We start from the raw sequence: 42,776 nt of genomic DNA on the forward strand, positions 1-42,776 counted from the left end.
GCGATGCGCCGCGCGGGCGGCGCTCGCTCTAACAGGCGCTGCATACCTTGTGGCAAACACCTGTCAGCCCTGATGCGGTCCCTGTGGGAGCCGGCTTGCCGGCGATTGGGCAGCAAAGCTGCCCCGGCCATGGCAAGATCAGCACTGGCCCTGACCGCGACCTCCCCCATGCCGTTGCCGCTGATCTACCACGAAGACTACAGCCCGGAGTTCCCTGCCGAGCACCGCTTCCCGATGGACAAGTTCCGCCTGCGGAAGTGTAAGCTATGCAGTGAACCGTTTCAGAGCCTTCCATCATGCCCATCGCAGTGCCCTATTCACGCTTTTCAAGCGGACGTCAAAGCTACGGCAGCAGCTTGCATCGTCAAGAAGCCTTGATCGCCAACTGGCTTGCTCACCATCCCGAGTACACCCTGTATGAGCGAAAATACGAGGACCTGGGTGTAAGCGGGTCCAGCGGTAAGCACATTGACGCGGGTGAACTGGGCGAATTGCTGGCAGCAATTGAAGACGGCCAACTCCCTACCGGCACTGCGGTACTAGTAGAAGCTATGGATCGCTTCAGCCGCCTCGAACCGATGGACACTCTCAACCACCTTCGCACCATCGTGAAGGCTGGGATTGAATTTGTGACCTTGGATGATTGGCAGCGGTATGACGCGAAGTCACTGAAGGGAAACGGTCTGCTTTATCTGGCGCTCAAGGCACAGACCGCACACGAGTTTGCCGTTAGGCTGTCCGAATTCGCCGTCGGCTCGTATAAAAGACGGGCCGAGAAGGCGAAGCTGAATGAGCCGATCAAACGCCGTAACCCGTTCTGGCTTACCAGTGAAGGCAAGTTGAAAGATGACGGTTCGTCTGATGCCATCAAGCAGGTTTTCCAAGCCTTCGCTAACGGTGTTCCACTACGCGCTCTGGCTATCCAGTACAGCCAGTATTTCGCCAATAGGCAGAGCTTGAAGCACGCCTTGCGAAACCCTGCGGCCATTGGTTATTGGCAACGTACCACGACCATCGAAGTGGATGGTGGGCAGAAGCGGGTTCCGGGTGAACTCATTAAGGGTGTGTTCGACCCTGCCGTCACCGAAGAACTTTTCTACCAAGTGCAAAGAATGCTGGACGACCTAGCCGATCAACCAGTTACGGTCGCCCGCAAGTTCCCCTTGGCTGGGTTGATGGAATGTGGCGACTGCGGCGCCAATATGGTGCTTCTTCGCCAGAACGCTAGACAGCAGACCGATGCTGTTCGCTGCTATCGCCGGATGCAAAGTACAGAGAAGTGCACGAACCAGAAGACGATCCCGGTGCCTGTAATCGGGTGGTTCTATGAAGCTACCCGCAAGCCCCACGCTTTCAAGGCGTACCAACGCACTAAATTGCCTGAGAACACCCGCCAGCGGATCAAGTTGGAAGGCCAGATAGAGCAGTTAAGCAAACAGCAAGCACGACTACGTAAACTGGTGCTACTGGATGAAAACGATGAAAGTGCAGTGGCGGATTACCAGCAGTTGGTAAACGAGAAGAAATTACGTGAGCAAGAATTGGCATCTCTGCCGCTTGTCACTGATAGCCCTGTAGTTGGCATGCCTGAATTCTGGCGGTTTATGCACTCTGATCCCTTCGCAATTTCCAATCTTCTGCAGCAGGATGGTTACCGTATCATCTGCCGCAACGATGGAACGCTTGAAATCAAAGAAAGCGCCGACGATCACCCCGCTGAGTCAGCCCAGTATGTCGGCTATGCTCGAAAGTACCGGATGTGGAAGGTTAAACCGAGGGGCGAGGATACTATGTTCGTAGATAGTACCGGTCAAATTCAGTTCCCTCAGACCGTGACCATCACTACGTCCGAGCAATGGCAGCAACGTATAGAAGGGACGGACTTGTCCGCCTATATGGATGGTGACGACCTTGCGGACTACCTCGAATCGCAAGGCTAAAAGTTAAGCAAACAGGGGTACGATTCCGCAATCGCTGACTTACCCCTGAAACGACCGGAACTTTATTTTCACAAATGCATGCATTATCTATTGACAGCTCCAGAAAGAGTGTATAATCGGTGTCATAAGTTTGGTAATGCAGCTAACTTCCCGTCGAAGTATTCCCGCTAGTTTCCATCTTAAATGCCAATACACAGTTAGACTTGGAATGGTCCTACTGGGGTTACCCCGTTGTCAGTCCGGGGCATATGACTGATGATTTGAAGATCGTGGATAGTTGCACCGGCATATCAAGATCCGTAATTCCACCTTGATATCATGGTTATACCCAAGGCCAGTGGGAGCAGCGAGACTGGCCACCTATATATACGCTTGCCCGCAAGGGGCGGCACAATACTTGCTCACGCAAGTACGCAACACCAAAGACCAAAAACGCAATCAGCCCGAAACTCATCATCGAGTAACGGGCTTAATTCGCCCAATGAAAAACCTTAACTCATGCAGGTAACAATATATGCAAAGACCGCTACGCCGCAGCACGTGCGAAGTTTGTGGAAGAACACACTATTCAAGAAGTCCACTAACCCGCTTCTGCGGATCAGCTTGCCAGTCTCGCAGCTGGCGCAGTAAGAACAAAGAAACACAGCAAGAACTTGAGCAACTTTATATAACTCAAGAGCAAGAAGAAAAAACCAATCAGAAGGAAGCGGCATAATGTCCAGCCACAAAGTGTACCTAGAGGTGCGAAAGTCAGACGGGGCAATCCTTAGCTACTTCTTAGAACGACCAACTGCCCAGTCAGCCACAGCGGATTACGTGGAAGCTACACAGGATGAACTAACTTACCTATCAGCCCTGGAAGACTACATCTTATCCGCTGGTACAGCAGTGTCGCTAACCCACCTAGAAAGCCATAGGAAGCGCGTATACGAAGCGAAAGCAGCCAAGGCAGCCCAACATATTGCCCAAGCCCGAGAGGCCGCTAAAAAGCCTTCCCAGAGCGATACAGCGGCAGACAACAAAAAGCCGAAGTATTCGGCAAGAATTTTCAAAGATATGATTAACAAGAAACGGAAGCAATCATGATAACTGAATACCAATACGGCGTTAACGTTGTAGAGTTTTACCCCCATTCTGATGAAGACTTGCAGAAGCTAATTGCAGCCAAGCAAGATGGCTATAACAGAGGCAGCGAGACACTGCACTACAAAGACAAAGCGGCCCATATCCACTGGCAACGCAGCAAGCCTCTAGAGCCTGCCGTCATGGAACTTTTCGAAGAGATGGCGAAGGGGTATACGCTGGTCAAGCTGGCATTCAACCCGCCGCTAGATGTGTTTGCGGTACTACGCAAGCCAGAGAAGACCATCAAAGCTGAGCTTGTTGAAGTGGCAAAGTCTGCTCGCCAAGAATATGACCTGTCTCGCTTTGAAATGAATCTTGCTGAAACTAAACGTCAGGTGAAGTTCAGCGTAGACCAAGTTAAGCGTGCAGAAGATGCAGCGGCAGCAGAAGCAGCAGCCAAAGCAGCGGCGGCACTTAAACAAGATCAGGAAGCAACGGCCTTGGCTGACCTGCTCAAAGCCTACGCCGCACCGGCAGAGGCCACAGTAGAAGGTAAGGCAGTGTGAACGACGAATACGTACATGGCGAGGGGATGCGGCTAACGTTCACCCCAGCCGAGTTTGATGTTCTGTGCAGCCAGGCACGCAAGCACAAGATGCCCGTACGCAAGTTCGTGAGCTGGATGGTGAAGTGCTTCATTAACTCTGTGCCAACCGAAGAGACGAAGCGGGCGAAATAGTCGCCCCTTCCGACTCGCTCGGCAACATCGGTGAAGGCCGCAGGTAGTATAGAACCTGTCCGCCTTAATCGCTCAATCCCGCATGGCACTAGGGCTTCAGCCCAATCGACTATGCACAATCCCAGTAGAAACCCATATGCGAATTTCAGTATACCGGCCTGAGCACCAAGCGAAGTTGCTTCGCTTGATGGAACACACAGGCGCCATTAACCCTACCCGCGTGGTAGAGCAATTGATTGAAGAAGCTGCCATGCGGCTTGATTCCCAAGGCGGAACGAATGTCAACGAGCAACACCAAGAAGAGCAACACCCGTAACTACAGTTACACCTGCTACATCTGCAATAGTCCCTACACAGGACACCGAGAGGAGGCGGACAAGGCCAAGCGCTTCTGCAAAGATAGCTGTAGAAAGGCCAAGTCAAGACAAGCCGACAAGTCTGCAAAGCGGCAGACCCGTATAGAAGACCAGTTCACTCGGTTCTGTAAGGGCAGTTTCGGGCAGTGGATCATCAGAGAGTGCATCAAGGCCAACACCGTCTGCATCATGATGAGCCACACCACCACATCGCTATTCGAGCTTGAGCAGTTCCATAACCGCTACTACAAGTGCTATGGCTTCAACCCAGATGAACAGAAGTCTGTGTATCACCGCTGCCACATCCAAGCCCGTATAGGCGTAGATGGCTCAGTGGGAGCACTGCACCCGCTAAACCTGTTCATCGGCCTATCCCGACCTAACCAGACAGCCGGTAACAAGTTGATATCTACCGATGCGGGGCTGAGCATCCCCGCCCACAAGCTGCAAAAGAAGTGGCAAGTAGCTGTGGGCGACACTAAGCAGCAGGTGGCAAAGAAGGTACGCGCCCTGCTGGGCACAGAGTTCATCGAGTATCTGGCCCAATCCGCTGCTTTGAAGTTGGACACACTGCACACCTTGGCCCGGCAAATCTATAACCGGCAGCAGAAGGGCACAGCGGTACAGGAACTGGAAGACCGCTATACACTTGGCCAGCTTGAGCAACTACCGCTAGAGCAGCTAGAGCTTATGGACGCCCACCAGCGGGGCAAAGATTCGTTCACCAGGTTTGCGTCCGATAAGCACACCCGTGCATCTCTGTGCGTATATGCAGATGAGCTTGAACGGATGGCAGCGGTATCGCCATCACAGCGTCACCGGGACAACTGCACCTTTATGCTTGGTCTGGTGCGGGTGCTTGGCATCTACATCGCACAGAGCGAGTGTCCATTTGATGGTGGCCACAAAGCCTTTTTGCCGCAAAAGGGGTTTGAATGGCAGCCGCTAACCTATATGAACTGGCAGCAGCCATGGGGCAAGCCCTGCCGGCAGCTTATAGACGCTGACCACCGCTTGCTGATCGAGAGCATCACCGCCCACTGCTACCACGCACTATCGGGTGCAGACATCCCCAAGGGCTTGCTTCGTGCTCGCCTGCTCAAGCGGCTTGATGTGGCCACGCTGGTGCCAACGGTGCTTGTACCTGACGAACAGCGGTTCAAGAAGCTGGGTACATGGCCTAATTACATCGCTGCTCTGTACGCAGATGCCGAACTAGTGTGGCAGCCATTGCTTGCACTTGGTCTATGTACCGCTGAACAGCTTGATGCTGCCCGCACAGGCTTACTTGATTGCCTGCACGCCGCCATCGAAAAGGGCCGTCGAGACTACTTGGCACAGCCCCGCTTCAAGCGGATGTATCGAGGCCGCTACTACGACCAGTGGGGCTTCAAAGGCTACCCGGCACACCTCGAATTCCCACCAGTAGCAGCAGAACCATTGCCGAAGGTGGCGTAGAGATCGCTTCAAAAATGATTCGATGCTCACGTGGGCTGAGTTTCCAGCTCACATAAGGTGGGTGAGGCTGAGTTTTCAGCAGTGCCTGAGGATGAACGCAAATTTGCTTCGATCTACTGGAAAGCAAAGGTAGGGTTAGGCTACCCCCATTGGGGGTAGGGCAAGGTGTATACAGTCCAGGGCGAGCTTGGTAGCCACTTGGGGTGGCAGAGGGCAAGGCTCCTGCATCGCAGGAACTTCACGCTCCCAGCGGGCAAACCAGCAGCCGCCAGATAACTAATGGGAAACTAACGGCATAACTAATCCAGTTGGCCATCATTTCGAGCCGTCTGGATGCCGCTACACGGCTACAGCCCAGTAATTCCGGGCATCTGCACTACAGGGCGTTAAGCAAAGTTCCACTTTTCTGCATTTCCCGCAAGATTTATGTGGAAATACTTTCAGCCCTGAAAACTTAGGGCTGCTGACCTGTCGCGTTGTCGATGCCCCCAGATTTGGGGCGATCTAATCAGCCCGCCTAGTGCGGGCTTTGGGTCTGCTGGAAAGTCAGCGGGGGCCGAGATAGCCAGAACTGCCCTGCCCTGTATTCATTGGCGTAAACGCTAGCGGTCACAAGTTGATGAATACAAAACACCCTAGAATTCCGTATTCATTAGGCTTGCTTTAGGCATTGAATACAGCCATACTCTCTGCATCTAGAATCAAATGAATACAGAGGGCAGGGAAATGGCAAAGGTCGGATACATCCGCGTCAGCTCGGTTGACCAGAACACAGAGCGTCAGCTTGATGGCATCGCCCTGGACAAGGTGTTCACTGACAAAGAGAGCGGCGCCACTACCGCCCGCCCCCAGCTACAGGCGATGCTAGAGTACGTCCGTGAAGGGGATAGCATTGTTGTCCATTCCATCGACCGCCTTGCACGCTCCCTGTCCGACCTGCTCAAGTTGGTGGAAGACCTGACCAAGCGTGGTATCCACATCCGCTTCAACAAAGAGCAGTTGGAATTTACCGGCGAAGACAACCCGACCCAGCATCTGATGCTGTCGATGATGGGGGCCGTAGCCCAGTTCGAGCGGGCTATGATTAAAGAACGTCAGCGGGAAGGCATCGCCAAGGCCAAGCAGAAAGGCGTATATAAGGGCCGCACAAAGACTGTGGATGATGCAGCAATCTGTGCCGCTGTTACTGGCGGTCTATCGTTCCGCAAGGCGGCAGAGAGCCTTGGTGTTAGCCTGAGTACCGTACAGCGTGCAATGAAAGCCAGCACCTAACGAGCGCCATCCGGTGCAGCACCCACATCGAGGACCAACATGGAAGACCGAGACGCGGCAATAGCGGACGCCCTTGAGAGCCTGCATATAAACCAGACAGCCTTGAGGGCAGCCATCGAAGAAGTAAGTACATGGATCAGGCAACGTGGCTCTGTAAATGCCCACGAAAACACCATGACCTGCCTTCAGGCTTTAGATGCCAACGCTGATGCCATCGCTTCAGCGATAGAACGCCTTCGCACGTAGCCGCCTTCGGGCGGCTTTTTGCTGCCCTTGATATTCTGAAATCGTACTGTGCGGCTCGCTGTGGGCCGGGCTGTAGCGTTAAGTACTGATTCAGTGTGGTCCAGTACACAGCAGATTTGCTGGCTACTGCCCTCCACATGATTCACATCTGAATCATCCCCGCCTGATATTCCTGCCCCGGCTAATGGACGATATTCGGCGTGAGTGAAGGCAGCACTGAAGAATTCCAAGGTACTTTCTTAGCGATAAGATCAAGATTAACCGAATGTCATCAATGGAAGTCTGCGCAGCTCAGCCGCTGACAACAGACTTACTCGCCCATAGAGCGATCTTTTTTCTGCTCATTTGACTTATAACCTCATTATATATCGCCGTTTTTAGGGGATTCTTTCCGTTCATTTTCGCCAATCGTCGAGCGAATATATTTCGCGCAATTTCAGCATAGGGATTTTTCAGAGAGTTCAGTCGACGAAGGCAAAACACTTCCGCATGTGCCTCTGCCTTTGCAAGATCAATCGCCTGCCCAGACTTATAGTTTACACCTCGAATCATATCGTCTGCATGTCCTAACTCGTGCAAAAGCACGCCCAACCGAAAGCAGTTATTAAGTTGTGTATGCTCGTGCATTTTCTGTTTTAGAAAAATCACTGGCTTTGCTATGCCATTGCTGCTAACAAGTATTGTGCACCCGTCGCCAGACAGCTTTGAATAGACGTTAGCAATCGCATCATCTTCAGCTTTAAAAGAAAGTATCCGGTCAACCAGAAGGCCACTGGCAGAGCAAGTGGTGACGATATCAAAGTTTTCGAAAGACTCGATATCAAAAATACCATGCAGATCCAAACCATACCGCTCTTGCTTTATCTGCGAAATCAATTCATCCAACATTAACAATACTCCCTATCGTTATGCCCTGACCGACCACAACCAATTCAAGGTCCGCCGAATCGAGGTCCCATCTACCAGCACGATAGACGCCTATCCATGATCGGCTTCAATGCGGCCCACCCAAAGCCTTATGCCGTCCGGGTTTCGGCCGGGCTTCCAGTAGACCTCTCCCTCGATTTCGTTAGGTATCCGGTACACGATTTTGGTTTTGACGGTAACCAACGGATTAACCTTGCGGAACCAAAGATTATAGCCTTCAGCAGATATTGGCTCGACCGAGTCGAAGTCATATTCCTTCCCATTATAGCTAACGATTAAACTCCCCTCGGCAGGCATCCTGGATTCAGTGTCTAAGTTTTTGAATGAAGCGTGAAGGATGAAAAAGCGAGACCCCTCCCAAGCTTTAGGCTCGGCATACCGGTTACTGGTCCCAACTGTTCTGCCATATTGTGCTCGATCAACAGTCACCGAGAAGTACCCGATGTTAGCTGTCTTTGTTCTTGTGCTCGCAAAACTTCGGAATCGCTCCCCGAATGTTGCACCGGGGCCTAACCCAGCAGCAACCAATGCTGTCTGACAGTAGAAAAATTTATTTATTCGTTCTTTCTCTTCCGCTTTCCGTCCCGCTTGATTTTTTACCTCTCGCCAAGTCGCAAAAGCAGTATTGGCTTTCTCGTCGCTATATTCATCATCATAGTAACTTTCGATGGACGGGACATGTACGGAATTGTCACCCCTCAGTTTAATCAAGTCAGTATTAAACTTCAGACCCTTCGCACGAAACTGCTTATGAAAATCTTCTAGCACGGAGTCCCGCGACGCAATGAATCTTAACGCCCCGTTTACTTGGGTCATCATTGAAGCGTCGTATAATCTACTCTGATCAACAGGAGATAAACCCTTCAGATAAGTTATGCAGTTAAGCGACAAGAAGTAATGATCTTGCATCACGGCCGAAATCGTTTCGTCCTCGTTAGCCTTTCCCAGCACGGTAGAACAAGCTACTAAAGCCGATAGGGCCAAACCTACTCGCTTCATTTGTAACGCCCCGTTGATGGCAAGGTGCCAGATTATGTTCGTAACGCCGAGCAAAGCAAGCGGATGTCACCGCCCCGCTCGAAAGCCAAGCGGTTTACGGGTGATGTCGGCGATACAGAACCAACCTATAGATTTAGCACCCGCAACGGGTGTTTGGCGAAGGTCGTTTTACCCGATTCGGCGACGACTCTCGGCTACGGTCGAAGGCTAGGTTACAAAAGTCAGGGCTACCGGGGGCTGGTCCCGCCTAGCAATCAACGCGGGGACGAAACACTGCATAAATAGAAATTCAGCCTGCTGCACGACCACCTGGTCGACAGTGGGCTGACCACCGACCAGGCCTTGCTGCGCCCAGACATCTGCCCCAACGATATCCTCGCCCTGGCCCACGACCGCGACTACATCGCACGCTACATGAATGGCGAGCTGTCCCGCGAAGACCAGCGTCGCCTCGGCCTGCCCTGGAGCGAAGCCTTGGCCCGGCGCACCGTACGGGCCGTGGGCGGCTCGCTGCTGACGGCCGAACTGGCGCTGCAGCATGGCGTTGCCTGCCACCTGGCCGGTGGCACCCACCATGCCCACTACGACCACCCTGCCGGCTTCTGCATCTTCAATGACCTGGCAGTGATCAGCCGCTACCTGCTGGAGGCCGGCCGTGTCCAGCGGGTGCTGATCTTCGATTGCGACGTGCACCAGGGCGACGGCACCGCACGCATCCTGCACGATACCCCGGAGGCCATCACGGTCTCGCTGCACTGCGAACAGAACTTCCCGGCACGCAAGGCCAACAGCGATTGGGACATTCCCCTGCCGCGGGGCATGGGCGACACCGCCTACCTGAACGTGGTGGACGACACCCTCAACTACCTGCTGCCGCTGTATCAACCCGACCTGGTGCTGTACGACGCCGGCGTCGATGTGCACAAGGACGACGCGCTGGGCTACCTGCAACTGACGGACGCCGGCGTGGCCGCCCGCGACGAGGCCGTGCTGCGCCACTGCCTGGGCCGCGATATTGCGGTAATGGGTGTGATCGGCGGCGGCTACAGCAAGGACCGGGTGGCCCTGGCCAAACGCCACGGCATCCTTCACCACAGCGCAGCGCGTGTCATCGGTTGTTCACAATGACTGTGGAACCGCTTGTGGATAACCTGCGGGAAAGCCGCTGCAGGCCTTGACCAGCAAGGCCTGTAGAACACTGGTTTTTTTTTGACCAGTGTTTCCGGGGGCAGCGCTGCGCTAGAATGCGCCTCTTTTCCACAGCCTGCTGCCCACCATGCCCGATTTCAACCCCGCATCGCCTCCCCTTGCTGTCGTCATCGGTGGCGGCCCCGCCGGCCTGATGGCCGCTGAAGCCCTGGCCCAGGCAGGCTTGGCGGTCGAGGTGTTCGATGCCATGCCTTCGGTGGGCCGCAAGTTCCTGCTGGCCGGTGTCGGCGGCATGAACATCACCCATTCCGAGCCTTACCCCGCGTTCGTGGCCCGTTATGCCGAACGCCAAAGTGAAATCGACACGCTGCTGGGCGAGTTCGACGCGGAGGCTTTGCGCCAGTGGATTCACGGCCTGGGCATCGAGACCTTCGTCGGCACATCAGGCCGGGTATTCCCCACCGACATGAAAGCCGCCCCGTTACTGCGCGCCTGGCTCAAGCGCCTGCGCGACAGCGGGGTAGTTATCCACACCCGCCATCGCTGGCTCGGCTGGAACGCCGAGGGGGCCTTGCGGATCGCTTATCCACAGGGCGAGCGCCTCGTCAACGCCGCTGTGCTGGTGCTGGCGCTGGGTGGCGGCAGTTGGGCGCGCCTGGGTTCCGACGGCAGCTGGCAAGCGCTGCTGGCCGAACGGGCTGTGGATATCTCGCCCCTGCAACCGAGCAACTGCGGTTTCGAGGTGGCCGGCTGGAGCGCGCTGTTGAAAGACAAGTTCGCCGGCGCGCCGCTGAAGAACATCGCCCTCAGCGTGCCTGGCAGTGCACCGCGCAAAGGTGAGTTCATCCTCACCGCGCAAGGTGTGGAAGGCAGCCTGGTGTACGCCTGGTCGGCGCCGGTGCGTGAGGCCATCAACCGCGATGGCCGGGGCGTGTTGTTGCTTGACCTGTTGCCGGACAAGCCTGTGGACAAGATTGCCCAGGCACTGGCCAGGCCACGGGGCTCGCGCTCCATGGCCAAGCACCTGCACAGCCAGCTGGGTATCGATGGGGTAAAAGCCGCACTGCTGCGCGAGCTGACCGCCCCTGCAACCTTTGCCAGCCCTGAAGCGTTGGCGCAGGCGATAAAGGCCCTGCCAATCACCCTGGTGCGCACGCGACCGCTGGATGAAGCGATCAGCAGCGCCGGCGGTGTGCGTTTCGAGGGGCTGGATGCAGGGCTGATGCTCAAAGGCATGCCGGGGGTGTTCTGTGCCGGCGAGATGCTGGACTGGGAGGCACCGACCGGGGGCTACCTGCTCACCGCATGCTTTGCCAGCGGGCAGCATGCCGGGCGGGCGGCTGCACAATGGCTCAAAGCCCAGGGCTGACACCGCCCGACTGTGGGCGCCGCGAGGCTACGGCTTGCGCTTGCGCGGCCCGCTATTGAAGCTTGGTACCTTGCGCACAGCCTTCACTGCAGGCTCGGCATTGCCCCCCTCGGTGCTGTCCATCCAGCGCCCCAAGCCACGCTTGGCGCTGTTCTCTTTCGGCTTTTTGGGCTTCTTCGGCTTCTTGATCACCTGGCCACTGGTGTCGGTCATCGGCACCCGGTGATCCGGAATGAAGTCCGGTTCTTCATGACGCGGCAGGGTCTGGCGGGTCAGCACCTCAATCGCCGCCAGCAGCTGCACTTCATCGGCGCACACCAGCGAAATCGCCTCGCCCTTGTTGCCCGCCCGCCCGGTGCGGCCGATACGGTGCACGTAGTCCTCGGCAACGATGGGCAGGTCCAGGTTGACCACCAGCGGCAAATCGTCGATATCCAGGCCACGGGCAGCCACGTCGGTGGCCACCAACACCTGGATTTCCCGGGCCTTGAAGCTGTCCAGCGCGCGCTGGCGGGTCGCCTGCGGGCGGTCACCGTGGATACCATCGGCATTCACACCCTCGGCCAGCAAGCGCGCCACCAACTGGTCGACGCCATTGCGGGTCTTGGCAAACACCAGCACCTGCTTCCAGCGCTGCTTGCGCATCAGGTGGCAGAACAGGTCTTCCTTGCGCTTTTTATCCACAGGTACCAGCCACTGCTTGACGCTGGCGGCAGTGGCATTGCGTGGGCTGACTTCGATACTCAGCGGGTCATTCAGGGCCAGCCCTGCCAGCAGGCGGATCTGCTCGGAGAACGTGGCGGAAAACAGCAAAGTCTGGCGCTTGCGTGGCAACGCGGCATAGACCGATTGCAGCTCTTCGGCAAAGCCCAGGTCGAGCATGCGGTCGGCTTCGTCCAGCACCAGGGTCTGTACCTGGTTGAACTTGACCGCGTTCTGCCGGAACAGGTCGAGCAGCCGGCCAGGGGTGGCGACCAGCAGGTCGACGCCACGGCGCAGGCGCATCATCTGCGGGTTGATGCTGACCCCGCCGTACACCGCATAGGTGCTCAACGGCAGGTTCTCGGCGTACTCGCGCACGTTGTTGTGCACCTGCTCGGCCAGCTCTCGGGTCGGCACCAGCACCAGGGCACGGATCGAGTTGCTGGCCACTTTCTCGCCTTCCAGGGCCAGGCGCTGCAGTACCGGCAGGGCAAAGCCTGCCGTTTTTCCGGTGCCGGTCTGGGCCGCGGCCATCAGGTCGCGGCCGGCCAGCACGGCGGGAATGGCCTTGGCCTGCACCGGGGTTGGGGTGGTGTAGGCCAGCTGCTGCAAGGTGCGCAGCAGCGGTTCGATCAGGCCGAGTTGGGCGAAATTCATGGCAATACCGTCAGGGGTTCAGCGAAGCCGGCAAGTTTACCGCATCGCCCCTGCCTACTTGCAGATTTCGCCTTTCAACGGCAACACGGGTTTGGCAGGCTTGCGCCACTGCGGCAGGCCGATCAGCACCACTGCGCCAATGATCACCGCCATCGCCACGCACTCTTCGGCACCGATCTGCTCACCGGCAAACAGGATCCCCAACAGCACCGCCACGGCCGGGTTGACGTAGGCGTAGCTGGTGGCAGCTGCCGGGCGCACGTGCTTGAGCAGGTACATGTAGGCGCTGAAGGCCAGGATAGAGCCGAAGAACACCAGGTAGGCCAACGCGCCCCAGCCGGCAGCGCTTGGCACCTGCGTCATGCGCTCGCCCGACAGCAGGCTGCCCAACAACAGCACTGCGCCACCCACCAGCATTTCGGCGGCACTGGCCATTGGGCCCTGTGGCAGGGGCAGGCTTTTGCTCCACACCGAACCGAATGCCCACGAGGCCGCGGCAAAAACGATCAACGCTGCGCCAATCGGGCTCGCCTGCAGGTTGGACCCCAGGTTCAACAGGGCGATACCCAACAGCCCAAGGGCAATGCCTGCCCACTCCAGTTTCGAGTTGCGGTGCCCGAACAGCAGGCCGAACAGCAACGTGAACAGCGGCACCGTCGCCACCGCCAGGGCCGCCACCCCCGAGGCCACGCCGGCGTGTTCGGCCACCGTTACCCCGCCGTTACCGCAACTTAGCAGCAGAAAGCCGATTGCCCCGGCAGCCCGCCATTGCGGCCACGTGGGTGCCGGCGCACCGCGCCAGCGCAGAAAACCGTACAGCAGGCTACCCGCGATCAGGAAACGCACACCGGCCATGAGCATCGGTGGCCAGCTCTCGACGCCAATGCGGATGAACAGGTAGGTGGAGCCCCAGACCAGGTACAGCGCCAGGAAGGCGCCGATGAGCAACCAGGGAATGCGACGGGAGGCAGGCATTGGAACACTCGAAATCCGTTTACGGGTGAACAGTCTAGGGGCCTGCCTGAGCGAACAGAAGTTACAGAATGGCTTGAAATGAGCGGCACACTTTCGGTGCGTTCGGTTTGAAGCGGGCGCCGCTTGAAGCGAGCGCCGAACACGCCTCAAGCATACTTGACCAGCGCCTCGCGCAGCTTGGCTGCCGGTGTTTTCTGCAACCGGCACAGCAGGCCATGCGAGAGCTGCTGCACACCATGCTGTTCTCGCAACACGCCGGCCAGGTGCTGCATCAGGTTGGCGGCCATTTCGGCATCGGCCATGGCCCGGTGCGCAGTACCGGTGTCCGGCAGCCCCGCCCAGCGGGTCAGGGTGCCCAGCTTGTGGTTCGGCGCTGCCGGCAACAGGCGCCGCGACAACAACAGCGAACAGGCAAATGACTGGCTGCGGCTGCGGCCGATGCGCGCCAGTTCGTAGTCCCAGAACTTCTGGTCGAACGCGGCGTTGTGCGCCAATAGCGGGGTTTCACCCACAAACTCGGCCACCTCGTTCATGACCTTGTCGACCGGCGGCGCACTGCGCAGCATCGCCGTGGTGATGCCGGTCAGCCCGGCGACGAATGCGGGTACCGGCACACCGGCGTTCATCAGGCTCTGGTAGCGCTCGACAATGCGCCCGCCTTCCAGCATGACCACCGCCACTTCGGTGGCGCGGCAGCCGGCACCGGGGGAAATGCCGGTGGTTTCAAAGTCGATGACAGCGATACGTTCCACGAATGACCTCAGTGCTTGAGCAACAACTTACCCTCGATGGGTACATAGCGGCTGGCGGCACGGATCAGTGACAGCGCCGTCAGCCCGGGCACACCATACACCACCGCCTCAGTGCCGTGGCGCTGGATCACCCGCTCCAGCAGCAGGTCGAAATCGCCGTCACCCGAGGCCAGCACCACTTGGTCGACCCGGCTGGCGGCATCGATCACATCCAGGGTAATGCCCACGTCCCAGTCACCCTTGGCCGAGCCGTCGCTGCGCTGGATGAAGGGTTTGAGGCGCACGTCGAAACCAAGGTTGCGCAAGATCTGCTGGAACTGTTGTTGCTTGCTGTCGCCGCGGTCGATGGCATACGCCACGGCCTCGACGATCTGCCCTTCGCGGCAGACATCGGCCCACAGGGCGGTGTAGTTGAAATGGCAACCATGGGCTTGGCGCACGGTGTAGTAGAGGTTCTGCACATCGGCGAACAGCGCGATCTTTTTCACCTGGGAACCTCTTGTCTGGCCTGGAATACCGGGGCCGCTGAGCAGCCCCGGAAATGCCAGCAGTATGCCAGACCTGTCAGACGTAGGAGTCGTCGTCCGAGAAGAACCCACCGTCATCGCTGCTGTAGTCGGTGTCGGCGTAACCACCCTGGTCGCTGCCCCAGCCACCGTTGTCGGCCACTTGCTGCTGCCCGCCCTGGTCATTCCAGCCACCACTGTCACTGGCCGGCGCAGGCTCTTCCTTGATCACCTCGACCACCTCTTCGGGCTGGGAGTTGTGGTTGAACAGGCTGCTGATGCCTTGCGCCAGCAATACACCACCGGCCACACCGGCGGCGGTCTGCATGGCCCCACCGAGGAAGCTGCTGGCACCACTGCGTGCCGGCGCAGCGCCCACGCCAGGCTGCTGTGCCGGCGGTTGCGCGTAAGCCGGTGCCGCCGGCTCACGCCAGCCGCCAGCCGATGCCGCCGCAGGCGCTGGCCGCTGTGGCTGCACCGGCGGCGCTGCAGTGCGCCCGCCCGTACCAAAAATGCTGGACAGGAAACCGCCACCGCCAGCGCTGGGCGCACTGTTGCCGCCCTGGGCCGCCTGGGCGCGGGCCTGTTCCAGCTCGGCCTGCAGTTGCTTGTTCTGCTCGTCGAGGCGCTTGAGCGCCGCTTCCTGCACCAGGATCGCCTGGGCCATGTAGTAAGGTGCCGCCGGCTGCTGGCGCAGGTGCTGCTCGATGCAGGCCTGGGCCTGCGGGTCGCGCGGCTGGCTGGGGTCTTCGGCTTGCTTGAGACGGCCGAACAGGCCGTCGATCAGGGTTTGTTCTTCAGTGTTCATGGGGCGACCTCATGGGTAGCGGGACAACGGACAACCTCAAAGATGGGGCGTTGCGCCGCGCGATTCAATCGCTGCAAGGGTGAAACATTTTTCAGCAAGTGACAGCGCCACGCCTGCTTTGGGCTAAAGTGATGCACCTGTTTTTACTGCCATGCGATATAGCCCGATGAATCCGCTGAGCGTCCTGCGCGACTCCCTGTACTTTTTCCGCCGCCACCTGCCGAACATCATCCAGCTGTGCCTGCCGCTGGTCGTGCTGGAGGCCCTGCTCACCCAACTGCTGTACCGGCAACTGGGCGACCAGGCATCGCCCGCCTACGGCATGCTGATCAGCCTGCTGTGCTATCCGCTGTACAGCGCCGCCCTGATCCTGTACCTGGACACCCGTAGCCAGGGCCAGGACATCGCCAAGCGCGACCTGTTCGCCCGCGCCTTGCAGCTATGGCCGCAACTGGCCCTGCTGATCCTGATCAGCTCGCTGCTGATCATGGCGGGCCTGGCCCTGTTCGTCTTCCCGGGCGTGTGGATCATGATCAACCTGGTGTTCGCCGAGTACCTGCTGGTACTGCGTGGCCGGCCGGTGGTGCAGGCGATGCGCGACAGCGCCAGCATGACCACCGGGCATTTCATGCGCATCATGGTTTGCGTGGTCGCGGTGCTGGCACCGATCTGGCTGATCGACGGGTTACTGCTCATGGCGTTCCCCGAGCCATCGCCGGCCATGGAGCTGGCCATGGACAGCCTCAGCGGCTTCCTGCAGCTGTTCAGCACGGTGGTGCTCTACCGGCTGTTCATGTTGCTGGAAGAAAAAGCCGGCGCCTGAGGGCGCCCTCCCGGTCGCCTGCCAGCGCGCAGGGGCACCGCGCCGCCTTCAGGTGCCCCGCGGCTTCGCCCGGGCCGTGGCCTCTGCCACCAGTGGGTCATCTGGCCAGTAGTGCTTGGGATAGCGCCCTTTGAGGTCTTTTTTCACCTCGGCGTAGGTCGTACGCCAAAAATTGGCCAGGTCCTGGGTGACCTGCACCGGGCGCCGTGCCGGTGACAGCAGGTGCAGCTTGACCTGCTGGCGGCCGTTGGCAATGCGCGGGGTGTCGGCCAGGCCGAACAACTCTTGCAGGCGCACGGCGAGGATCGGCGGATTCTCGCTGTAATCCAGCCGAATGTTCGAGCCAGAGGGCACGGCAAGGTGTGCCGGGGCCTGTTCCTCCAGGCGCTGTGGCAGCGGCCAGGGCAATAGGTTGCGCAGCAGCGATGGCAAGTCCAGGGCCGCGAAATGGCTCAGCCGGGAGACCTTGCCCAGATACGGCTGCAACCAGTCTTCCAGGCTGGCGAGCAAGGCCGCGTCACTGAGGTCGGGCCACTCGCTGTGGCCCTGCCCGGCCAGGTCCAGGTGGCGCAGCAGTGCCACCCGCGCCTGCCACTGGCGCAGTTCCGGCGTCCAGGTCAGCAGGTTCAAGCCTTTGCGGCGGACCAGCCCAAGCAGCGCGCGGGCTTTGGCGTCGTTATCCAGGCCTGGCAGCGGCTCACGGCTGAGCACCAGCTCGCCCACCTTGAGTTGGCGCTCGGCGCGCAATACCTGTTCACGTTCGTCCCAATCGAGCATGTCGACCTGCTCCACCTGCTCGGCCAGCACATCCTCGAACAGGCTGGAATCGAACGCTGCGGCCAGGTAGATACGCTCTTCACGCTGGCCCTGGCGGCTACCCAGGTCGGCGATTACCAGCCACGGGCACTTCATCAGGGCATCGACTTCGGCGAACAGCGCCGCCCGGCCATTGGCCAGGCGGTACTCGGCTCCCCCTTCGCGGCGCTGCTGGGCAACACGGTCGGGGTAGGCCAGTGCCAGCAGTGCACCCAGCCAGCGTGGGTGGCCCGGGTCGGCGACCGCCGCGCTGGCCTTGCCCCGTAGCAGGCCACGGTACTGACGCGACAGTTGCCGGGCACGCTGCACGCCACCCTGGCCGCCCCGTACCGCCTGGCTCTCGCCACTGACCAGCGCCAACCGGCTGTGCAGGTCTGCGCCACCGCCGCGCTGTATATCCCGCTCGCCCAGCAGCGCCGCCACATCGCAGGCCATCTGTGCCAGGCCCAGCGCCTGGCCGCGCAGCAGCAAGTGCGCAATACGTGGATGCGCCGGCAGCTCGGCCATGGCCTGGCCGTGCTCGCTGAGGCTGTCGCGGCGGCCTGGCTTGAACGCGTTCAGCCGCGCCAGCAGGTCCAGGGCCTGAGCGAAGGCGGCCGCGGGGGGTTGGTCAAGCCAGCGCAACTGCTCGGGGGTGACGCCCCAGCGGGCCAGTTGCAGGGCCAGGCCGGCCAGGTCCGCCTGCAGGATCTCGGCAGTGCCGTAGGCAGGAAGCTGGTCATGTTGGGCCTCGGACCACAGGCGGTAGCACACGCCCGGCTCCAGGCGCCCAGCACGGCCGGCGCGCTGGGTGGCACTGGCGCGGGAGATCCGCTGGGTGTCCAGGCGGGTCATGCCACTACCTGGGTCGAAACGCGGCACACGGGCCAGGCCGGCGTCGATCACCACCCGCACGCCCTCGATGGTCAGGCTGGTTTCCGCGATGTTGGTGGCCAGCACCACCTTGCGCTGGCCTGCTGGCGGCGGGTCGATGGCAGCCCGCTGGGCATTGAGGTCCAGCTCGCCATGCAGCGGGCACAGCAGGATCTCGGGGCGCTCGCCCAAGGCCTCTTGCAGATGCTGGTGCACCCGGCGGATCTCGGCCTGACCCGGCAGAAACACCAGCACGCTGCCCGCCTGGTCGGCCAGCGCGTGCAGCACGCTTTCCACGACCCGGGGCTCGATGAATTCCCCCGGCTGGAACGGCCGCCCCCAACGGATATCCACCGGGTGCACGCGGCCCTCGCTGCGCACGACCGGCGCGTCATCCAGCAAGCGTGACAAGCGCTCGCCCTCCAACGTGGCAGACATCAGCAAGATTTTCAGGGGCGGGTCGTCACGCAGCAGTTCACGGCCGTTGAGGCTCAGCGCCAGCGCCAGGTCGGCATCCAGGCTGCGCTCGTGGTATTCGTCGAAAATCAGCAAGCCCACCCCTTCCAATGCCGGGTCGGCTTGCAGGCGACGGGTAAGAATACCTTCGGTGACCACTTCGATACGGGTGCCGGGGCCCACCTTGCTGTCTAGGCGGATGCGGTAGCCCACGGTTTGCCCAACCTGCTCACCCAGCTCACTGGCCAGCCGCTCGGCCGCCGCGCGGGCGGCCAGGCGCCGGGGTTCCAGCATGAGGATGGTCTGCCCGGCCAGCCATGGCTCGTGCAACAACGCGAGTGGCACACGGGTGGTCTTGCCCGCCCCCGGGGGCGCCTCTAGCACCGCTTCGTCGCGGGTTCGCAAGGCTTGGCGCAAAGCGGGCAAGGCCGCATCAATGGGTAATGAAATCATGGTGGTCCTCGAACAGTCTGGCGAGTATAACGGCGAACCCAGCCTGCCCTATCATGGTCTTAGCATCAGGCGCAGGCGCTTCGCTTGCCCTGCTGAATACCCTTTCGGAGATTGTCATGCGCATCCCAACCCGCGCCATCGGTGGCGCACTCGTGGTTACCCTGCTGACCCAACTGACCGCCTGCGGCACCATTTTCTACCCGGACCGTCGCGGCCAGATCGGTGGCAAGATCGACCCGGTGGTTGCCGCCATGGACGCTATCGGCATCCTCTTCTACGTGATCCCCGGGCTGATCGCCTTCGGCATCGACTTCGCCACCGGCGCCATCTACTACCCAGGGGGCCACACCGCCCAGGTCGACCCGGCAAAACTGCAACAGGCGGTCAGCCCGGATGGCAAGGTCGACAACCTGAAGCTGCAGGCCATTCTTGAAACCGAACTGGGCCAGCGCCTGCCGCTTGACGACCCGCGGCTTATCCAGCACCGCGGCAGTGTCGAGCAATTGGCCAGCCTTGGCCTGATGCCAGCAGCCTGAACCACAAGGACCTGACCACGGATGATAACCACCCCGGCTGAACACCAGCGCCTGTTGCGCCTGGCCACCCGCGCCTCGCTGGCAGTGGCCGGCATCCTGGTAGTGAGCAAAGCGCTGGCCTGGTGGCTGAGCGGCTCGGTCAGCCTGCTGGCCGGGCTCACCGACTCGGCACTGGACGCCGTCGCCTCGTTCCTCAACCTGCTGGCCGTGCACTACGCCCTGCGCCCGGCTGATGACGACCACCGCTTCGGGCATGGCAAAGCCGAAGCCCTGGCCGGCATGGCGCAGGCGCTGTTCATCGGCGTCAGTGCCGTATTGATCGGCGTGCAGGCGGTCGAGCGCCTGCATACGCCACAACCCTTGGGTGATACCAGCATCGGTATCGCGGTGATGCTGCTGTCACTGGTGCTGACAGTCGCCCTGTTGGCCTTCCAGTACAAGGTCATCCGCCTGACCGGCTCCACGGCGATCCGCGCCGACTCGCTGCACTACCGTTCGGACCTGCTGCTCAATAGCAGCATCCTGCTGGCGCTGTTACTGGCCCGTTTCGGCTGGCCGCAGCTGGATGCGCTGTTCGGCCTGGGCATTGCCCTCTACATCCTGTGGAGCGCGCTGCAGATCGCGCGCGAGAGTATCGCCATCCTGATGGACAAGGAGCTGCCCGGCGATGTGGGCGAGGAAATGGCCGCGCTGGTGTTGGCCATTCCCGGGGTCAAAGGCGTGCACGACCTGCGTACGCGGCTGTCGGGCAACCAGTGGTTCGTACAACTGCACCTGGATTTGCCCGGGCAGTTGCCGCTGCATGATGCCCATGAGCTGTGCGTGGAAGCCTCGCGGGTGATCCGTCAGCGTTATCCGCAAGCGGATGTGATGGTGCATGCCGACCCGGTCTGAACCTGCGCGTGGGTCAGTTGACGCTGTACCCTCGGCCGCTGAAGCAGGCCCCCAGTGCGCGTTGGTAATTGCTGAGCACATTCGGCGGCGGCGCGTAGGTCGCGGTGGCCGGGTCGAAGCCTGACTGGCTGACCGCCCAGCGGTGGCACTGGTAACGGTCCTGCTCCTGCTGCTCCGGGCCTTGGCCATACATCGGATACGCCACCACGTCATAGCCGCCCGCAACCGGCGGTGGCGGCGCGGGTGGCGGCGCCACTGCCGGCGGGTTGACAACCACATATTCCTGGCTGTCTGCCAGGTACTGGTAGTAGGTATCGGCAACCAGGAAGAACAACGCCCCACCCACCCACACTTCCCGTGCATACGGCGGCAGGTAATTGACCCGCACCCCGTAAGGCGGGGTTACCACGATGTAATTGCCGCCATGCGGGCGGTACCAGTAGCCGCCTGAGTAAAAGTAGTCATGGCCGCGATAGGGCACTTTCCAGTAGCGGTCAGGGAAACGATCGACCGTGTGCCCAGGGCGGTACTGCGGCCCCGGCCCCCAGCCATTGCCATGGCCGTCCGGGCGCCCCTGCCAGTCGCCACCGGGCCTTGGCCCCGGCCCCCCGGCTTGCCAGCGATGCTCATCGCCATGGCGGCGGGGAATATCCTGGTAGTAGCCCTGACGGGGCGGCTGGGTCTGGCGTACTTCGTCGCGGGCGTTCAGCGGCCGACCGGGCCCAGGGTCGCCGGGCCCTTCGGCCAGCGCCCCAAGGCTGATGCCCAACCCCAGCAAACCAACACCTGCCAACTGCCAGATGCGCGACGTCATGGTATTCCTCTCGGTAGGTAAACTGCAGCAGGCAGCCAGTCTACCGTGCTCTTCAGGCCGGCCAATTAAAATTACCGACATGAAAAAAGGGAGGCCGCAGGGCCTCCCTTCAGGAATTGTCGTCCGTGCTCGGCACTTGTGGCACCGGCTCACCTCACAGCGTCTTCTGGAAGCTGTGTAGCCCGGGGGCCTGCGGATCCGGTTGGATGGCTGGCCGCGACCGCCCGCCTAGGGCGCGTCGCCGTGGACTGATGTCCGGGCAGTGATTCTGTTGATAAAGATACCGGACAGCTGGCGGCAGCGGATTGCGAAGATTGCTCATATAAATATTACTTGCGCAATTTTTCACCCTGGAATGATAATTCGCCGCAATCCGAACAGAAAAGGCAAATGCCATGAGCAAACTCGACCGCTATGACCTGAGCATCCTCGCCGAATTGCAGCGCGATGCGCGCATTTCCAACCAGGAACTGGCCGAGCGCATCGGCTTGTCGCCTTCGCCATGCTCGCGTCGGGTCAAGCAGTTGGAGGACGACGGCTACATCTCCCGCCAGGTCGCCCTGCTCGACCGCAAGAAGCTGGGTCTGAGCCTGACCGCCTACGTGCTGATCGGCATGGACCGGCACACGCCGGAGCGCTTCGAGACCTTCGAGGCCGCTATCCGCAACCTGCCACAGGTATTGGAATGCAGCCTGGTCACCGGTATGGATGCCGACTACCAGTTGAAGGTGGTGGTGCCCGACATGGACCACTACCAGAAACTGCTGCTCGGCAGCCTGACCCGCATCGAAGGCGTCACCAGCGTGCGTTCGAGTTTCGTGCTGAACCAGGTGCTGGCCAGCACCGAGCTGCCATTGACCCACCTTCGGTAATTGCCCGCGCCTGCGGGCGTATACTCGAGCGCTCAAACTGCCTGGAGAACACCGATGGATCCCGCCGTATTCGAAGAGTGGATGATGATCATCCTGGTCACCGTGCTGATCGGTTTCATGGGTTTCATCGTCTGGGACCTGGCGAAAAAGTCCAAGGCGGGCAAGTTCGGTACGCTGATCCTGTTCTTCGTGCTGGGGCTGGGGGTGCTGGCCTTTATCATCAAGAGCGTGGTGGTGGGGTTTCTTGAAGGGGTTTAGGCCTTGGGAATGCAGAGGTCGCGACCCAAGGCATGGGTTTGCGCGGTTCTGTAGGAGCGGCCTTGTGTCGCGATGGGCCGCAAAGCGGCCCCCACTAGCGCTGCAATTTTGCCGGAACCTCGCGCCAGCACCCCTGCTCCAACCCGTCCAGCGCCCAGTCACCAATGCGTACCCGCACCAGGCGCAAGGTCGGCAACCCCACCGCTGCCGTCATGCGCCGCACCTGGCGGTTACGCCCTTCACGAATCACCAGCTCCAGCCAGCTGGTCGGCACGCTCTTGCGAAAACGCACCGGCGGGTTGCGCGGCCACAACGCGGGCTCGGCCAGGCGCCGCGCCTCGGCCGGCAAGGTCGGCCCATCGTTCAGCTCCACGCCGTCACGCAAACGCTGCAACTGCTCGTCGCTCGGCTCACCTTCCACCTGCACCCAGTAGGTCTTGGCCAGCTTGTGCTTAGGGTCGGCAATCCGCGCTTGTAGCCCGCCATCGTTGGTCAGCAACAGCAAGCCTTCACTGTCACGGTCCAGCCGCCCGGCCGGGTATACGCCCGGGATATCGATGAAGTCCTTGAGCGTCGCCCGCCCTTCGCCGTCACTGAACTGGGTCAGCACGTCGAACGGTTTGTTGAACAGGATCAGGCGGGGCTCGGCCGGCGGCGCTTTGGCCTGGCGACGCGGGCCGGCGGCAGGCCGCGCCTGGGGGCGGCGCGGCTTGTTACGGGGTGGCAGTGACATGGATCCTCAGCGGAACGGCGGCTCATCGAAGCTGCGCAGTTTACGCGAGTGCAACGAGTTGAGCTCGGTGCGCAGCAGGTCGAGGGCAGCAATGCCGATCTTCAGGTGCTGGCTGACCGCCCGGTTATAGAAGGCGTTGGCCGAACCTGGCAGCTTGATCTCGCTGTGCAGCGGTTTGTCGGACACGCACAGCAAGGTGCCGTACGGTACCCGCAAGCGGTAGCCCTGGGCGGCAATGGTGCCGCTTTCCATATCTACCGCCACGGCACGTGAGAGGTTGATCAGCGGCCGCTCCTGGGCCCAGCGCAGCTCCCAGTTACGGTCATCGTAGGTCAGCACGGTGCCGGTGCGCAGGCGTTTCTTCAACTGTTCGCCACGTTCACCGGTCACTTGCGCAGCCGCTTCCTGCAGCGCCAACTGCACTTCGGCCAGCGCCGGGATCGGAATGTTCGGCGGTACCACGCGGTCGAGAATGCCGTCGCGGCGCATGTAGGCGTGTGCCAGAACATAGTCGCCAATGGTCTGCGACTGGCGCAAGCCGCCGCAGTGGCCAATCATCAACCAGCAATGCGGGCGCAGCACCGCCAGATGGTCGGTGATGTTCTTCGCATTCGACGGGCCGACGCCGATGTTGACCAGGGTGATGCCGTCACCGTCGGCGGCGATCAGGTGGTAGGCCGGCATCTGGTAACGGTGCCAGACCACGCTGGAAACCAGCGCCTGGGCTTCGCCATGGTCCATGCCCTTTTCGATGGCCACGTTGCCCGGCAGCACCATGCGCACGAAACGCGGGTCGTCACGCAACTGCTCCAAGCCATGGCTGATGAACTGGTCGACATAGCGGTGGTAGTTGGTCAGCAGGATCCACGGCTGCATGTGGCGCCAGTCGCTGCCGGTGTAATGCACCAGGCGGCGCAGCGAGAAGTCGACGCGTGCGGCATCGAACAGTGCCAGCGGCAACACGTCGGCATGATCCCAGTCGTACAGGCCGTCGGCGATATTGTCGGTGGCGGCCGACAGGTCGGTGCTGGGGAACACCCGCGCCAACTGCGCGGCGGTGATGCCGCTGCCGGCCAGTTCGTCACCCTGGTCGACCACATAGGGGTAAGGAATGTTCTGTTCGCTGACGCCCACTTCGACGGTAACGGTGTAGTCGTGCATCAGCGGGCGCAGTTGCTCCAGCAGATAACCACGGAACGCCGCGGGCTGGGTGACAGTGACGCTGTAGGTGCCGGCCACCTGCACCTTGGCGTAGGCACGCGTGGTAGCGGCGACTTCGCCATGGCTGTAGTAGGTCAGGCGCAGGGCCGGGTAGCGGAACAGGTCGCGCTGCTCGGCGTCGGGTTCGGTGCGGTCTTTCAGGTAACGCTTGAGCGCAAGGCTTAGGGCACCGGTGGCTTGTTCATGCAGGGCCGCCAGACGATCGACGGCCTGTTCGGGGGTATCAACGACTACAAAAGCGTGGCTCACACTGTGCTTCCTGTCTGGACATGCATGTGAACCATCTTGCCTGCCTTCTTGGCTAAATACATCCCCATTGATCGGTGCTGGATTCTTCGCGGGCGCGCCCGCTCCCACAGGTACGGCACCGCCCGGGACATCCATGAAGATCTTGTGGGAGCGGGCATGCCCGCGAAGAAGCCGAATCAATTCGCCCAGGCTGGCGTCGCCCGCGCCACCAATGCCTGCACATCCACACCGCGCGGCAACGCCCCATACACCCGGCCGCCACCCGCCAACCGGCTGCCAATGAACGCATCACTCACCAACGCATTGCCCGCCTCCAGCAACAGCTTGGCCTGCAACGCCAAGGCAATATCCTCGGTCAACTGCCGCGCGCGGTACTGCATGTCGCCAGTATCGGCAAACGCCCCCTTGAGGTTGCCGATATGCGCCGCCAAACGTGGGTCACCATGCCCATCGCCCAGCTCGGCGAACAAGGCATCGAGCACCCCCGGTTCCTTGGACAAGGCCCGCAGCACATCCAGGCACTGCACATTGCCCGAGCCTTCCCACGTCGAGTTCACCGGTGCTTCGCGGTACAGCCGGGGCAGGATGCTGTCTTCCACATAACCGGCCCCGCCCAGGCATTCGGCGGCTTCGTTGATCATGGCCGGCGCACGCTTGCAGATCCAGTACTTGCCCACTGCCGTCACCAGGCGGGCGAAGTGCGCCTGCTGCGGGTCTTCGAGCTGCTCCAGCGCCTGCCCCATGCGCAGGCTGAGGGCGAGCGCAGCCTCGCTCTCCAAGGCAAGGTCGGCAAGCACGTTCTGCATCAGCGGCTGCTCATTCAACACGCGCCCACCGACCTTGCGGTACGCGCAGTGGTGGGTAGCCTGGGTCAGCGCCTGGCGCATCAGCGCACTGGAGCCGACCATGCAATCGAAGCGGGTCATGGCGACCATTTCGATAATGGTCGGCACACCGCGCCCTTCTTCGCCGATCATCCACGCCAACGCCCCGCGAAACTCCACCTCGCTGGAGGCGTTCGAGCTGTTGCCGAGCTTGTTCTTCAGGCGCTGGATATAGAACTGGTTGCGGCTGTCATCCGGGCGGTGGCGCGGCAGCAGGAAACAACTCAGCCCCTTTTCGGTTTGTGCCAGGGTAAGGAAGGCATCGCACATCGGCGCCGAACAGAACCACTTGTGGCCGACCAGCTCGTAGGCCTGACCCGGGCCCGGCGCCCCGACCGAGTAGGCCCGGGTGGTGTTGGCCCGCACATCGGTGCCGCCCTGTTTTTCGGTCATCGCCATTCCCAGGGTGACCCCGGCCTTGTGCCGGTCGCCGACATTGCGCGGGTCATACTCGCAGGCGAGGATCTTCGGCAGCCAATACTCGGCCAGCTCGGGTTGCAAGCGCAGGGCTGGCACGGCGGCAAAAGTCATGGTCAACGGGCAGCCGCTGCCGGCTTCGGCCTGGCTGTGCAGGTAGGTCATCGAAGCCCTTGCCACATGTGCGCCGGGGCGGGGTTCGGCCCATGGCAGCGACGGCAGGCCATGTTCGACGGCGGTGCGCATCAGTTCGTGATAGGCCGGATGGAACTCGACCAGGTCGATGCGATGGCCGTAGCGGTCGTGGCTGCTGAATTCGGGTTTGTGGGCGTTGGCCAGAAAGCCAGCCTGCATCAGCGGCCCCCCGGCCAGGGCGCCGTAGGCATCGATCCGCGACTCGGCCCAGCCCGCGCCGAAACGCCGCGACCACTCCTGGAGTGGCAGGTCGAGGCGGTAAAGGTTGGCACCGTCAAGGGACGGTGGCTGGTTGGTGACTTCGTGGGTTTCAGCGTACTGGTGCAGGTTCATCGGGGGCTCCTGGATCCGGGTAGGCTTGAAAAACCCAGTGAAGCACTGCCTGCGGGGTTGGCAAAGTGGCATTCGTGACTAAAGGTGTGGGGGTGGGGGCATGGGTTGCAGATGCATGTCTTGAGCCTGCATCTGGGCTGGCAGGTGTTCGCCATAAGATCTGCGGCGCGGGTGAGGTCGAGCGCCGAAGCGTTCGCCTCGACACATTCAGCGCCTGCGAGATCGAGCGCCGCCCCCCCTCAAACCGAACGACGCTTCTGCAAGATACCCACCGGCACCTGCCCCTGCGAAACCGCCATATTCAAACTCAACTCAAACCGGCTCCCCAACCCGCGCGTCGACTCATGCGCCAACCGCGCACCCAGCAACTCGCCCATCTGCCGGCAGATCGACAGCCCGATCCCCAACCCGCCATAGCGGCGGGTCATCGAGCCATCTACCTGGAAGAACCGCTGATACAACGTCGCCTGGTCCAGGTCATCGAAGCCGATACCGCTGTCGCTGACAGTGAAGGTCAGCGCCATGTCATCCGGCCCCACCCGGCGCCCGCGCACCTGGATCACCACGCCGCCCTGATGGGTGAACTTCAACCCGTTATCCACCAGGCACCCCAGGCAACGCGCCAGCTTGGGCCCGTCACCCAGTAACCCATCCGGCAAATCGGCCGGGATATCCAGGCTCAGGTACAGGCCCTTGGCCAATGCCTGGCCGGCATAACCGGCGCGCAGGCTCTGCAACAAAGTACGCAGGCTGAACGGCGCCGGCTGCACCCGCAGGCGCCCCGCTTGCAGCTCGGACAGCGTAAGGATGGCATCGACCATGTCCATCATGCCCTGCGCCGAACCGACCGCTGTACGGTGGTACTGGGCCATCTCGCCTTCCATCGGCAAGGTATGCATCAACTCCAGCGAGCCAATCACCCCGTTCATCGGCGTGCGCAGTTCATGGGTCACACTGGCCAGAAATTCGTCCTTCAACCGGTTGCTCCTGGCCAACTGCAGATTCAGTTGTTCCAGCGTACGGCCGGTTTCACGCAAGGCCTGCGCCTGCTGCTCGCGCAGGATGTTGATGCGGTCGGCCAGCGCCAGCGACAGCAGCGCCACCTCCAATGCCGAACCCAGCTGGCTGGCATACATGGTGATGAACAGGTTCGGCAGGTAGCCCAGCACCATCAGGGTATTGACTAGGCCACCAAGCAGAAACGCCGTCCACGCAATGATGAACCAACGCGCCAGGCGCAACCCCCGCCACCAGGCATACAGCCCGGCGCTGAACACGCTGACGGTGAACAGCAGCGCCAGCAGGGTGGCCACGCGCAGGGCCACCCCGTAGGCCATGCTCACGGCCAGCACCATGACCACCACGCCCCCCAGCATCAACAGTTGCAACAGCCGATCGAAGCCCCGGCTGATACTGCCAAGCTGCAGGAAGTGGCGGGCGAACTGGCAGGCGAACAGCGCGGCAGCACCGATGCTCAGCGGTGTCGCGGCATTCGCCCACCATGGGCTGTCCGGCCAGAAGTAGGCTACACCGGCGCCATTCACCGACACTTGGTATAGGCCGAACGAGGCGATATAGAGGATGTAGTAGAGGTAGCTGACGTCGCGCACGCTGAGGTAGATGAACAGGTTGTACACCAGCATCACCAGCAGCACGCCATAAATCATGCCCAGCACATACAGGCGGGTCGGTTGCGCCTCGATGTAGGCCTCGGGGGCCCATAGCGCCAGCGGCGCCTGCACCGAGCCCTGGCTATGCAGCCGCAGGTAAGCGGTAGTCACCTGGCCAGGCGGCAGCGGCAGCTCGAACAGATAATTGCTCTGGCGCACCTGCCGGCTGTCGTAGGGCAAGGCATCGCCGGTGCGCTGGGCCAGGCGGTAGCCGCCATTGCCATCGGCCAGGTACAGCTCCAGATGATCCAGGGGCGGGTAGGCCAGTTCCAGCAGCCACTGCCGGGGCGCAGCACCGGGCGCCGCAACCGGGCGCAACTCGACCTTGAGCCAGAAAACCGAAGTGGAATAACCGGCGTTCAGCACCTCATCTGGGTGGGGGCGGAAGTATCTGGCGAAGTCCGGGGCGCTGACTTGGGCGATGCTGCTACTGCCATCCGGGTCCTCATAAACCTGCATGACCTTGCCCAGCGGCAGGTGCCGGGTAGCCTCGTCGAAATCGACTGCGCCGGCCAGCACGGGCAGCATCCCCAGAAGCACAATCAGCAAATAGCGCATACAGCCCCAGCCTGGTCTGTGCAGTCGCGTCGCGGTTGCCTCCCATCCGTTTGAGACGACGTGATCCAGCAGAGTCCATTTGTCGAGTTATCCAAGCACTCTAGCATAGCTGTAACCGCTGGCAATCGGCCATGCCAAAACGCGAACAAAGGCTTCTAAATCAATAGCTTGATGGAAGATGCAAGCCATAAGCTGACCATTCGATCAGTAAATCCGGTTTGTCGGACGATTCTCCCAAACAGGTTTGGTGGTAAGCTCGCCGACCATGAATACCTACAGCTCCCGCCCCGTTGTCCTCTGTCTCTCCGGCCACGACCCAAGTGGCGGCGCCGGCCTGCAGGCAGATATCGAAGCCCTGCTCGCCCAAGGCTGTCACGCTGCACCCGCCGTGACTGCCCTGACCGTGCAGGATACCGTCAATGTTTCCGACTTCCGGGTACTCGACCGCGAGTGGGTGCTGGCCCAGGCTAACGCCGTACTGGCCGACTCCACGGTTGCCGCGGTCAAGCTGGGCATGCTTGGCTCGATCGACATGGTCGACACCGTGGCCGAGCTGCTGGCCGCCCACCCGCACCTGCCGCTGGTCTGCGACCCGGTGCTGCGCGCCGGCGGCGGCGGCCGCCTGGGCAAGGATGAAGTAGGCTATGCCCTGCGCGAACGCCTGCTGCCGCTGGCGACCATCGCCACGCCGAACCTGCCTGAAGCACGCATTCTCGCCGAACTGCCCGAGGGCAGCGCCGATGCGTGTGCCGAGAAGCTCTTGCCGTTCTGCAAGCACCTGCTGATTACCGGCGGGCACGGCGACGAAGACGAAATCCACAACCGCCTGTACACCCAGAACGGCCAGCAATACACCTGGACCTGCCAGCGCCTGCCAGGCAGCTACCATGGCTCGGGCTGCACCCTGGCCAGCGCCCTGGCCGGCCGCCTGGCCCTGGGCGAGCAGCTGGAAAGTGCCGTACGCAGCGCCCTCGACTACACCTGGCGCACCCTGCGTGACGCCGAGCAGCTGGGCAAAGGCCAGTACGTGCCGCGCCGCCTGCCCCTGGACTTCTGCGCTTGAAACGAGGCTTTCCATGAAGCTACGTGGCCTGTATGCCATTACCGACAGTCAACTGCTTGCCAGCCGTTTCCTGTCTTATGTCGAAGCGGCGCTGGAAGGCGGCGTGTGCCTGCTGCAATACCGCGACAAAAGCGACGACGCAGCGCGCCGGCTGCGTGAAGCCGAAGCGCTGATGAAGCTGTGCGAGCGCTATGGCACGCGGCTGCTGATCAACGACGACGCCGAACTGGCCGCGCGCCTGGGCGTCGGCGTGCACCTGGGCCAGACCGACGGCCCGCTGACCCCGGCCCGGGCCCTGCTCGGCCGCCAGGCGATCATCGGTTCCACCTGCCACGCCAGCCTCGCGCTGGCCGCCCAGGCCGCCGAGGAAGGTGCCAGCTACGTGGCCTTCGGCCGCTTCTTCAACTCCGTGACCAAGCCCGGCGCGCCTGCCGCCAGTACCGACCTGCTGGAGCAGGCTCGCGCCCAGGTAAAGCTGCCGATCGCGGTGATCGGCGGCATTACCCTCGACAACGCCGCCCCGCTGGTCGACCATGGCGCCGACCTGCTGGCGGTGATCCACGGCCTGTTCGGTGCCGACAGCGCGCAGGAAGTTACCCGCCGCGCCCGCGCCTTCAACGCCTTGTTCGCATCCTGATTCGAGAGATTCCCATGTCCCGTTCCGAAGCCCTGTTCGCCCAAGCCCAGAAGCACATCCCCGGCGGCGTCAACTCGCCGGTCCGCGCTTTCAAAAGCGTTGGCGGTACGCCGCTGTTCTTCAAGCATGCCGAGGGCGCCTACGTCGTTGACGAGGACGACAAGCGCTATGTCGATTACGTCGGCTCCTGGGGCCCGATGATCCTCGGCCACGGCCACCCCGAGGTGCTGGAGTCGGTGCGCAGGCAGCTGCAGCACGGGCTGTCCTACGGTGCGCCAACGGCCATGGAAACCGAAATGGCCGACCTGGTCTGCTCGATCGTGCCGTCGATGGAAATGGTGCGCATGGTCAGCTCGGGCACCGAAGCCACCATGAGCGCCATCCGCCTGGCCCGTGGCTACACCGGCCGCGATGCCATCATCAAGTTCGAAGGCTGCTACCACGGCCACTCGGACAGCCTGCTGGTAAAAGCCGGCTCCGGCCTGCTGACCCAGGGCGTCCCCAGCTCGGCGGGCGTGCCAGCCGACTTCGCCAAGCACACCCTGACCCTGCCGTTCAACGACATCGCTGCCGTCGAGAAGACCCTGGCCGAAGTTGGCCAGACCGTGGCCTGCATCATTGTCGAGCCAGTGGCCGGCAACATGAACTGCGTGCCACCGGCCCCGGGCTTCCTCGAAGGGCTGCGCGAGCAGTGCGACAAGCATGGCGTGGTGCTGATCTTCGACGAAGTGATGACTGGCTTCCGCGTTTCCCTGGGTGGCGCCCAGGGCCATTACGGCATCACCCCGGACCTGTCCACCTTCGGCAAGATCGTCGGCGGCGGCATGCCGGTCGGCTGCTTCGGCGGCAAGCGTGAAATCATGGGCTGCATCGCCCCGCTGGGCCCGGTCTACCAGGCCGGCACCCTGTCGGGTAACCCGCTGGCCATGGCCGCCGGCCTGACCACCCTGAAGCTGATCAGCCGCCCCGGCTTCCACGCCGAGCTGACCGACTACACCAGCCGCATGCTCGACGGCCTGCAACAGCGCGCCGATGCCGCCGGGGTGCCGTTCGTCACCACCCAGGCCGGTGCCATGTTCGGCCTGTACTTCAGCGGTGCCGACGATATCGTCACCTTCGATGACGTGAAGGCCAGCGATGCCGAGCGCTTCAAGCGCTTCTTCCACCTGATGCTCGACGGTGGCGTGTACCTGGCACCGAGCGCGTTCGAGGCAGGCTTCACCTCCATCGCCCATGGCGACAAGGAGTTGCAGATCACCCTGGATGCGGCTGAAAAGGCGTTTGCTGCCCTGAAGTGATGCTTTGCCTGTACCGGGATCTTCGCGGGCTCACCCGCAAAGAGGCCGGTACAGGCAACAATTATTCATGCACAATCAGCTGACTTCCCCAACCAAGCAGAAATTCGAGTAAAACTTTGTAAGGTTGGCGCTGCTTATCCCATAATGTGCCACCAGAGACATTGGCCGCAGCTTTGCAGAGGTAAGTCGATCCCCATGAACCGCACCGGCCGCGCCCTGACCCTGGGCTGCCTGTTGCTTCTTCAGCCCCTGCTGGCCCTGGCGGAGGGCGGTAACTCGTTGCTCATTCCGGCAACGGGGCGCTGCACCTTGAACGTTCAGCCTGAAGACCTGGCAAACGCCCTCAAGGCCTGCGAGCAGACCGCCAGCGCGGGGGACGCCCAGGCGCAGTTCGAACTGGGCGAGTACTACTACACGCAAACTCCCAAGAACCTGAACAAAGCCCTGGACTGGTTCCAGAAAGCCTCGCTGCAAGGCCAGGCCGATGCCCAGTATCGCCTGGGGGCCATGTTCTTCCATGGCGAAGGGGTCAAGGCCAACAATGTGCAGGCGTACATCCTGTTGAAAATGGCCGCGGTCAACGGTGCCGAAGACGCGCTGGACATGGCCGACGAAGTCACCGAGCAAATGCCTCGCGACGACCTGGAGCATGCCACCCAGGTGCTCGGCCAGATTTTCCGCAAATACCTGCTGGAACTGCAGAACGCCGAAGGGCGCACGCCGTTCTCGCCGTTGCCCTGACCGCCAGTACGCCAGCATGGGTACACGCGCCTTGTGCAGGGCGAACATACCCTTGATCGTTTCAGTGCTTTCGCCACTGCCATTCAAGGGTTATTCTTGAGTTCAACTCCATTGCCGTCGAGCGGCTAAAAACGACCTTGAACGCACCCATAGAACCCCATCGTTTCATCCTCGAACCATTCGAGGCCAACCGTTTCGCCAACTTGTGCGGCCAGTTCGACGAGCACCTGCGCCTGATCGAACAGCGCCTGGCCATCGAAATCCGCAACCGTGGCAATCAGTTCGAACTGATCGGCGAACCCAAGACAACCTCTGCGGCCGAACAGCTGCTGCGCCGTCTCTACCGTGAGACCAAGGCCACTGACCTGTCGCCGGAAACCGTGCACCTGTACCTGCAGGAGTCGGCCGTCGAGCACATCGACAACCCGGCCGTCAACGAAGTCAGCGTGTCGCTGCGCACCCGCAAGGGCAATATTCGCCCGCGCGGTCTGAACCAGCAGCGCTACGTCAAGGAAATCCTCGCCAACGACATCAACTTCGGCATCGGCCCGGCCGGTACCGGCAAGACGTACCTGGCAGTGGCCTGCGCCGTGGATGCACTGGAGCGCGAGCAGGTGCGCCGTATCCTGCTGGTACGCCCGGCGGTCGAGGCAGGCGAAAAGCTTGGCTTCCTGCCTGGCGACCTGGCGCAGAAGATCGACCCGTACCTGCGCCCGCTGTATGACGCCTTGTACGAAATGCTCGGCTTCGAGCACGTGGCCAAGCTGATCGAGCGCCAGGTCATCGAGATCGCCCCGCTGGCGTACATGCGCGGCCGCACCCTGAACAACAGCTTCATCATCCTCGACGAAAGCCAGAACACCACGCTCGAGCAGATGAAAATGTTCCTGACCCGCATCGGCTTCGGCTCTACCGCGGTGATCACCGGCGACATCACCCAGGTCGACCTGCCCCGTGGCACCAAGTCGGGCCTGGCACACGTCATCGAAGTATTGCGGGACGTGCCGGGTATCAGTTTCACCCACTTCCAGCCCAAAGACGTGGTTCGACATCCACTGGTGCAGCGTATCGTCGAAGCCTATGACCGCTTCGATGCCCGCCAGGCCAAGCCTGAGGCACCCGGCAAAGATGCTTGAACTCGACATTCAACGGGCCACCGATACCGCTGCCCCGGGCGACGATGACTTCCGCCGTTGGTGTGAGCTGGCCTTGCGCCAGCGCAGCGCCGACTCGGAAATGACCATTCGCCTGGTCGACGAAGCCGAAGGCCGTGAGCTGAACCACACCTACCGGCACAAGGACTACGCGACCAACGTGCTGTCGTTCCCTGCCGATGTACCCGATGACCTGCTCGATATCCCGCTACTGGGCGACCTGGTCATCTGCGTGGCGGTGGTGGAGCGCGAAGCGGCCGAACAAGGCAAGGCGCTGAACGCGCATTGGGCCCACCTGGTCATCCACGGCTGCCTGCACCTGCTTGGCTACGACCACATCGACGATGAGGAAGCCGAGGAGATGGAAGGCCTGGAACGAGAATTGCTGGCAGAACTGGGTCACCCCGACCCCTATGCCGATGATGAAACCGACACCCTCACACACTGATACACGAAGGATCACGAGAACCGCCATGAGCGAAGATCGATCGAGCAACGGGCAGAAGTCCTGGCTGGGTAAACTGACCCAGGCTTTTGCCCATGAGCCGAAAAACCGCCAGGAGCTGCTGGAGCTGCTGCGCGAAGCCCATCAGAACAAACTGCTGGACAGCGAGGCGCTGACCATTGTCGAAGGCGCCATCCAGGTCGCCGACCTGCAGGTGCGCGACATCATGGTTCCGCGCTCGCAGATGATCAGCATCAAGGCCAGCCAGTCGCCGCGCGAATTCCTGCCGGCGGTGATCGACGCCGCGCACTCGCGCTACCCGGTGATCGGCGAAAGCCATGACGATGTGCTCGGGATCCTGCTCGCCAAGGACCTGCTGCCGCTCATCCTCAAAGAGAACGGCGACAGCTTCAATATCAAGGACCTGCTGCGCCCGGCCACCTTCGTGCCCGAGTCCAAGCGCCTGAACGTGCTGTTGCGCGAGTTCCGTGCCAACCACAACCACATGGCCGTGGTCATCGACGAATATGGCGGCGTGGCCGGCCTGGTCACCATCGAGGATGTGCTGGAGCAGATCGTTGGCGATATCGAGGACGAGCACGATGTCGAGGAAGACAGCTACATCAAGCCGCTGCCCAGCGGTGACTTCCTGGTCAAGGCGCTGACCCCGATCGAAAACTTCAACGAGTTCTTCGACAGCGAGTTCTCCGATGACGAGTTCGACACCGTCGGCGGCCTGGTGATGAGTGCCTTTGGCCACCTGCCCAAGCGTAACGAAACCACCGAGATCGGCGCCTACAAGTTCCGTATTCTCAACGCCGACAGCCGGCGGATACATTTGCTGCGCCTGACCCCGATCAACCGTTAAGGACAAACATGCGTTGGATCACCCGCCCCGGCTGGCCCGGTAACCTGCTGGCCCTGGCGGCCGGCGCATCCACCCTCCTGGCCCTGGCACCGTTCGATATCTGGCCGCTGGCCTTGCTATCGATTGCCCTGCTCTACCTGGGCCTGCGCGAGCTCAGCCCGCGCCAGGCCATGTGGCGTGGCTGGTGGTTCGGGTTTGGGTTGTACGGCGCGGGCACCTGGTGGATCTACGTCAGCATGACCACCTACGGCGGCGCCTCGCCGTTGCTGGCGATCGTGCTGTTGTTGGCATTTTTTGCCGCCCTGGCGTGGTTCTTCGCCCTGCCCACCTGGTTGTGGGCGCGCTGGTTGCGGCGCAACGAAGCGCCGCTGGCCGACGCCTTGTGTTTCGCCGCCCTGTGGCTGCTGCAGGAAGCTTTCCGCGGCTGGTTCCTGACCGGTTTTCCCTGGCTCTACGCCGGTTACAGCCAGCTCGACGGGCCGTTGGCAGGCCTTGCCCCGCTGGGTGGCGTATGGCTGGTTTCCTTCGCCCTGGCCCTCACTGCCGCCCTGCTGTGCAACTTGCACCGCCTGCGCGCGCGCCCTTCGTTCCTGGCCATTGCCGCGGTGCTGTTGCTGGCGCCCTGGGCCCTGGGCCTGGCACTCAAAGGCCATGCCTGGACCAAGCCGGCTGGCGACCCGCTGAAAGTGGCGGCCATACAGGGCAACGTCGAACAGGACCTGAAATGGGACCCGGCGCACATCGATGCACAACTGGCGCTGTACCGTGACCTGAGCTTCAGTTCCAAGCCAGTGGACCTGCTGGTGTGGCCCGAAACCGCGGTACCGGTGCTCAAGGACCAGGCCCAGGGCTACATCGATGTGATGGGCCGCTTTGCCGCCGAGCGGCATTCGGCGCTGATCACCGGCGTACCGGTACGCGAAGAGGTGCATCACCAGCGCCGCTACTACAACGGTATCACGGTGGCCGGCGAAGGCGATGGCACCTACCTCAAGCAGAAACTGGTGCCGTTTGGCGAGTATGTGCCGCTGCAGGACATGCTGCGTGGCGCCATCGAGTTCTTCAACCTGCCCATGTCGGACTTTGCCCGCGGCCCGGAAGACCAGCCACTGCTGCAGGCCAAGGGTTACCAGATTGCCCCGTACATCTGCTACGAAGTGGTCTACCCGGAATTCGCAGCAGGGCTGGCGGCGCGTAGCGACCTGCTGCTGACCATCAGCAACGACACCTGGTTCGGCACCTCGATCGGCCCGCTGCAGCACCTGCAGATGGCGCAGATGCGTGCGTTGGAAGCCGGCCGCTGGATGATCCGCGCCACCAACAATGGTGTGACCGCGCTGATCGACCCGTTCGGCCGTATCACCACGCAGGTACCACAATTCCAGCAGGCGGTAATGTATGGCGAAGTGGTGCCGATGCAGCAGCTCACGCCTTACCTGCAATGGCGTTCGTGGCCGCTGGCGATTGTCTGCGTGCTGCTGCTGGGCTGGGCATTGCTGGCCGGGCGCATAGCCAAGACCGTCTAACTGGCATTACGCGGTCCCTGTAGGAGCGGCCTTGCGTCGCGATGGGCTGCAAAGCAGCCCCGGCAATCTTGAGATAGAGCTGAGATCCGGGGCTGCTGCGCAGCCCATCGCGACACAAGGCCGCTCCTACAAGGAACCGCGCAAACCTGAATTCAATAGAACACCCGGTACCCCACCAGCCCCACCACCTCATTAAGCAACTGCCCGCTCTGCCACATCGCCCGGCTTTCCGGCAGCAACCCGCCGAACGGCCGCGCATGCTCGCGCCCAAGGAACCCCACCGGCGCCGGCACCACCTCGAACCCCGCCTGTTCAAAGCTCCAGCGCGAGCGCTGCATGTGCCAGGCCTGGGTGACCACCACCACACGGCGAATCCCCAGCGGCTGCAGCACCTTGGCCGACAGCTGGGCGTTCTCCCAGGTCGTGCGGCTGGCCTCTTCGCGCCACCTCACCTCGACCGCGAAATCCTCACGCAGGCGATCGGCCATCAACTGCGCCTCGCTCGGCGGCGTGCCGTAGTGCAGCCCGCCACTGGTCAGCACCGGCAAACCCGAAGCCTTGGCCAGCCGCGCGGCAAAGCGCATGCGCTCCAGCGCCGTGGCGGTAGGCTGGTCACCACCGCCCCACGCGGGGTCACCCCGTTCGCGCCCCGCGCCCAGTACCACAATGGCATCTGCCCGGCTGGCCAGCCTCGCCCAGTCGCTGACGGCCAGTGGCGGCTCGGTCTCCAGCCCCCGGGCCGTTTCCTGCACCACCAGCGGCAAGCTCATCAGCCACAAGCCACCCAGCCCCACGCCAAAACACAGCGCCGCCAGCCGTGGCCGGCGCGCACGCCACCACCATGCGGCAAGCAGCAACAGGAACAAGATGCCCGGCGGCATCAGCCATTGTTTGATGAAAAATCGTATGGGCATCGGCCACACCTCCTTGGCAGGCGTGCAGCCTAAAAGGATCGGCACCGGTCAACAAGGTAGGGCCAGTGCCGATCGCAAGCTGTATGAATGATGAATGACCGTGGCGCGATGGCCTGCGCCGGGCGCCCTGAACGACTAGCGCTGGCGCAGCGTTCTGGAACTGGCCGCAGTGGCAGCGCGCTTCTGGTCCTTGAGCCAGATAATCTTGGCTGATGCCGGCTCCGCTTGTGGGTAACTGCCGACAGCAGCATTACGGCGCCCCGGAAGGGCTTCCAGGTAGGCCTTGATCACTTCGAACTCTGCGTGGCTGAGGCCACGCAACTCCAGCTCGGCTGGCATCTCGTCGCGCAATCGCACAGAGGTCCTGGCGCTTTCGAGTGCCAGGCCAAGCCGGTCGATCAGGCGCTCGTAAAGCTCCGGTCTGATTGCGGGTAGCTGCGTCTCTCCCATCCGTTCACCTCATTGAAGATAAGAATATCTCCCCCCACACCAGAGCTTAGCGTCGTTGCGAAAAGCAGCCGGGTGCAGCGACCAGCGGCCATTCGCAACGAAGGTTTCCCACGATACGCAGCGCTGCTGTATGCTACGGCGTTCACTCTAAATGACACCGGAGTGCCGGACGCAGCGAGGTTCCGCTGCCTGGAACAAGGTCTCTTCCCTCTCAGCAAAAAGTAGCCATGCACGAACAATACACGCCCCGTGATATCGAAGCCGCCGCCCAGAACTTCTGGGACGAGCAACAATCGTTCGCTGTTACCGAACAGCCAGGCAAGGACACCTACTACTGCCTGTCGATGTTCCCGTACCCGAGCGGCAAGCTACACATGGGCCACGTGCGCAACTACACCATCGGTGACGTGATTGCCCGCTACCAGCGCATGCTGGGCAAGAACGTGCTGCAGCCGATGGGCTGGGACGCTTTCGGCATGCCCGCGGAAAACGCGGCGATGAAGAACAACGTCGCCCCGGCCAAGTGGACGTACGAAAACATCGAGTACATGAAGACCCAGCTAAAGAGCCTGGGCCTGGCCATCGACTGGGCACGTGAAGTGACCACCTGCAAGCCTGACTACTACCGTTGGGAGCAGTGGCTGTTCACCCGCCTGTTCGAGAAAGGCATCATCTACCGCAAGAACGGTACCGTGAACTGGGACCCGGCAGACCAGACCGTACTGGCCAACGAGCAGGTCATCGACGGCCGCGGCTGGCGTTCCGGCGCGCTGATCGAAAAGCGCGAAATCCCGATGTACTACTTCCGCATCACCGACTACGCCGACGAGCTGCTGGAAAGCCTCGACGAACTGCCGGGCTGGCCTGAGCAGGTCAAGACCATGCAGCGCAACTGGATCGGCAAGTCACGCGGCATGGAAGTCCAGTTCCCCTACGACCAGGCCAGCATCGGCCACGCCGGCACGCTCAAGGTCTTCACCACCCGCCCCGACACGCTGATGGGTGCCACCTACGTCGCCGTCGCCGCCGAGCACCCGCTGGCCACCCAGGCTGCCCAGGGCAACCCGGCGCTGCAGGCGTTCATCGAAGAATGCAAGGCCGGCAGCGTTGCCGAAGCCGACATGGCCACCCAGGAGAAGAAGGGCATGGCCACTTCCCTGCTGGTGGAGCACCCGCTGACGGGCGAGAGGCTACCGGTCTGGGTCGCCAACTACGTGCTCATGCACTATGGCGATGGCGCGGTAATGGCGGTGCCGGCTCACGACGAGCGCGACTTCGAGTTCGCCCACAAGTACAACCTGCCGGTCAAGGCCGTAGTACGCACCAGCGCCGGCGATGAAGTCGGCAACGAGTGGCAGGACGCCTATGGCGAGCACGGGCAACTGATCAACTCCGCCGAGTTCGACGGCCTGGACTTTGCCGGCGCCTTCGACGCCATCGAAGCAGCCCTGATCCGCAAGGACCTGGGCAAATCGCGCACCCAGTTCCGCCTGCGCGACTGGGGTATCAGCCGCCAGCGCTACTGGGGTTGCCCGATCCCGATCATCCACTGCCCGTCCTGCGGCGACGTGCCCGTGCCAGAAGACCAGTTGCCGGTGACCCTGCCGGAGAACGTGGTGCCCGATGGTGCCGGCTCGCCACTGGCGCGCATGCCAGAATTCTACGAGTGCAGCTGCCCGAAATGCGGCGCTGCGGCCAAGCGCGAAACCGACACCATGGACACCTTCGTCGAGTCGTCCTGGTACTTCGCCCGCTACGCCTCGCCGAACTACGAAGGTGGCATGGTCAACCCGAAAGCAGCCAACCACTGGCTGCCGGTCGACCAGTACATCGGCGGTATCGAACACGCCATCCTGCACCTGCTGTATGCGCGCTTCTTCCACAAGCTGATGCGTGACGAAGGCCTGGTCACCTCGAACGAGCCGTTCAAGAACCTGCTGACCCAGGGTATGGTCGTGGCCGAAACCTACTACCGCGTTGCCAGCAACGGCGGCAAGGACTGGTTCAACCCGGCCGATGTCGAGATCGAACGCGATGCCAAGGCCAAGATCATTGGCGCACGCCTGAAGACCGACGGCCTGCCGGTGGAAATCGGCGGCACCGAGAAGATGTCCAAGTCGAAGAACAACGGCGTCGATCCCCAGTCGATGATCGACCAGTACGGCGCCGATACCTGCCGCCTGTTCATGATGTTCGCCTCGCCACCTGACGCGAGCCTGGAATGGTCCGACTCCGGCGTCGAAGGCGCCAGCCGCTTCCTGCGCCGCGTCTGGCGCCTGGCCCAGGCACACGTCGCCCAAGGCCTGCCGGGCAAGCTGGATGTCGCCGCCCTGGACGACGCACAGAAGGTCATTCGCCGCGCCATTCACGCCGCCATCAAGCAGGCCAGCACCGACGTCGGCCAGTTCCACAAATTCAACACCGCCATCGCCCAGGTAATGACCGTGATGAACGTGCTGGAAAAAGCCCCGCAAGCCACGGCGCAAGACCGTGCCTTGCTGCACGAAGGCCTGGAAGCCGTGACCCTGCTGCTGGCGCCGATCACCCCGCACATCTCCCACGAGCTGTGGAAGCAGCTGGGCCATGATCAGGCCGTGATCGACGCTGGCTGGCCAGCAGTCGACGAAGCCGCGCTGGTGCAGGACACCGTCACACTGGTGGTGCAGGTCAACGGCAAACTGCGTGGGCAGGTCGAAATGCCGGCCGCCGCCAGCCGCGAAGAAATCGAAGCCGCCGCGCGCAGCAACGAGAACGTCCTGCGCTTCATCGACGGCCTGGCCATTCGCAAGGTCATCGTGGTACCGGGCAAGCTGGTCAACATCGTCGCCAACTGATGGCAACGCCCGCCCGCAGCCACTGCGGGCGGGCGGAACAGGCCCACAAGGGAGCAACAACATGATCAAACGCAATTTGCTGGTAATTGGCCTGGCGGTCATGCTCAGCGCCTGCGGTTTCCAGCTGCGCGGTACTGGCACCAACGAGCTGAGCATCAAGGAAATGGACGTCAGTGCGCGTGACGCGTACGGGCCTACCGTGACCGAACTGCGCCAGGTGCTCAAGAACAGCGGCGTCAATGTGCACACCGGTGCGCCGTACCGCCTGGTATTGACCAACGAACAGCAGCGCGAGCGCTCGGCCAGCTACAACAGCGGTAACCGCACTGCCGAGTACGAGCTGACCACCCAGCTCAACTACAGCATCCAGGGCTTGAACAACCTTGAACTGCTGAGTGACAAGCTGGAAGTGCGCAAGGTGTATGTGCGCGATGCCTCGAACATCACCGGTTCCGAGCAGGAAGCGGCCCGTTCCCGCCTGGAAATGCGCCGTGACCTGGTCAACGCCATGGTCGTGCGCCTGCAGCAACTGACCCCAGCCCAGCTGGACGAGCTGCAGCAAAAAGCCGATCAGCGTGCCCAGGCTGAAGCGGCCGCCCTTGAGGCCGCACGCCGCCAGCAGGCGGAAACGCCGCAGCAGTCGCCCCTGGAAGTACCGGGCAACTAAGCCCGTGCGGGGTGCCTTCGGGTGCCCCGCCTACTGCCCATGAAGCTCGCCCCCGCCCAACTCAACAAGCAGCTGCAAGGCGCCTTGGCCCCCGTCTACGTGGTCAGCGGTGACGACCCGCTGCTGTGCCAGGAAGCCGCCGACGCCATCCGCCAAGCTGCGCGCCAGCAAGGTTTCGACGAGCGCCAGGTTTTCAGTGCCGACGCCAACTTCGACTGGGGCACCCTGCTCCAGGCCGGCGCCAGCCTGTCCCTGTTCGCCCAGCGGCGCTTGCTGGAACTTCGCCTGCCCTCGGGCAAGCCGGGTGACAAGGGCGCCGCAGCGCTGATGGAATACTGCGCCAATCCCGCCGAAGACACCTTGCTGCTGGTCAGCCTGCCCAAGCTCGACGGCAGCGCGCAGAAGACCAAGTGGGGCAAGGCCTTGATCGAAGGTGCCCACTGCCAGTTCATCCAGATCTGGCCGGTGGATGCGCACCAACTGCCGCAATGGATCAACCAGCGCCTGCAGCAGGCCGGCCTGTCGGCGCAGCGTGACGCTGTCGACCTGATTGCCGCGCGCGTAGAAGGCAACCTGCTGGCTGCCGCGCAGGAAATCGAAAAGCTCAAGCTGTTGGCCGAAGGCAACCAAATCACCGTCGAAACCGTGCAGTCGGCTGTCGCTGACAGCGCCCGGTTCAACGTTTTCGGGCTGGTAGACGCCATTCTCAACGGTGAAGCTGCACATGCCCTGCGCATGCTCGAAGGCTTGCGCGGTGAGGGGGTCGAGCCCCCGGTGGTTCTCTGGGCGCTGGCGCGTGAGCTGCGCCAGCTCGCCGGGCTGGCCCAGCAATTCAGCCAGGGCGTGCCGCTGGACAAGGCGTTCAGCCAGGCGCGCCCACCGGTCTGGGATAAGCGCCGGCCGTTGGTCAGCAAGGCCCTACAGCGCCTCTCGGCGCAGCGCTGGGCGCAACTGCTGCAGGATGCCCAGCGTATCGATGCGCAAATCAAGGGCCAGGCCGAGGGCTCGCCGTGGACGGGCCTGGCGCGGTTGGCATTGTTGATGGCGGGTCAGCGCCTGGCGCTACCCCCTCTATAACGGTCACAGGCCCTATCGCTGGCAAGCCAGCCACAGGGTGCGCGTCAGGGCTGTCGGTGTCTGCCACAAGTTATGCAGCGCCTGTGAGATCGAGCGCCGCCCGCGCGGCGCAATCGCGAGCTGCGCTCGCTCCTACGTTTGTTTCGGG

Annotated in this window: 37 protein-coding genes and 1 pseudogene; 23 read left to right on the forward strand and 15 right to left on the reverse strand. The window is 62.0% G+C overall.

Translation table 11 applies throughout. From position 1 onward, the window contains the following. Positions 1–296 precede the first annotated feature (296 nt). The 5 genes from EGJ22_RS17895 to EGJ22_RS17915 all read left to right on the forward strand — a co-directional run bounded on the left by EGJ22_RS17895 (position 297) and on the right by EGJ22_RS17915 (position 6,830). A complete protein-coding gene (locus EGJ22_RS17895; RefSeq protein WP_125920322.1) occupies positions 297–1,940 on the forward strand; it encodes a recombinase family protein in 1,644 nt (547 codons plus the stop codon). Between the two features lie 714 nt (positions 1,941–2,654). Next, complete coding sequence (locus EGJ22_RS17900) at positions 2,655–3,026, forward strand: hypothetical protein (RefSeq protein ID WP_125920323.1); 372 nt, start codon at positions 2,655–2,657, stop codon at positions 3,024–3,026. Then, positions 3,023–3,571 carry a hypothetical protein gene (locus tag EGJ22_RS17905; protein ID WP_125920324.1) on the forward strand — a complete coding sequence of 183 codons (549 nt, stop codon included), beginning with the start codon at positions 3,023–3,025 and terminating at the stop codon, positions 3,569–3,571. Before EGJ22_RS17900 ends, EGJ22_RS17905 begins: the two co-directional genes overlap by 4 nt. Before the next feature lie 451 nt (positions 3,572–4,022). Beyond that, the gene (locus EGJ22_RS17910) at positions 4,023–5,558 is read left to right on the forward strand and encodes a hypothetical protein (RefSeq protein WP_256671871.1); all 1,536 of its coding nucleotides are present in this window, start codon (positions 4,023–4,025) and stop codon (positions 5,556–5,558) included. Positions 5,559–6,284: 726 nt separating this feature from the next. After that, the gene (locus tag EGJ22_RS17915; RefSeq protein WP_125920325.1) at positions 6,285–6,830 is read left to right on the forward strand and encodes a recombinase family protein; all 546 of its coding nucleotides are present in this window, start codon (positions 6,285–6,287) and stop codon (positions 6,828–6,830) included. A gap of 537 nt (positions 6,831–7,367) precedes the next feature. Here EGJ22_RS17915 and EGJ22_RS17925 read toward each other — a convergent pair. Further along, positions 7,368–7,964: a hypothetical protein gene (locus EGJ22_RS17925; RefSeq protein WP_125920327.1), complete on the reverse strand. Its 597-nt coding sequence runs from the start codon at positions 7,962–7,964 to the stop codon at positions 7,368–7,370. Between the two features lie 90 nt (positions 7,965–8,054). After that, complete coding sequence (locus tag EGJ22_RS17930) at positions 8,055–9,002, reverse strand: DUF4352 domain-containing protein (RefSeq protein WP_125920328.1); 948 nt, start codon at positions 9,000–9,002, stop codon at positions 8,055–8,057. Between the two features lie 285 nt (positions 9,003–9,287). On the opposite strand from EGJ22_RS17930, the pseudogene EGJ22_RS17935 reads away from it, so the two are divergent. Further along, a pseudogene (locus EGJ22_RS17935) lies at positions 9,288–10,130 on the forward strand (histone deacetylase); the annotation flags it as partial. 148 nt (positions 10,131–10,278) lie between these two features. After that, positions 10,279–11,520, forward strand: a complete 1,242-nt coding sequence (locus tag EGJ22_RS17940; RefSeq protein ID WP_029887392.1) for a TIGR03862 family flavoprotein — start codon at positions 10,279–10,281, stop codon at positions 11,518–11,520. A gap of 27 nt (positions 11,521–11,547) precedes the next feature. Here EGJ22_RS17940 and EGJ22_RS17945 read toward each other — a convergent pair whose 3' ends face one another. The 5 genes from EGJ22_RS17945 to EGJ22_RS17965 form a co-directional block, all read right to left on the reverse strand. Further along, positions 11,548–12,879 (reverse strand): DEAD/DEAH box helicase, encoded by a 1,332-nt coding sequence (locus EGJ22_RS17945; protein ID WP_064314560.1) that lies wholly within the window; start codon positions 12,877–12,879, stop codon positions 11,548–11,550. Positions 12,880–12,933: 54 nt separating this feature from the next. Further along, on the reverse strand, positions 12,934–13,854 hold the full coding sequence (gene yedA, locus EGJ22_RS17950; protein WP_029887390.1) for a drug/metabolite exporter YedA: 921 nt from the start codon (positions 13,852–13,854) through the stop codon (positions 12,934–12,936). A 146-nt stretch (positions 13,855–14,000) separates the two neighbouring features. Then, a complete protein-coding gene (locus EGJ22_RS17955; RefSeq protein WP_029887389.1) occupies positions 14,001–14,606 on the reverse strand; it encodes a PolC-type DNA polymerase III in 606 nt (201 codons plus the stop codon). An 8-nt stretch (positions 14,607–14,614) separates the two neighbouring features. Continuing rightward, positions 14,615–15,094 (reverse strand): NYN domain-containing protein, encoded by a 480-nt coding sequence (locus EGJ22_RS17960; RefSeq protein ID WP_009681780.1) that lies wholly within the window; start codon positions 15,092–15,094, stop codon positions 14,615–14,617. Between the two features lie 76 nt (positions 15,095–15,170). After that, positions 15,171–15,920 (reverse strand): DUF2076 domain-containing protein, encoded by a 750-nt coding sequence (locus EGJ22_RS17965; protein WP_029887388.1) that lies wholly within the window; start codon positions 15,918–15,920, stop codon positions 15,171–15,173. A gap of 166 nt (positions 15,921–16,086) precedes the next feature. Here EGJ22_RS17965 and EGJ22_RS17970 point away from each other — a divergent pair, with 166 nt between their 5' ends. Then, complete coding sequence (locus EGJ22_RS17970; RefSeq protein WP_009685422.1) at positions 16,087–16,743, forward strand: YciC family protein; 657 nt, start codon at positions 16,087–16,089, stop codon at positions 16,741–16,743. A gap of 48 nt (positions 16,744–16,791) precedes the next feature. Here the strand turns inward: EGJ22_RS17970 and hrpB are convergent, their stop codons facing one another. After that, positions 16,792–19,320 (reverse strand): ATP-dependent helicase HrpB, encoded by a 2,529-nt coding sequence (gene hrpB, locus EGJ22_RS17975; RefSeq protein WP_029887387.1) that lies wholly within the window; start codon positions 19,318–19,320, stop codon positions 16,792–16,794. Between the two features lie 116 nt (positions 19,321–19,436). Here hrpB and EGJ22_RS17980 point away from each other — a divergent pair, with 116 nt between their 5' ends. Together EGJ22_RS17980 and EGJ22_RS17985 are read left to right on the forward strand one after the other, a co-directional pair. Then, positions 19,437–19,856, forward strand: a complete 420-nt coding sequence (locus EGJ22_RS17980; protein WP_029887386.1) for a hypothetical protein — start codon at positions 19,437–19,439, stop codon at positions 19,854–19,856. A 21-nt stretch (positions 19,857–19,877) separates the two neighbouring features. Further along, complete coding sequence (locus tag EGJ22_RS17985; protein ID WP_009685411.1) at positions 19,878–20,750, forward strand: cation diffusion facilitator family transporter; 873 nt, start codon at positions 19,878–19,880, stop codon at positions 20,748–20,750. Positions 20,751–20,763: 13 nt separating this feature from the next. Here the strand turns inward: EGJ22_RS17985 and EGJ22_RS17990 are convergent, their stop codons facing one another. Next, positions 20,764–21,564, reverse strand: a complete 801-nt coding sequence (locus tag EGJ22_RS17990; protein ID WP_029887385.1) for a DUF6515 family protein — start codon at positions 21,562–21,564, stop codon at positions 20,764–20,766. Positions 21,565–21,959: 395 nt separating this feature from the next. On the opposite strand from EGJ22_RS17990, the gene EGJ22_RS17995 reads away from it, so the two are divergent. Further along, entirely contained in the window at positions 21,960–22,436 is a 477-nt protein-coding gene (locus EGJ22_RS17995; RefSeq protein WP_003249795.1) for an Lrp/AsnC family transcriptional regulator, read from the forward strand. A gap of 54 nt (positions 22,437–22,490) precedes the next feature. Then, positions 22,491–22,694 carry a DUF2788 domain-containing protein gene (locus tag EGJ22_RS18000; RefSeq protein WP_003249787.1) on the forward strand — a complete coding sequence of 68 codons (204 nt, stop codon included), beginning with the start codon at positions 22,491–22,493 and terminating at the stop codon, positions 22,692–22,694. Between the two features lie 94 nt (positions 22,695–22,788). Here EGJ22_RS18000 and EGJ22_RS18005 read toward each other — a convergent pair whose 3' ends face one another. The 4 genes from EGJ22_RS18005 to EGJ22_RS18020 all read right to left on the reverse strand — a co-directional run bounded on the left by EGJ22_RS18005 (position 22,789) and on the right by EGJ22_RS18020 (position 28,954). Beyond that, positions 22,789–23,427: a pseudouridine synthase gene (locus tag EGJ22_RS18005; RefSeq protein ID WP_029887384.1), complete on the reverse strand. Its 639-nt coding sequence runs from the start codon at positions 23,425–23,427 to the stop codon at positions 22,789–22,791. Positions 23,428–23,433: 6 nt separating this feature from the next. Next, the gene (amn, locus tag EGJ22_RS18010) at positions 23,434–24,897 is read right to left on the reverse strand and encodes an AMP nucleosidase (protein ID WP_029887383.1); all 1,464 of its coding nucleotides are present in this window, start codon (positions 24,895–24,897) and stop codon (positions 23,434–23,436) included. Between the two features lie 176 nt (positions 24,898–25,073). Further along, positions 25,074–26,726 carry an acyl-CoA dehydrogenase family protein gene (locus tag EGJ22_RS18015; protein WP_029887382.1) on the reverse strand — a complete coding sequence of 551 codons (1,653 nt, stop codon included), beginning with the start codon at positions 26,724–26,726 and terminating at the stop codon, positions 25,074–25,076. Between the two features lie 239 nt (positions 26,727–26,965). Continuing rightward, the gene (locus tag EGJ22_RS18020) at positions 26,966–28,954 is read right to left on the reverse strand and encodes a hybrid sensor histidine kinase/response regulator (protein ID WP_064314557.1); all 1,989 of its coding nucleotides are present in this window, start codon (positions 28,952–28,954) and stop codon (positions 26,966–26,968) included. A 265-nt stretch (positions 28,955–29,219) separates the two neighbouring features. On the opposite strand from EGJ22_RS18020, the gene EGJ22_RS18025 reads away from it, so the two are divergent. From EGJ22_RS18025 to lnt, 8 genes are all read left to right on the forward strand, one after another. After that, positions 29,220–30,017 carry a hydroxymethylpyrimidine/phosphomethylpyrimidine kinase gene (locus tag EGJ22_RS18025; protein WP_029884760.1) on the forward strand — a complete coding sequence of 266 codons (798 nt, stop codon included), beginning with the start codon at positions 29,220–29,222 and terminating at the stop codon, positions 30,015–30,017. A 13-nt stretch (positions 30,018–30,030) separates the two neighbouring features. Beyond that, positions 30,031–30,654, forward strand: a complete 624-nt coding sequence (thiE, locus tag EGJ22_RS18030; protein WP_029884759.1) for a thiamine phosphate synthase — start codon at positions 30,031–30,033, stop codon at positions 30,652–30,654. Positions 30,655–30,668: 14 nt separating this feature from the next. Next, positions 30,669–31,952 carry a glutamate-1-semialdehyde 2,1-aminomutase gene (gene hemL, locus EGJ22_RS18035; protein ID WP_125920329.1) on the forward strand — a complete coding sequence of 428 codons (1,284 nt, stop codon included), beginning with the start codon at positions 30,669–30,671 and terminating at the stop codon, positions 31,950–31,952. Positions 31,953–32,147: 195 nt separating this feature from the next. Continuing rightward, positions 32,148–32,693, forward strand: a complete 546-nt coding sequence (locus EGJ22_RS18040; RefSeq protein WP_029884758.1) for a tetratricopeptide repeat protein — start codon at positions 32,148–32,150, stop codon at positions 32,691–32,693. A 137-nt stretch (positions 32,694–32,830) separates the two neighbouring features. Next, a complete protein-coding gene (locus EGJ22_RS18045) occupies positions 32,831–33,829 on the forward strand; it encodes a PhoH family protein (protein ID WP_009685398.1) in 999 nt (332 codons plus the stop codon). Beyond that, positions 33,822–34,295 carry an rRNA maturation RNase YbeY gene (gene ybeY / locus EGJ22_RS18050; protein ID WP_029884757.1) on the forward strand — a complete coding sequence of 158 codons (474 nt, stop codon included), beginning with the start codon at positions 33,822–33,824 and terminating at the stop codon, positions 34,293–34,295. The genes EGJ22_RS18045 and ybeY overlap by 8 nt, the downstream gene beginning before the upstream one ends. A gap of 25 nt (positions 34,296–34,320) precedes the next feature. Continuing rightward, complete coding sequence (locus EGJ22_RS18055; RefSeq protein WP_009685396.1) at positions 34,321–35,160, forward strand: HlyC/CorC family transporter; 840 nt, start codon at positions 34,321–34,323, stop codon at positions 35,158–35,160. A gap of 8 nt (positions 35,161–35,168) precedes the next feature. Next, positions 35,169–36,686: an apolipoprotein N-acyltransferase gene (lnt, locus tag EGJ22_RS18060; RefSeq protein ID WP_009685395.1), complete on the forward strand. Its 1,518-nt coding sequence runs from the start codon at positions 35,169–35,171 to the stop codon at positions 36,684–36,686. A gap of 152 nt (positions 36,687–36,838) precedes the next feature. Here lnt and EGJ22_RS18065 read toward each other — a convergent pair whose 3' ends face one another. Together EGJ22_RS18065 and EGJ22_RS18070 are read right to left on the reverse strand one after the other, a co-directional pair. Beyond that, entirely contained in the window at positions 36,839–37,600 is a 762-nt protein-coding gene (locus EGJ22_RS18065) for a YdcF family protein (RefSeq protein WP_029884756.1), read from the reverse strand. 135 nt (positions 37,601–37,735) lie between these two features. Continuing rightward, positions 37,736–38,050, reverse strand: coding sequence for a hypothetical protein (locus EGJ22_RS18070; protein WP_009685393.1), 315 nt, complete (start codon positions 38,048–38,050; stop codon positions 37,736–37,738). A 227-nt stretch (positions 38,051–38,277) separates the two neighbouring features. Between EGJ22_RS18070 and leuS the strand changes: the two genes are divergently transcribed. The 3 genes from leuS to holA all read left to right on the forward strand — a co-directional run bounded on the left by leuS (position 38,278) and on the right by holA (position 42,628). Continuing rightward, positions 38,278–40,884: a leucine--tRNA ligase gene (gene leuS / locus EGJ22_RS18075; RefSeq protein ID WP_029884755.1), complete on the forward strand. Its 2,607-nt coding sequence runs from the start codon at positions 38,278–38,280 to the stop codon at positions 40,882–40,884. Positions 40,885–40,945: 61 nt separating this feature from the next. Continuing rightward, positions 40,946–41,551, forward strand: coding sequence for an LPS assembly lipoprotein LptE (gene lptE, locus EGJ22_RS18080; RefSeq protein WP_009685391.1), 606 nt, complete (start codon positions 40,946–40,948; stop codon positions 41,549–41,551). A 39-nt stretch (positions 41,552–41,590) separates the two neighbouring features. Further along, positions 41,591–42,628: a DNA polymerase III subunit delta gene (gene holA, locus EGJ22_RS18085; protein ID WP_064314556.1), complete on the forward strand. Its 1,038-nt coding sequence runs from the start codon at positions 41,591–41,593 to the stop codon at positions 42,626–42,628. Positions 42,629–42,776 lie beyond the last annotated feature (148 nt).

The organism is Pseudomonas sp. p99-361 (genome assembly GCF_003935475.1).
GTDB lineage: Bacteria > Pseudomonadota > Gammaproteobacteria > Pseudomonadales > Pseudomonadaceae > Aquipseudomonas > Aquipseudomonas juntendi.

Coding starts and splice junctions, on each gene's coding strand:
- EGJ22_RS18005 (WP_029887384.1), bottom strand. CDS start 23,427: ATGTCACTGCCACCCCGTAACAAGCCGCGCCGCCCCCAGGCGCGGCCT.
- EGJ22_RS17905 (WP_125920324.1), top strand. CDS start 3,023: ATGATAACTGAATACCAATACGGCGTTAACGTTGTAGAGTTTTACCCC.
- EGJ22_RS18070 (WP_009685393.1), bottom strand. CDS start 38,050: ATGGGAGAGACGCAGCTACCCGCAATCAGACCGGAGCTTTACGAGCGC.
- EGJ22_RS17915 (WP_125920325.1), top strand. CDS start 6,285: ATGGCAAAGGTCGGATACATCCGCGTCAGCTCGGTTGACCAGAACACA.
- EGJ22_RS18020 (WP_064314557.1), bottom strand. CDS start 28,954: ATGCGCTATTTGCTGATTGTGCTTCTGGGGATGCTGCCCGTGCTGGCC.
- EGJ22_RS17980 (WP_029887386.1), top strand. CDS start 19,437: ATGCGCATCCCAACCCGCGCCATCGGTGGCGCACTCGTGGTTACCCTG.
- holA (WP_064314556.1), top strand. CDS start 41,591: ATGAAGCTCGCCCCCGCCCAACTCAACAAGCAGCTGCAAGGCGCCTTG.
- EGJ22_RS17930 (WP_125920328.1), bottom strand. CDS start 9,002: ATGAAGCGAGTAGGTTTGGCCCTATCGGCTTTAGTAGCTTGTTCTACC.
- yedA (WP_029887390.1), bottom strand. CDS start 13,854: ATGCCTGCCTCCCGTCGCATTCCCTGGTTGCTCATCGGCGCCTTCCTG.
- EGJ22_RS17965 (WP_029887388.1), bottom strand. CDS start 15,920: ATGAACACTGAAGAACAAACCCTGATCGACGGCCTGTTCGGCCGTCTC.
- EGJ22_RS17910 (WP_256671871.1), top strand. CDS start 4,023: ATGTCAACGAGCAACACCAAGAAGAGCAACACCCGTAACTACAGTTAC.
- EGJ22_RS17990 (WP_029887385.1), bottom strand. CDS start 21,564: ATGACGTCGCGCATCTGGCAGTTGGCAGGTGTTGGTTTGCTGGGGTTG.
- lnt (WP_009685395.1), top strand. CDS start 35,169: ATGCGTTGGATCACCCGCCCCGGCTGGCCCGGTAACCTGCTGGCCCTG.
- EGJ22_RS18015 (WP_029887382.1), bottom strand. CDS start 26,726: ATGAACCTGCACCAGTACGCTGAAACCCACGAAGTCACCAACCAGCCA.
- EGJ22_RS17995 (WP_003249795.1), top strand. CDS start 21,960: ATGAGCAAACTCGACCGCTATGACCTGAGCATCCTCGCCGAATTGCAG.
- leuS (WP_029884755.1), top strand. CDS start 38,278: ATGCACGAACAATACACGCCCCGTGATATCGAAGCCGCCGCCCAGAAC.
- EGJ22_RS17895 (WP_125920322.1), top strand. CDS start 297: ATGCCCATCGCAGTGCCCTATTCACGCTTTTCAAGCGGACGTCAAAGC.
- EGJ22_RS17970 (WP_009685422.1), top strand. CDS start 16,087: ATGAATCCGCTGAGCGTCCTGCGCGACTCCCTGTACTTTTTCCGCCGC.
- EGJ22_RS18000 (WP_003249787.1), top strand. CDS start 22,491: ATGGATCCCGCCGTATTCGAAGAGTGGATGATGATCATCCTGGTCACC.
- lptE (WP_009685391.1), top strand. CDS start 40,946: ATGATCAAACGCAATTTGCTGGTAATTGGCCTGGCGGTCATGCTCAGC.
- hemL (WP_125920329.1), top strand. CDS start 30,669: ATGTCCCGTTCCGAAGCCCTGTTCGCCCAAGCCCAGAAGCACATCCCC.
- EGJ22_RS18040 (WP_029884758.1), top strand. CDS start 32,148: ATGAACCGCACCGGCCGCGCCCTGACCCTGGGCTGCCTGTTGCTTCTT.
- EGJ22_RS17945 (WP_064314560.1), bottom strand. CDS start 12,879: ATGAATTTCGCCCAACTCGGCCTGATCGAACCGCTGCTGCGCACCTTG.
- ybeY (WP_029884757.1), top strand. CDS start 33,822: ATGCTTGAACTCGACATTCAACGGGCCACCGATACCGCTGCCCCGGGC.
- EGJ22_RS18055 (WP_009685396.1), top strand. CDS start 34,321: ATGAGCGAAGATCGATCGAGCAACGGGCAGAAGTCCTGGCTGGGTAAA.
- EGJ22_RS17925 (WP_125920327.1), bottom strand. CDS start 7,964: ATGTTGGATGAATTGATTTCGCAGATAAAGCAAGAGCGGTATGGTTTG.
- EGJ22_RS17985 (WP_009685411.1), top strand. CDS start 19,878: ATGATAACCACCCCGGCTGAACACCAGCGCCTGTTGCGCCTGGCCACC.
- hrpB (WP_029887387.1), bottom strand. CDS start 19,320: ATGATTTCATTACCCATTGATGCGGCCTTGCCCGCTTTGCGCCAAGCC.
- EGJ22_RS18025 (WP_029884760.1), top strand. CDS start 29,220: ATGAATACCTACAGCTCCCGCCCCGTTGTCCTCTGTCTCTCCGGCCAC.
- EGJ22_RS17940 (WP_029887392.1), top strand. CDS start 10,279: ATGCCCGATTTCAACCCCGCATCGCCTCCCCTTGCTGTCGTCATCGGT.
- thiE (WP_029884759.1), top strand. CDS start 30,031: ATGAAGCTACGTGGCCTGTATGCCATTACCGACAGTCAACTGCTTGCC.
- EGJ22_RS18065 (WP_029884756.1), bottom strand. CDS start 37,600: ATGCCCATACGATTTTTCATCAAACAATGGCTGATGCCGCCGGGCATC.
- EGJ22_RS17900 (WP_125920323.1), top strand. CDS start 2,655: ATGTCCAGCCACAAAGTGTACCTAGAGGTGCGAAAGTCAGACGGGGCA.